Source organism: Rheinheimera sp. UJ51 (assembly GCF_020819615.1).
GTDB classification, from domain to species: domain Bacteria; phylum Pseudomonadota; class Gammaproteobacteria; order Enterobacterales; family Alteromonadaceae; genus Alishewanella; species Alishewanella maricola.
The window spans coordinates 346,030-403,700 of sequence record NZ_JAJHOG010000002.1 but is presented as its reverse complement, the minus strand read 5'-3'; the positions used below and the strand labels follow the sequence as shown (position 1 = coordinate 403,700).

The window sequence follows — 57,671 nt, the reverse complement described above, 5'->3', positions numbered from 1 at the left end:
AGCACCGAGCGTTGCAATAACAAAGGTACTGACAATCATAAAGTACCAGTTAGCTTCGGGGCCAACGACATAGTTTGGATCAATTAAATTCGCCGCTGAAGTGGTAAAGCCTGCCAGTAAGGGATCGACCGTACCAATAAATAAATTGGCACTGTAACCGCCAGAAACACCAGCAAAAGCCGCGGCTAAACCGGCTAACGGATGACGGCCTAACGAGTAAAAAATTAAGGCAGCCATTGGAATGAGCACCACATAACCCAGCTCTGAGGCGGTATTAGAAATGATACCGGCAAACACAACCGTGACCGTGACCATGCGTTTTGATGCATTCATCACCAATCCCCGCATCGCCGCAGAAATTAAGCCGGAGTGCTCCGCCACACTGACACCCAGCAAGGCCACTAACACCACGCCTAAAGGCGCGAAACTGGTAAAGTTAGTCACTAAATTTGAAATAATCCGCTGTAAGCCATCAACCGTCATCAGGCTTACCACCTGAATGGTGCCGTCGGCTGCGCGGCCAGAGGTACCCTCTGGTCTTGGATCAATCGCGCTAAAATCAAAGTAAGCAGCGATACCACTGCCAAAAACCACGGCAATAGCAAAACAAGCAAATAAAGTTACAGGGTGTGGGAGCAGATTACCTAAAAATTCTACAGTATCGAGAAATCGGGTAAACCAGCCACGTTTTTCCGCAACGCCGTTTGGCGTTTTGCTGGAATTCGTCATCAATCGGATCCTCTTGGTCAAAGGTGGTGCAATAAGGCATTGCTATTGCAAACCAGACGGTTTTTTATTTTATTAAGCGCCAAGGCTGGTTTGCCTTGCTGGCGGCTCAAGTACCGTTCTGGTGAATTGTAAAAGCGCTAAATCTATCACAGGAAATCAGTAGCGCAAAGCTGCAAACCTTTTACTGCCTCACTGTCATCGCTTAAAGCTGCTCATTGGCGAACCTTTATTGTGGTCATTTCGCTGCAGATTGACGCTTTGGTTAAGCCCTATAAAAAGCATTTTAATGCCATAAACTGTCTCGATTAGCCAGACACATGGCCCACATAGCACTAAAGTACCGTTGTAGTAAGAGGCCAGCTTTCTTAGCATGCTAAGTATTATTTATAGGAGAGTTATTATGCGTGTAGTCGTTACTGGAGCCACCGGCGGCATTGGTTTTGCCGTTGCCGAAGCCTTTGCTAAAGCAGGTCATGCTGTGGTGTTGGCCGATTTAAATGCTGAATTACTGAAGAGCAAAACGGCAGAGCTCACCGCTGCCGGATATATCGCCAACGCCTTTGTATTAGATGTAACCAATGCCGAGCAAATTGCCGCATGTGCCGCACAATTTCCAGCAGATATTTTAATTAATAATGCAGGTATTCAGCATGTTGCTCGTTTAGAAGACTTTCCACCTGAAAAATGGGCATTATTATTAGATGTGATGCTAACCGGCCCCGCCATGTTAACGCGGGCCATGTTGCCGCATATGCAGCAACAAAACTTTGGCCGAGTGATCAACATTGGCTCTATCCACGCGTTAGTGGCATCGCCGTTTAAATCGGCCTATGTAGCAGCCAAGCATGGTTTACTAGGCTTTAGTAAAGTGATCGCACTGGAAAACGCAGATAAGAACTTTACCATCAACACCATTTGCCCGGCTTATGTCAAAACGCCATTGGTAGAAAAACAAATTAGTGCCCAAGCTAAAGAGCATAACTTAACCGAGCAGCAGGTCATTGAACAAATCATGCTAGCGCCGATGCCACAAAAGGCTTTTATTGATGTCAGTGAAATTGCTGAAACCGCCTTATTTTTGTGCCAACCGGCCGCCAAACATATTACGGCGCAAACCTTGGTATTGGATGGTGGCTGGACAGCACGCTAGCTGAACCCGTAAAACTCAGGCACAATCAGGGTATTATGTATTGACGAGCTCTGCCTCTGCAATGATTCAAAATGGTAGCGGTATCGGTTTAGCCACCCTTGCCGCCATATCACTGCTGTATTTGTTGGTGCTATATTGCGTTGGCCTGTTCGGCCGACGTATTACCGCACAGCATCCGCTTGCGCCCTGGGTGTTTAGTTTAGCCTTATCCATATATTGCACATCCTGGGCTTTTTATGGCGTTACCGCTCAAGCCGTGGTGAATGGCTGGTGGCTGCCCCCCACCTATATTGGCTCTTTTATCCTGTTTTGGTTTGGCTTTAAATTGCTCGCCCGCGTCGCTGTTGCCTGCCGACGCTATCGCATCACCTCTATTGCTGACTTTATTGCCACCCGTTTTGGCCATTCTCGGCTGTTAGCGGTGATGATCACGTTAATTTTATTGATGACGGTGATCCCCTATATCACGCTGCAACTTCACGCCGTTGCGACCAGTATTAACACCCTAGTGAAAGTGGAAACCGGAGAGCATTGGTATACCGATACCGGGCTTTATGTGTGTTTATGGATGGCAGTGTTTGCGCTGCTGTTTGCCGGTAAAAGCGCTCGCGCCCACCAACCCAACCCCGGTTTAATGACCGCCATTGCCTTTGAATCGCTAGTTAAGCTGTTTGCGTTGTTAGCCATTGCGATATTTGTAGCATGGGGCATCTTTGACGGCGTAGGTAACATCTTTGAATTAGCTGCCGACAGTAACGCTGTACAGCAAATTCAACGTCAGCGCTTGCCTACTTACACCTATTGGATCCATGTCTTACTGGGTTTTGCGGCTACCCTTTGTTTGCCATGGTTATTCCATGTCAGTTTTGTCGAAAACCAAAAGTTGAGCCATTTGCGCAACGCGCGCTGGGTTTTTCCGCTGTACTTATTATTGATGGGCGCCTTTAGCCTACCCTTAGGTTTAGCCGGTATTATGTTACTGGGTGAAAACGCCAATCTCGACTTAGTGATTCTACAACTGCCGCTCGCGGCTAATCGCACCGATATTGCCTTGCTAGCATATATTGGCGGTTTCTCTGCGGCCACCAGTATGGTTGTGATCGCCACCGTTGTACTAGGGATTTTGATCACCAACGAATTGCTCGTGCCGTTATTGTTTCGTCGAAACAACCTAGCCAATGATCAACAAAAACTGATTAAAGTGGCGACTGTACGACGTTTAGCCATGATCGTGGTACTCACGCTCGGTTTTATTTATTACCGTTTTATTGGCACTGGCACCGGTTTAGCGCAGCTCGGCTTAATGGCATTTGCTTTAGTAGCACAGTTAGCACCTTCACTAATTATGGGGCTGTTCTCACGTCAAATAAATCGACGAGGTGCCATAACAGGTTTGGGCAGTGGCGCCTTAATTTGGGCTTATGTTTTGCTGTTCCCTGAACTCGTTAGGGCCGGCATTATTAGCAGTCAAATACCTTTAACCGGGCCTTTTGGCGTAAGTTGGTTAGCCCCACAACATTTATTTGGCTGGCAAGGCGATAGTATTACCCTGGGGGTATTACTCAGTTTAAGCGTTAACTGTTTAATGACCCTCCTGGTGAGCCAATTAACCAATACCGGTATTAGTGAATGGCTACAAAGCGGCCGCTTTTTGCGCAGTAGCCGTGAAGCCCCAGCCAGACCATTACAACAACTGACCATTCAAGAGTGTTACTTATTAGTTCGCCGTTTCGCAGGGGAACGCGAAGCCCAGCGCCTGTTACAACGCAACATCAAAGACAACCAAAGCGAATTGCAGCGCTTAGCGCCGATTAATGTGATTCAAGCCACTGAGCGCAGCCTAGCGGCAGTATTAGGCGGCGCCTCGATGCGTTTAATTATGGATGCCAGTGGTCGACATGGCCGTTTGCCGATGGAAACCGTTGAACGCTTTGTCGACGAAGCCAGCCAAGTTTTTCGCTTTAATCAGAATTTATTGCTCTCCACTATTGATAACATCAGCCAAGGTATCGCCGTAGTCGATGCCGATCAACGCGTTATTGCTTGGAATCAGCGCTATATTGAGATGTTTGATTACCCACCGGCGATGGTCGAAGTAGGTCGCCCAGTTGCTGAGTTAATCCGCTTTAATATGCAACGCGGTTTAATTGATAGCGCCGATATTGAAAGCGAAGTGGCTAAACGTATTGGCTTTTTACGCCAAGGTAGTCAGTATCGGGTGCAGCGCGAACAACAAGATGGCCGTGTATTAGAAATACAAGGCAACCCCTTACCGGGCGGCGGTTTTGTCACCACCTATACCGACATCAGTTCTTTTATTGCCGTGCAGCAACAATTAGAACAGAGTAATCAGCTACTAGAACAACGTGTAGCCGAGCGCACCAGTGCCTTGCAACAGTTAAACGCCCAGCTACAACACACTCAGCAACAGCTTGAAATAAGCACCCAAGCCAAAACCCGTTTTTTTGCCGCAGCCGGTCACGACTTGATGCAGCCTTTTAATGCGGCAGCCTTGTTTGCGAGCTTGTTGCGCCAAAAAGTGACGGAACCCGAATTAAAACAATTAAGTGAAAACCTCAGCCATTCCCTCAATTCCGCCGAGGAATTACTGACGGCTATCCTCGACTTAACCAAACTCGATTCAGGGGTGATTAAAGCCCGTCATCAACCGGTGAGTGTGCAAATATTGTTAGAAGACATTGCCCGTGATGCCACCATTTTAGCCGAGAAAAAGGGCTTACAATTTAAGCTGCATAGCACAAAATTGGTGGTCAATACTGATCGCAAACTGTTAAAACGTGTCCTACAGAATTTACTGGCGAATGCCATCCGTTATACCCCAGCAGGAAAAATTGTTTTAGGTGTGAAACGCCGCGGCGAGCAACTACAAATTTGTGTATTGGATACCGGTGTTGGTATTGCGCTGGCTGATCAGCAGCGTATTTTTGAAGAGTTTCAACAAGGTAGCCAACCCGATCAAAAAGGCTTAGGGTTAGGCTTAGCGATTTCTCACCGGATCAGCGCTATTTTAAATCACACCTTAACGGTGCAATCGGTGGAAGGACGCGGCAGTTGTTTTAGCCTGTTATTACCACGCGCCCACCTGGTACCGGCACCGCTTGAGAGCACTGCAAAAATTAGCGATATTAGCGCCAGCTTTGCCGGCAAAACGGTTTTATTGTTAGATAACGAACCACAGTTACGCACCGCAGTGGCTGAATTATTACGCAGTTGGCAAATTAATGTGATGGCGGTGGGCCAGCCAACTGAAGCAGTACAGGCATTACAGCAAGGTTTTTTACCCGATGCATTACTATTTGATTATCACTTGGATAACGGTGCTATTGGCATTGATGTAGCAAAAGAGTTGGCTGCGCGCTTTGCCATAACAGCACCGGTGATTATTCACTCTGCCGATCACAATGAGCAAATTCGTGAAACAGCATTATCAGCGGATTACTATTTTTTACTAAAACCATTAAAACCGGCCGCACTAAAAAAACTGTTTGGCCGGTTATGGCGTTAACGTACGTCACTTTTAAGTAAGGGCACTTCGCCGAGTCACTAGCAATACTAGCATTGAAGCAAACAGCCACAGTGTTGTAGGCTCAGGTACCGCAACCCGACACGCTCCCTGACCTACGCTTACACAAGCCTCACCAGCGGTAAGTTGTAAACTTTCACCAACTCGCCCAACCACATTAAAACCCAATAATGGATCTGCCACATCAAAACTGAGCAGAGTTACTCCATCGGTTAACGCAGTAAAGTTAACCGAAAAAAGCTTTAATGGCCCCACTTGAAAAGCGGCTAACTCATCATCGGTTAAAAATGACACCATAAGACTTTTAATACTGAAGGGTTCAAAGTTAAAATCATAAAACGCTTCACTCGGATCAAATGTAAAGTTAGCCAATTCAAATATTAGCTCATCGGCTCGTAAAATATTGCTATCAAACAGTAAATTGATATCCCAGCCAGAAACAATATTGGGAGCAAACAAGTTCGCCCAAACGTCGATGGATAAGGTGTCCCCCACTGCGACATGCTGCTGCACCGGTGTAATGTAGATCAGTGCGGCTTTTGCTGGCATAGTCGTAAGCGCAAATAATAACAACAAGCTCGCTAAAAATGTTTTCATAATCATGTTCCTTTTTTATGTTGTCAATTACGTTAAGGCGCTATTGCACAGCGAGGCAAACTGCATTTCAAGGCGCACAAACGAGCATCATTTACCGTGATAACACCATCATTGTTCTGATCTCTAACATCGCCAGCTAACACAAATTGGCCAATAGCCGCACGCACTAAACCAACGTCAACAGAGTCAGTAGCTTGATTGCCATTGACATCACATGCGCTGACTAATGGGCTTATCGTTAGATCGAACAATATGGGCGAGCCTCGTTGCTCATTGCCATTCAGGCGAGCTTGCACTTGCATAAAACGCCCGCTGTTAGATAACGCGGCACCTTTTGTCGCGACTTGATAAGGCAGAGCCGTTAAACCTGCAACACTGTCAGCACTGCGATAGGCAACTTGCACGGAAGTCTCTTCGGGTAAAAACTCATTCCAGTTAATACTGCCCCAGGCCATACCTGCACTCCCGCCGTCATATACGACAGTCCATGTACCTGTTGGTGATGTAACATTTCGCGCTACTAACCCCGTTGCATCGCTGTAGGTGTAAGGCATATTACCCACCGCAAAAACGCCAAGCGGTGCGCCAGTTGTACCACTGTATTTTTGTACTCTGCCGGCACTGGTAAACCCAATTTGCAGCACATCATTATTGGCATCCACTTGAATACCGACCGAAAAGCTACCTCCCGCCTGCAGAGGTGCTTGCCACTGCAATGTGCCATCTGCTGCCACTTTTCTAATCGAAGTTGAACCAGCGATAATATTACCGCCACCATCCACCACAATACCTAAGGTACTTACTGCCATATTTGGAATAGCGCTATGCGTATTGGTTGTTGGATCGAATTGCCGATTTCCACTTCCCAAGTACACCTTGCCATTACCCAGCGCTATACCGTAATTACTCATCCCACCGAAAGAGGACACCGTATAAGGCCCAGCGTTGCTTTGCGTATTGGTGATTTTACCTAAGGTGCTACCTAAGGATGCGCTCCATAAGGTACCACTGGCATCGATTAAACAACCATAAGGTGTCCATGAACCTGCATTGGGCTGCCCATCAGTTGGCGTTGTTGACACGGGCCCAAAAATGGTGGAACCATCGGCAGCACTGACTTTGTAATAAGCGCGATCATTATATAAACCTACCCACAAATTACCGTCAGTCCCGATACACATTGCACGACCTAATGTACCCGTGGGTCGCAGTGGTGCAGCGTTACCATCCGGTACAGGTTTTGCCCAAGCAATACGCTCATCCTGAATTTCATTTTCATCAATAATGCCATTGCCGTTCAAATCCGCCATAGGTAGCATTTCGGAATCATCAATAATCCCGTCATTATTGGTATCTACTGACGTTTCCATCGTGCCATTACCATTGCGGTCAATAAAACCTTCTGCCAAAATTTTCAGGACGACACCAGCACTCATCGTTCCTTGACTAAAATGGCGATTTAAAACATAGGCATTTCCGTTAATATCAACTGATGTGCGTGAGGGTGCAGCACCAGAGTAAGCCGATCCTAAATGTCCAAAATGTCCAGCCTGCCCTGCCGGTCCAAACCAAGTACGGTAACGCGCCACTTCAACGTTTAACACCGTATCAAATTTCGAGACGGTGTCTTCACCCGCGTTAGCAATCCAAGCAACTGGAAAAGTTGTTCCTACCGTATTTAGCTGCAACTGGTCACCATTAGGTGCATCAAAGTTAACGCCATCTAAAGTCCCCGATGCAAAATCTGCATCCAAGGTATAGATTTTTGGCGCAGCCAAAACTGCTGAACTAAAACTGCAAGCAATAACGAGCAATAGGCTTGGATTTAATAATTGATTACCACGATTACGTTGAGTTTTCATCTTAAAGACCTCCCTTTGTAACCGACACCGCAGTTTGCAATTGAATTACTGCTACAGGCTGAGGCACCTGGTCCATATCATGTGATTGGTTTCTGCTAATTCGAACTGAATGTTGCATCGTCAAATCATAAAAAAATATTTGCGTCGTGCCCGTCCGTAAGCTGCTATAAACAACTTGCTGCCCATCTGCGGTCCAGTGTGGATTAAAGTCTTCGTGAGGGTGCTGGCTCAAGTTTTTTACAGCAGAGCCGTCTGCATTCATAACAAAAATATCCATCCTTGTTAAGCCGGGATCATCCCTGCTACTAGCAAAAACTAGCTGCTGACTATCCGGTGACCAGCGAGGAGTTTCATAAGCAGCGGGTTTATCCGCAGTTAAATTAAGCGTTTCTCCCGTTTGTAAATCAAATCGCATGATTGCCAAATGCCCGCGCATATCGGCAACATAAGCAATATAGCGACTATCCTTTGATATAGAGGGATGGGCTTTATTACGGTTTGATGCGTTCTGACTAATATTTCTGAGGTTACTTCCATCTTTATTTACTATCCATACGTCAGTTTTCCCCTCAGTATTACTTCCCAAAAAAACCAGCTGCTGTCCATCATCACTCCATACTGGTGCATCAGGTCCTTTTTCCTGATCATTATCAGCTACAACCGACATCTGCCGTTTTGGCAGATACCAAATATGCAACTGCATCCCGGCTTTGCTGTTGTCACGTGCCAAATAAGCAACATTTTTGCTATCAGCCGACCATGATGGCGCAGTTTGCCATAACGAGTTCTGATTTAAACGCCGCAAGTTATTACCATCAGCATCAATCAAATAAATCGAGGATAAACCGTTGCGTACCGAGCTAAACGCTAACGTCTTACCATCATTTGACCATGCAGGTTGAGTATTAATTGAATCGCCTTGCGTCAGTGCATGCTCATGCTGGCCTTCACGAACATAAATGTGCGCATTGCCATCTCGTATTGAAACAAACGCCAACGGTGGCTCACTGGAAGCAAGCGACAACTGACTACTCAATAGCAAAAATGCCATGGCGCAGTTAATAAGTGAAATAGTCATCTGTCACTCTCCCGCTTTATGGACATTGACCACTAAAGTTGCAACCACATTATTCTGACTATCAAGCACGCTAAGATGGTGCGCACCAACATAGCTTGTAATAAGCTGATACTGCAGGCTGCCATCGTTACCAGCGGTAACAACTTCATTGCTTCGCTTGTTGTTAACGACAGTTTCTAAGGTATAACTGGCTCCTGGGCTAAACAGAGTTCCATTCAGAACTACAGTATCACCAGCAATAGCCTGCGATGGCCCCGACAACGACAACGCGGTATCAGCCAAGCTTGTTGATGAACACAGTAGTAAGGTTACAAATATCGACGATTTTAAAAATGTGTTAGAAGGGATAATTTCCATTGCTAGCTTCTCCTTTATAAATTAGGTAGAAACCCGCATCACGGCTTAATATGCAAGGTACAACAAAATTAGTTATTGCATAGCTTAAGCCAACTTTAGTTAGGCTTGTTTTAATTGATTAATTTAAAATGATCGTGATGATAATGCTGTGCAAGTGTAAAGAATGCTGACACTAATACAGTCAAAACTTAATTAATTAAACGTCAAAGCTGAATCCAAACGTTATGTGCACATAAGACATAGCAAGTGTATTCTTACATTCCCGACGTAACTTTTTTGTAAACTTAGCGCGGTTATTTCTATTTCAGTCTTTGCCGCTATAAAATTTTTGCTACTCATTAAACGTCACCTCCCTAACAAACCAGCCAATCGACTTTTTATAATTAATCAGAATTAAAAACTTCGTTTTTTATAAAAAATTATTCTGTTGATTTGCTTTACGACTTTCAAGCCATAACCTATCTTAAAAATCACTTTTAATTAACATTAAAATGACAAATGAGCCAGCAGCCTTTATTTAGACAAGCCGCACTGAAACAGCAAGCGCAACGCTTAGAGGGAGAGGTGGTGATCGCCCAACCGCTGAGTAGTACTGTGCTGACAGTCAGTTTATTACTGCTGGTTAGCGGTATTGTCACTTTTTTAGCTCAGGCTGACTTTAATCGTAAAGCCACCGTCAATGGCTATTTGCAGCCAGATATGGGTATCGCCAAGGTGCATGCCGCACGTGCAGGAGTGATCAGTGAGCTTTATGTTGCAGATGGCGCTATGGTCAGCCAAGGTCAACCGCTACTGTTAGTTAATGTACCGGACTATTTAGCCGAAGGCAGTAGCTTAGTCGGTAGCTTAAGCTTGAGCTTACAACAACAGCAACAATTACTCACCGCTCGGCGCGAACAGCTAGTACTGCACTATCAACAGCAGCAACAAGAATTGCAAAGCCGCATGGGTTATCAGCAGGCATTACTAGCTGAACAACAACAGCAAACCGCCCTGGTTGCCAATCGGCTGCAACTGCAACAACAACGCTTAGATAAGCTGAGTAACTTGCAAGCAAAAGGCGCCATTAGCGAGCTGGATTGGCAAGTACAACAAGAAAACCTGCTGTTATTAAAACAACAAGTCACTGAACAGCAGTTAACGCGGCAAAGTCAGCTCGCCGCACTGTCACAACTTGAGGGTCAGCTACAGCGTTTGCCTACGGAGCAACAGCAGCAACTCGCTTTATTAGAGGCAGAATTTTCGCGACTGCAGCAGCAACAATTAGAGCTACAAGCGCGCAATCAATTGCTGATTACCGCACCTGTGAGCGGCCGAGTCACCAATTTAGTCGCCGAGCTAGGTAAATATACCCACAGTCATTTACCACTTTTAACTATCTTACCGGAGCAAGCCCAGCTCCAAGCTATTTTGCTGGTGCCCACCCGAGCTTTTGGGTTTGTTAGCCCAGGACAGCGCACTCGCTTACGCTTTGACGCCTTTCCTTATCAGCGTTTTGGTTTATATGAAGGCGAAGTATTAACGACCGGCGAGGCGATTTTGTTACCGAATGAAGTAGAAATGCCGATTGCTATTCAAGAGCCCGTCTACCGTGTTGCGGTAGCACTGGACTCGCAAGAGATCCGCGCTTACGGCAGCAGCGTCCCGCTGCAATCGGGCATGCTGCTAAGCGCAGATATCGTGCTTGAGCAACGCAGCTTATTAAGCTGGTTGCTAGAGCCGATTTTCAGCCTGAAAGGGCGTCTTTAACCTTAACTGTAATCGTCTCTAGGAGAGATATTATGCAAGAACTTACATTTGAGCAAGTTGAAGAAGTGAGTGGTGGTGGACATTATGGCGCTGTCGCAGGAGGCATAGGCGGTGCTGTCACAGGAGCAGCTGGCGGAATGAAAATAGGAGCAACCATAGGCGCAAAAATTGGCGCTGTTGGAGGACCAGCAGGTTCCGTTATTGGAGCAGCAGTTGGTGCGGGCATAGCTGCATTAACAGGAATTATAACTGGTCATCTTCTGACTAAAAATTAACTCAAGGGTAGAAATATGAGAAATTTACAACTTTCCGAGTTAAATCAAGTATCAGGTGGTAATTCTCCAACTAATCTAGCAGCAGGTATCGCGGGAACCACCTCAGGGTTGGCCACTGCAAAAGCCGGTGCTGCTATTGGAGCAAAAATAGGTGGAATTGCAGGCCCTATAGGGCTTGGTGTAGGGATAGTCTTAGGTTCAGTAGTTGGTACATTTGTTTATTTAGCTAACAAATAAACATTAGAAGAAGGTGGCAACCACCTTCTTCTTCTTAAGGAGTTTAAAATGAAAAATTATTTACCAATAACATTTCTAATGCTTTTTTTTATAAGTCTAGGGCTTATAAACATCTTCCAAAAAATAAATGAAGATATACCACTTACAAAGTTAGATTACATTATCCCAATGATATTTCCTATCGGACTTATATTTATCGCATTTATTATATTAATAGTAAAATTATCCATACCAAAAGACAAAGAAGATAAAGAAGATAAAGAAAACTAGCAAAGTCGCAATTAAAAAATGCAAAATCTAAACAAAATTCAATTTCGCTTTATACAAAAAAACTAAAAAAGTAAATGAGGGAATTATGGACCATATCGATATAAATTTATAAAAATTCAACAAATCCAACACTAGTTCGCTGATCAATTTTAGTCATTTTTTATTTAGCGAGATGCACAACTGTGCTATTCCCATTTAAATTATCTAATAACTTTTTAAAATGATCTACCAATCCGAAGCCGCTGAATGCGGGCTCGCCTGTATGGCGATGATTGCTAATCACCATGGCCATCAGCTGGATCTCACCACGCTGCGTAACCGCTATAGTGTGTCATTTAAAGGCGCGAATTTACAGCAACTGATGGTGCTGGCTAATCAGTTGGGGCTGGCAGGTCGCGCACTTAAATTGGAACTAGAAGACCTCGCTAAGTTAAAAACGCCCTGCATTTTGCATTGGGAAATGAACCACTTTGTGGTGCTGCGCAAAGTGCATCGAAACGGTATTAGTATTCTCGATCCGGCCATGGGGGAACGGCGATTGTCATTAAAAGAGGTTGATAAAGCCTTCACCGGTGTTGCGCTGGAGCTTACGCCCACCTCAGAATTTAGCCAGGTTGATGAACGGGTAAAACTCAAACTCACCGCCTTTTGGCAAAAAGCAGCTGGTTTATGGCCTTCATTATCTAAACTTTTTATCTTGTCATTATTGTTACAGCTGTTCTTGCTGGCATCCCCTTACTACACCCAACTCGTGGTGGATGAAGTATTGATTAGCCATGATAAGCCATTGCTCATTGTACTCGCCCTCGGCTTTGGCTTGTTAGTGTTAATTCAAGTCGTTACGCAAACGCTGCGTGGCTGGGTGGTGCTGCACTTAGGCTCGGTATTAAGCGTACAAATGGCCACCAATTTAATGCGACATCTACTTCACTTACCGCTGAGCTATTTTGATAAACGCCATATGGGCGATGTGGTTTCGCGTTTTGGTTCATTACATGCGGTGCGAGAGTTATTTACCAACAGCTTAGTAGAAGGTGTTATCGACGGCATTATGGCCTTAGCTGTGCTAATTATGATGTATTTATACAGCCCGAAACTGGCGTTAGTCGTGGTGATTGCCGTTATGTTTTATGCCGCTATCCGTTTTTTTCTGTATCGCCCACTGCATCAACTGACTGAAACCAGCATTATGGCCAGCGCCAAAGAGCAAACCAACTTTATGGAATCGGTACGCGGCATGCAAAGCATCAAATTATTTGGGCAACAAGCGCAGCGACTGAATGTCTGGCAAAACCGCTATGCCGATGCGATTAATCAAAATTACCGTTTAGGGAAATGGCAACTTGGCTGGCAAAGCACCAATCACCTGTTATTTGGCGTTGAAAATGTGCTAGTAGTCTATCTTGCCGCCTTAACCGTGATGAGCGGCGACATGACCGTTGGGATGCTATTTGCTTTTATCGCCTATAAAAGTCAGTTTACTAACCGCACCGCAGCGCTGATTGATAAATTGATTGAAATAAAAATGACGCGTTTACATCTCGACCGTTTAGCCGATATTGCCTTAACCGAACAAGAACGAGAGGGCCTGACTAACCCTTACCGAACCATCAGCGGCAATTTGACGCTTACCGATCTGCAGTTTCGCTATGCCAGCAATGAGCCTTGGTTATTTAATCAGTTAAATTTAACCGTTAAAGCCGGCGATAATATTGCCATTATTGGCCCTTCTGGCACGGGCAAAACCACGTTAATGAAATTGATGCTGGGGTTATTAACGGCCGAGAACGGTAAAGTTCTGATCGATGGCATTGAAATAACACAGTTAGGCCTGCGCCATTACCGCAGTCAAATCGCTGCTGTGATGCAAGACGATCAACTGTTATCCGGTAGTTTGGCAGAAAATATCAGCTTTTTTGATCCCGAGTTAAATATGCAGCAGGTGCATGAGGCGGCCCAATTGGCTGGGATCCATCACGATATCAGTGCCATGCCGATGGGCTATAACAGTTTGGTGGGGGATATGGGCAGTTCCCTGTCGGGTGGCCAAAAACAACGTGTTTTGCTGGCCAGAGCACTGTATCGTAAACCGAAAATTTTGTTTATGGATGAGGCGACCAGCCATTTAGACGTACAATTAGAACACTATGTTAATCAGGCTATTAAGCAACTTAATATGACGCGTATTATTATCGCGCATCGGCCAGAAACCATATTGAATGCCGCACAGATCTATTTATTACAAAACGGTCAGTTGCAAGAGATCACCCAGCAATACAAAGCACAGTTTCAGTTGGCGGCTGAGCCTCAATAACAATACACGAATGTATTAATCATACTGTTCAGGCAGTTTCAACTTTTCAAATAAAATACCGGCTAAAGTGCGGTTATTCACGTTAAGCTTGCGCAAAATCGCTGAAACATGCTGCTTGATCGTGGTTTCCTGCACATTCATTTCATAGGCAATTTGCTTATTTAACAAACCATCGGCAATCATTTTTAACACCCGAAACTGCTGTGGCGTGAGTTGTTCTAGCCGCTGCGCAAAGTCATGATCAATTAAAGCCCGGGCGTTTTTAACATCATCTGCCAATGCGGGTGGCAGCCAAGTATCGCCACTGGCGACGGCATCGATGGCCTCTGACAATAATTCTAGCGGTGCTGATTTTGGAATATACGCGGCAGCACCTAGCGCCAGCGCTTGCTTAATAATAACCGGATCTTCTTCTGCCGACACCATGATCACCGGCACATCAGGATATTCTGTACGCAGTGCGGTAAGGCCCGTAAAACCGTCCGAGCCCGGCATTTTTAAGTCGAGGAAAATAAAGTGAGTATCAGGATGTTGACGGAGTAAGGGCCAAACTTGCTGCATGGTTTGTGCCTGCAACAACAAGGCATCTTTACCTAAAATCGCCGCGCAAGCTTGCGACAGTGCAACGCGGAACAAGGGGTGGTCATCAGCAATAATAGCAATCATAACAATACTTCAGGACAATTTTGCCCATAATGAACCGGGGCTTTCGCCCCGGCAAGGTTTTTCTAGATTAGAAACGGTAACCGACAGACAAACTTACCGTCCGTGGGTCAATGTAATAACCGGTAATGGTTTGCTCACCCGCTAACAACGCAAAATTGTAACCAGCAATACGCGCCTGCTTATCACCTAAGTTTTTGCCCTGTAGCGACACATCCCAGTAACCGTCTTTTGAGTACCAGTTTACACCTGCATTAATCAAGGTATAGCCGCCGTAATCGAGTACAGAGGGTACTTCAAAAATTTGCGTCGCGCCGCGATAAGCTAAGTTAGCATTAAACACTAAGCTACCAAAATCGGTTTCTACGGTGTAACGGCTCGCTAAGGTTGCCGTTAATTCTGGCGTATTAGCAAATCCCCAAACATTAGATACATCAACCACCGCTTGAGATACTGGGTCAAAGAACTCTACTTTGTTAAACGACGCATCGATGTAACCGACAATCGCGGTTATTTCCAAATCACGTGTCGCCGCGAACAAGGCTTCAACTTCAGCACCGTTAATATCTGCGCTAGCCGCATTTAATACTTGAGATGCAACGTTATTACCTACCGCACGTTGCACGGTAACTTGCATATCTTCATAAGAAGAATGGAAAACCGCCGCATTCAAACGTAAACGCTGATTTAACCATTCGCTCTTAATACCCAACTCGTAAGTATCAACCGTTTCTTCTTGGTATGGGTCGGTCGCGTTAGGGTTTACAATTTCAACCGCACGCATATCAAAACCACCTGACTTAAAGCCGTCGGTGTAGCTCACGTAATACATTAAATCATTGCTGTACTGGTACTCTGCACCTACACGTGGTGAGAAATGGCTAAAACTTTCACTCCCGCTAAAATCTGTTTGCACTTGTAATAGGGTATTTGGCGCAGCAGGATCACGTGGCCCTTTGTAGCCTAAGTACAATCTGCGGTCTAAGGTGGCATCTTTGTCATCTTTGGTATAACGACCACCCGCAGTTAACGATAACTTGTCAGTTAACTCGTAAGTACCTTGAGCGTAGGCAGCAATACTGTCGGTGTCTACGCAACCGCCGTTTTCAACAGTTACACCGGCACCGGCCACAATAACAGTACCGAAGGCCCCACAAGCTTCACCGGTGTAATAGTATAAGCCCGACGCCATTTTAAACTTATCGCCACTAAATAATAACTGCAGCTCTTGAGAGGTTTGCTCATCTTCATAAAAAGCCGGTACATCTAATGACTGTAAAGGGGTAGAGTCAAAATCGATATTGGTATCGGTAACACCTTTACGTCTGGCGGTCACCGATTTCACCGTCCAGTTATCGTTAAGATCCCACGTTAAGGTTAAAGATTGACCTTCCGTATCCACTTTGTTGTCGGCTGGCATACTAGAATAAGAGTCATATACGCTGTCAGTTAATGGCTGATTAGGAACCAATAAACTTTGCGTTAAACGATAGCCACCTTTTGAATTTGATTTATCGACAGTTTTATCAGCACTGAAGCGCACGCTAAAATTGTCTGCCGCATTCCACTGCACACTCACACGGCCAGATTGCACATCTTTGTCATAGTTGTCAGCACCGGTATTTAAATAAGTACCAAAACCATCGCGGTTAAAGCTAGCAATAGCACCACTGACAAATAAGTTATCCGTTAAACCTACTTGGCCCGATAATTTAAAATCTTGCTGATTATCAGTACCGATGGTGCCGCGCACAGCAAATGCCGTATCACCAGTTAACTCTCTGGTGACATACTTAACCGCACCACCGATAGTGTTACGACCGTACAAGGTGCCCTGCGGACCACGTAGTACTTCGATCCGCTCGACATCATAAACATCTAACGCTGCACCTTGCGGGCGCGCCATGTAAACGTCATCAATATAAATACCTACGCCAGGTTCAAAACCCCATAACGGATCTTGCTGACCAATACCACGAATATAAGCCGTTAAAGTACTGTTAGTACCGCGTGATACTTGCAAAGTGGTGTTCGGTGAGTATTGCTGTACCGACGTAATATTATCGATACCACGCTGAGCTAATTCTTCTTCACCAATTGACGTTACCGCCACGGGTACCGTTTGTAAGTTTTCTACTGTGCGTCGAGCAGTCACTTCAATCCGTTCTAATTTTACTTCATCATCATTGCTGTTGCTTTCTTGAGCGAAAGCAGGCGCCATTAAACAGCTGCTTACGGCTAATGCCAAGAGGCTGGGTTGAAAGAAGCGCGGGTAGATCGTTGAAGCTTGCTCAATCTTATTATTCTTGGCCATGGGGCTCTCCTGTTGATTGCAGATGTTGCTGTCTATTTGAAATTATAGATTTGTAAGTTGTTATCCATAGAGTAGCCCTGATCGCAGAAATATTAACCTGTACCTTAGTACTATGGTGAGGCAGAGCAGACTGTATCAGACTAAGAAAAAATAAAAACAAGGATTACTCCATGTTAAGTCTGTTCGGATTATTACTGGGTTTAGGTTTACTCATCGTGTTAACGATGCGCGGCTTCAACCTCTTCATCACCGCCCCACTCTGTGCGCTGTTGGTGGCGTTAACAAACGGTATCCCCTTTTGGCAGCTAAACGATAAGCTCGATTTTGTGCATGGTTATATGGCGGGCTTTTCTAGCTTTGTCGCGGCCTGGTTCCTGATGTTTTTACTCGGCTCCTTATTTGGTAAGTTGATGGAACACAGCGGTGCGGCCGATGCGGTCGCCTTGGCGATTGTCAAACGACTAGGCCATACCCGCGCGGTGTTAGCCATTGTGTTAGCGTGTGCCGTATTAACCTATGGTGGTGTCAGTTTATTTGTCGTGGCTTTTTCTGCTTACCCCATGGCGGTGAGCTTGTTTAAAGGGGCCAATTTACCACGGCGCTTTATTCCAGCCACGCTAGCCCTAGGCTCTGTGACCTTTACCATGACATCAGCAGGCTCGCCAGAAATTCAAAACTGGATCCCAATCCCTTATCTTGGCACCACCCCTTACGCGGGGTGGCAAGTCAGCATCATGGTAGCGGTTTTCATGGCGGTTGGCGGCTATTTAGCGCTGATGTGGATGATAAAAAAAGCACAAGCGAAGGGTGAGCAATTTGTCAGTCGCGCCAGCGATCCGACGGTTACCGATAAACCGTTACCCCATTGGCTGACGGGGTTAATTCCTTTATTAGTGGTGTTAGTGACCTCGTTTTTATTACACGACAGTTTACAGCAAGCAGCCTTAATTATTGCCCTAACCGGTGGTGTCGTCAGTTTGTATTTATTAACGTTCCGTTTTATTCACAACCCTGGCGCAGCCACCAATGAAGGGGTGCTAGGTGCGTTACTCGCTATCGGTAATACCGCTGCCGTTGTCGGTTTTGGCGGTGTGGCTAAGTTAACGCCCGCTTTTAATCAAGTGGTTGAATATATGACGCATTTACCTGGCCCAGAGTTAATTGGTGCTGCGGTCGCGGTCAGTGCCATTGCGGGGTTAACTGGCTCGGCCTCGGGCGGTCAAGTTATTGCGTTACCTGAAATTGCGCCGACTTATTTAGATCGCGGTGTCGATGCCGAACAACTACACCGTGTCGTGGCGATCTCATCCGGCGCACTCGACTCACTGCCGCATAATGGCTATGTCGTTACGACTATCCGTGCTATCTGTGGCGAGTCACATCAAAATGCTTACTGGCCGGTCGCCGTGGTTAGCGTATTGATGCCGGTACTCGGTGTGATATTAGCCATTACCTTGTTTCAATGGTTTTAAGGAAAACAGTTATGCGTTCTATTTATTCTTTGCTACTAGCCAGCTTATTACTGTTAAGTAGCTGCAGTTCAGCTGAGCCATTACTCGTTACTAAACAAGCGTTTAGCATTGATAACTTTAAAACCGATAATGGCCAAATTATTCATCCGGTAAAAGTAGGTTGGGAAGCCTATGGCAAGCTTAATGCTGATAAGTCTAATGTGATACTTATTACACATTTTTTTTCTGGCACGTCGCATGCTGCCGGTAAATATCATGTTGATGACACCGCACCGGGTTATTGGGATGCCATTATCGGCCCTGGCAAAGCCATTGATACGAATAAGTTTTATGTAATAAGCGTCGACACCCTCGTCAATGCTAATGTGTATGATCCTAATGTCATTACCACGGGGCCTGCAACCATCAACCCTGCCACCGGCAAGCCTTGGGGACTAAGCTTTCCCGTTGTCACCGTCGGTGATTTTGTCGAAGTACAGCGCCATTTATTAGATAGCCTCGGTATTAAAAAACTGCATGCGGTAATTGGTGCATCAATGGGCTCTTTTCAAGCGATTGAATGGGCGGTGCGCTACCCTGAGCGGGTTGAACGCTTATTACCGGTGATTGGCACAGCTTACATTGATGCTTGGGCTGCGGTGCGCTTAGAGCGCTGGGCTTACCCTATTAAACACGATCCCGCTTGGAATAAGGGTGATTATTATGAACAAGGTCAGCCCCGTGCCGGTTTAGCCACTGCCGTGGCTTACATTACCCAAGACGCGCTTTATCCAAGCAGTTTTAATGCGCGTTTTCCTGCTCCTGCTGCAGATCACGCGCCGCACAATGATATTTTGGCGCCTTTTTCAGCTTGGCAACAGTTGATGGAACAAGCCGCCACGCGTGCCAGTGTGCAAGATGCCAATCATATTCTTTACCTAATTCGAGCATCGCAGTTATTTCGCGCCGGTATGGGCGATAACTGGCAAGCGGCATTAGCCAAAGTGACGGCGAAAACGCTGTTTTTACCGGCGACAGGTGATCAACTATTGCTGGCTGAAATGTCGAAACAAAGTGTCGCGGTAATGAACCAAGACAATGCTGCTTATGCTGAAATTCCCGGTGAATTTGGTCATTTAGATGGCGTGCTGAATATTAGCACTGTTGCTGACAAGATCGCTGAATTTTTACGTTAAGCCAACCTTTTCCCTGGAGGTGCGGCTAGTAAAGCGCGCCTTTTTTCTTTTCTCGCGCTCTGCTAAACTCAATTAAAATAACATTGTGTTTACAGGGATGAGCCCACTTGTGAGTCACCTTTTCGGCAAAATCTCACGCTACGCTTTCTTAATGAACAGCCTGCTGTTCTGTTCAAGCCTTTTTGCTAACACTTTAGCTCATAACCCGATCATCTTCGCTAGCAGCGAATATCCGCCACATTATGGTACTGATCTTGTCAAGCAAGGTGTGGTTATTGAGATTGTTCGGCGCGCTTTTGCCAGACAACAACTCAATATTGACGTGGCATTCATGCCTTTTGCCCGCGCGATGCATGATACCGAACAGGGTTTGTATGCTGGAGTGATTGCCATTTGGTATACCGAAGCGCGTGCCGAGACATGGCTGTATTCCCAGCCAATTTATGCCAATCACATTGTTTTATTTAAACGCAAAGCGGATTTTAGAGTAAAACAAAATCTTGACACCGTGCTAGCAGGCAATGGCACCTTGGGGTTCGTTACCGGTTATCTGCAACATCCTTTACTGCACCAAAGTAACTTGAGTAAAGTCAGTGTGGCTTCAGAAGAGCAACTGTTTAAAATGCTGGCGATGCAACGCGTGGACTACGTCCCCGCAGATTTACAAAGTGGCTTATATTTTATCTCGAGATTACCGGTTGAATTACGGCAATCGGCTATTGATTGGCTGGCGCCAGCATTAGAAGTCAAACCCATGCACTTGGCCTTTCCAAAACATCACCCCGATAGCGAATATTTAAAACAGCAATTTGATCTGGGCTTACAGGCCTTAAAAGACAGTGGCGAGTTTGCTGAATTACTGCATCAGCTTTTACCTGAGCCAAGCAAGTAACTCAGCCCGGCTTTAAGTTAGCCGTGGAAACAACACCAAATGATCAAGATCAAGCCGAATGCCAATATGCTCGCCAATAGCATGATTATGATGGCTAAGCGCTAAACAATAGACTTGCTCACTGCCCGCTAACGCCAAGGTATACAGGATATGTGAACCGCGAAAAGCTTTTTCCAACACGGTAGCTTGGATTGGGCTGTCGTCATCATGCACAATGTCATCCGGCCGGATCAGGACATCGACTAAATCATCGGTCTGTACGTCCGTTAAATAACGTTGCCGAAAAACACCTAAACAGGTTTCAACTTGTTGCGCATCTAACATCTTGCCTGGCAACATCACGCCCCGCCCAACAAAGTCAGCCACAAACCGATTAACAGGTCGATGATACAACTCATAAGGGGTCGACCACTGCTGTAACTGGCCTTGTTGCATAACGCCAATCATATCTGCCATTGCAAAGGCTTCAAACTGATCGTGCGTTACTAATACCGCAGTGATATGCAATTGCTTTAAAATTTTACGAATATCCCGCGCTAACACTTCTCGAAACTCGGTATCTAAACTAGAGAACGGCTCATCCAGTAATAACACCTTGGGCTCAGGAGCAAGGGCTCGGGCCAATGCCACCCGCTGTTGTTGACCGCCGGATAGTTGATGAATATACCGTTTGCCAAGATCGGGCAAACCCACGAGTTGTAATAAACGGCTGACTTTCTCTGCTTTTTGCGCTTTATTAAAATCCTTTAAGCCAAAGGCAATGTTATCGGCAACGGTTAAATGAGGAAATAACGCAAAATCTTGAAACACCATGCCTACTTTGCGTAATTCAGGCGCCAACTGAGATGTACTATTACTCACCTGTTGACCTTGCAAGCGGATCACACCCGAGGCCGGCGCTTCAAAACCGGCAATTGCGCGTAAAATAGTGGTTTTACCACAACCAGAAGGGCCCACTAAACAGCCAATTTGGCCTTGGGCTAAAGTCAATGAAATGTCATTGACCACTTTATGAGGGCCATAAGCGACAGCCAGTTGCTCTAATGCCAACATTATTTGTTTCCTCGCATACGTTGCTCAGTAGAACGCGCTAAAATAATCACAGGTAACAGCCCCACCAATACAATAGCCAGCGCAGGTAAGGCCGCTTCGGCTAAGCGCTCATCAGAAGCTAATTCATGCGCTCTCACCGCTAAGGTATTAAAATTAAAAGGCCGTAATAACAGGGTTGCGGGCAATTCCTTGAGTACATCAACAAACACCAGCAACAACGCCGTTAACACGCTACTGCGTAACAACGGTACGTGCACGCGCCGTAGTACCTGCCAAGGCCCTAAACCTAAAGAACGCGCGGCATTATCCATATTAGGCTTTATTCGCGCTAAACCGGCTTCAATACCATGTAATGACACTGCCAAAAAACGCACACTGTAAGCTAATAGCAGCGCAAAAATAGTACCGGAAAACAGTAAACCGGTGCGGACACCAAACCATTCCTCAGCAAGTAAATCGATCCGTTGATCAAACCATGCCAAGGGTATCATCACGCCAATGGCAATGACCGTGCCAGGAACCGCATAGCCCAACGCGGCTAATTGTACCGGGAATCGTACTAAAGGATCGTCGCGTAAACGTCGTGCATAAGCAAACAGCAACGCCAACAGCACCGACAACAAAGCCGCCGCCGCGGCCAAAGAAAAACTATTCCAAACTAATTGCCAAAAAGCACTATCCAAGGTGCGCTGCCAATTGCCAAGCGCCCAACTGGCTAACTGCCATGCCGGTAACAGAAAACCCAATAATACCGGCAGAGTGCACAACAACAGAAATAAGCATTGCCGAGCAAAGCTCACTTGGCGTAATGCCGCAGCACTGTGTTTTTGACCTTGATGATAATAACGCACTTTGCGCCGTGACCATTTCTCTAACAACAATAAAAACAGCACAAAACTGGTTAACAGCGCAGCGAGTTGCGCGGCGGCTAACGCATTGCCCATCCCAAACCAGGTTCGAAAAATCCCCGTGGTAAAGGTAGGTACACCAAAATATTGCACGGTGCCATAGTCGGCAAAGGCTTCCATCATCGCTAATGCCATCCCGGTTAAAATCGCCGGGCGCGCCAAAGGTAACGCGACTTGCCAAAAATGCTGGCGCGGCGTTAAACCTAAGGTGCGGCTCGCCTCAGATAACGACGCCGACTGCTCAGAAAAAGCATTGCGTGCCAACATATAAACATAAGGATATAACACTAATGACAGCATCAATACCGCCCCACCCAACGAGCGGATCTCAGGAAACCAATAATCACCGTAAGACCAATCGAAAGTGTGACGTAATTGCTGCTGCACAGGGCCAGCAAAGTCGAGCATGCCGGTATAAGTGTAAGCGATGATATAAGCGGGAACCGCTAAGGGTAATAACAATAACCAGTCGAGATAACGTCGGCCAATAAATTGATATTGGCTAATCAGCCATGCGGCGCCGGTGCCAATCGTTAAGGCACCTAAACCGGTGCCGCCAGCTAACAACAGCGAATTGAGAACATAATCAGGCAGGACGGTTTGGCGCAAATGCTGCCAAACCGCTGTTTGCCAAGAGAATAAACTGGCGAATACCATCATTACCGGCAGCGCCAACAACAAGGCGGGCAGTAATACTGCCCAGCGCCAACGATTAAACAGCGGTATTCTGAACAACGATGTCGGCTCCTACTACGACGGGTAGTTTAACGCCAGCCAGCGCGGTCCATCACCCGGATCGCTTCAGCATTAAACTCGCCTAACTGCTCTAACGGTAACTCATCGGCTTTGAAGCGACCAAATTGCTCTAACACTTTGCTGATGTTTACGTCACTACGAACAGGGTATTCATTATTGACGTCAGCATACCAGTGCTGCGCGTCTGGCTCTACCATATATTCTAGCAATTTCAGCGCATTCGCTTTATTAGGAGCAAAAGCGGCTACACCGGCGCCTGAAATATTAATATGTACGCCATTATCTTGCTGATTAGGCCAGAAAATACGCATTTTTGCTGCCGCCGCTTGTTCAGCGGGATCGGTTAGCATACCGGCTAAGTAGTAAGTGTTGGCTAAAGCGATATCGCATACACCCGCTGCTGCGGCTTTAATTTGATCACGATCGCCACCCTGTGGTGGACGTGCAAAATTGGCCACTAACCCTTTAGCCCATTGCTCGGCTACCGCAGCGCCATCATGCGCAATAATAGAAGCAACATGAGATTGGTTATAGATATTATTTGAAGAACGCACGCAAATTTTACCTTTCCACTTCGGATCGGCGAGATCTTCCATAGTCGATAATTGTGCCGGATCTACCTTTCCCTCAACATACATAATGGGCCGAGCTCGTACGGTTAAGCCATACCAAACACCGGCAGGATCACGCAAAGTGCTAGGAATAACGCTCGCTAATTTGTCTGAGGTAACACCTTGCAATACTCCCTGCTCTTTCGCTCGGGTTAAACGGCCCACATCGGTCGTCAGGAGTAAATCAGCTGGGCTATTGCGGCCTTCACTGCGCATACGCGTGATCAATTCATCGGCATTACCCGTAATTAAATTAACCTTAATACCCGTTTGTACGGTAAAGGTATCGAGTAAAGGTTTGATCAGTTCTTCTTGCCGCGCAGAGTACACATTGACTTCATCGGCATAGGCCGCAGCAGTATGGAATAAACAAGAAGTAAGACCGGCAGCAACTAACAGGGTGACAGAATTGAATTTCATTACAGCTCCACGAGATGATGATGCTAAGGCGCATATCTAAACACAAATAATAACAATTCGCAATAAGTGCGCGTTGGTTTAATGCTAATTTCACCGCGAAAATACTTAGCTACAAGGCTAAAGCGCCCCAATAAAATAGCCCTGTCATGACAGGGCTATAACGAAGAATGCACCACTGAGTTTGCTCGCTTACAGAAACTAACTCTTTTGTAGCCGATTGTTGTGTTGCTGAAAATCAGGCACTGAACGCTGATAATCTTGCTGGTAAAGACTGGAATGTACAATAAAGTCTGCTGTGGCGACATTACAAGCCACCGGAATATTCCATACTACCGCTAAACGAATTAACGCTTTAACATCAGGATCATGCGGCTGTGATGACAATGGATCCCAAAAAAATATCAGCCAATCAATTTGTTGTTCCGCAATTAAAGCACCGATTTGTTGATCGCCACCCAGCGGACCACTGGCCATACAACGTACCGGTTGTTGTAACTTTTCACTGATCAGCTTTCCGGTGGTACCGGTTGCAATAAGTTGTTTGTCGGCAAAAAAAGACTGATGTTTTTCGATCCATTCGAGTAACGCAGCTTTTTTACCGTCATGTGCTACCAATGCGATTGTTTTCATGATTATTCTCCAGTGCTTAGCGTTTAAGCATACTTAGTTTAGGACAAACAGGCAAAAAAAAGCCCCGACAAGCGGGGCAAAACAACCAAGGTCCACGTATAACATCATTATTGGTCTGGTATTAACTGCAACACTGCTGCAGGTTAATCACCACTAACCACTTCATTCAGGGAGACGAATTAATTCGCCTCAACAATTCGTTTCATTGCCGTCATATAACCGCGTAATTTCTTACCAACAACTTCTACCGGGTGCTGGCGAATGGCTTCATTTACAGCGATAAGTTTTAAGTTATCCACGCCATTTTGGCTGCTGCTTAAACCTTTACCAATCAGTTCACTGCTCATGGCGTTTACTTTGTCGCGTAACAGTGGAATAGCAGCGTGCGCAAACAAGTAATTACCATATTCAGCGGTATCTGAAATGACCACATTCATTTCGTATAAACGCTTACGCGCAATGGTATTAGCGATCAGCGGCGTCTCATGTAAAGACTCGTAGTAAGCCGATTCAGCGATAATCCCCGCATCAACCATCGTTTCGAAGGCCAATTCTACGCCGGCTTTTACCATGGCAACCAGTAAGATGCCGCGGTCAAAAAATTCTTGTTCAGCGATTTTTTCATCCGACACCGGTGCTTGTTCAAAACCGCTGTCTAAGGTTTGTTCACGCCAAGTCAGTAAGTTTTTGTCATCATTATGCCAATCGGCCATCATGGTGCGTGAAAACTCACCGCTGATGATATCGTCCATATGTTTTTCAAATAATGGCCGTAATGTCAGTTTTAACTCTTCTGCTAAATCAAAGGCTTTTAACTTCGCCGGATTGCTCAAACGGTCCATCATGTTGGTGATGCCGCCGTGTTTCAGCGCTTCCGTTACGGTTTCCCAGCCAAATTGAATTAATTTTGCTGCGTAGCCGCTATCCATGCCATCTGCCACCATCTTGTCGAACGCTAAGATGGCACCTGTTTGTAACATGCCGCATAGGATGGTTTGTTCACCCATTAAGTCTGATTTAACTTCAGCAACAAATGACGATTCCAACACACCAGCACGATCTCCACCGGTAGCAGAAGCGTAAGCCTTAGCAATTTCTAAACCTTGGCCTTTAGGATCATTCTCTGGATGCACGGCAATTAAAGTAGGTACACCAAAGCCACGTTTGTATTCTTCACGAACTTCGGTACCAGGGCACTTAGGCGCAACCATCACTACGGTGATATCCGGACGAATTTGCTTACCTTCTTCAACAATATTAAAGCCATGTGAATAAGCTAAGGTTGCACCTTGCTTCATCAGTGGCATTACCGCATCAACCACGCTGCTGTGCTGCTTGTCTGGTGTTAAGTTTAAAACTAAATCCGCTGCTGGAATTAATTCTTGATAAGTACCTACTTTAAAGCCATTGCTGCTGGCTTTTTGAAACGAGGCGCGCTTTTCAGCAATCGCTTCAGCACGCAAAGCATAACTAATGTTTAAGCCAGAATCGCGCATGTTTAAGCCTTGGTTCAGGCCTTGCGCACCGCAACCTACAATAACAATGTTCCAGTCTTTGATTAAAGCGCATCCGTTAGCAAACTCGGCTTTGTCCATAAAACGACAACGGCCTAATTGACTTAATTGCTGACGTAAATTTAAAGTATTAAAGTAGTTACTCATAATGTTCTCGGAATTCTTAGTCTGTCTCAGCCACGCTGAGCAGTAGCAGTATGCTGCGGCCTTATTGCCCTGTACTGCTTTAATGAACACAGTTTAACTACAGACTTATATTGCGTGAAGTGATATATTTTCAATTCTGTATTTCATTAATTGCAATAGAGGCATTATGGACCTGCGCAGTGCTCAGCTTTTTTTACATTTAGCATCTAGCCTAAACTTTGCTAAAACCAGCGAGCAAATGTTTGTTAGTCCTTCAACATTAACTCGCGTGATCCAACGTTTAGAGGATGAACTTGATACCTGTTTATTTGAACGAGACAAACGCTCAGTTCACTTAACGGCTGCCGGTGAGCGAGTGCAACGCTTTGTGCGCGTGTGGTTGGATGAATGGCATCAATTACAACTAGACTTGCAACTGGCGAGTGCAGAATTAAGCGGCACTATCCGGATTTTTTGTACAGTGACAGCCAGTTACAGTCACCTGCCTGCTTTACTCGATAAGTTTCGCTTGCAATGCCCTAAAGCTGAAATCCAATTAACCACCGGCGATGCCGCCTCGGCCATAGAGCGGATCCGTGCAGATGAAGCTGATGTGGCAATAGCCGCTTATCCTGAGTCCTTTCCTGCTAATTTATTTTTTCAGAGTATTGCGAGTATCCCTGTTTACTTAATTGCACCGGTGATCCCTTGTAAAGTCAATGATTTGCTTAATCAACAACCTATTGCTTGGAACAGTGTGCCGATGATTTTGCCTGAGCATGGCCCTGCCCGCAGCCGTTTTAACCAATGGTTACTGGATAAAGGCATCAGCCCGAATATTATTGCCAAGGTCGATGGGCATGAAGCGATGGTATCGATGGTGGCACTAGGCAGTGGTATTACTATTGTGCCTGAGCCCGTATTTCAGCATAGCCCAGTTCGGGATCGCGTAAGAATTTTAGAAACAAATTATGCTTACAAAGCATTGGATTTAGGGGTTTGTATGCTGCAGAAGCGACGGCTAGAGCCGTTAATTGCTGCATTTTGGCAGCTAGCACTGAAAAAGTGAGTGGAGATTTCAGGTGGTTTAGCCACCTGAAATACCGGTTAACCGCTTATTACTTAATAACTTTAAGATGACTCCCCCGACCAGGCTTTGGTGGCTCTGGGGGTGGTTCATCATCTAATGATTCTGGCAGGAAATCCTGCTCATCTTCATCGTCTTCTTCTAAGGTAAATACCGTACCTGCACCGTTTTCACGGGCATAAATCGCCAGTACCGCTTTTACCGGTACCGACAAAGCAAAGGGTTGCCCACCAAAGCGTGCATTAAAGGTGACAAAGTCATTACCCAGTTGCAAATTACCCACCGCTGACGGCAGTACATTCAAGACAATTTGACCATTTTGCACAAATTGTTGTGGCACACGCACATCTGGATAGTTGGCATCTACCACCAAATAAGGTGTGCATTTGTTATCAATTATCCAGTCGTAAAACGCCCGTAACAAATAAGGGCGATTTGGTGTCATTTTTTGCATTACAGCTTAAGTCCCTTGCGGATCTCACGCTCTGCCTCAGTTAATGAAGCTTGGAAAGCGTCGCGTTCAAATATACGTGTCATGTAGGTTTTTAATTGCTTACTACCTGTGCCGTTTAATTCAATACCTAGTAAAGGTAAACGCCATAATAAGGCCGCCATGTAACAATCGACTAAACCAAATTCTTCACTCATAAAAAACGGCGCTTCGCTAAATAAAGGCGCAATCGACAATAAGCCTTCTTTAAGTTCTTGTCTGGCAATAGCGGCATCTTCGTGATCGTTTAATACCTTGTCAGCTAAGCTATACCAATCATTTTTAATGCGATACATCATCAGGCGAGCCTGACCCCGAGCGACCGGATAAACGGGCATCAATGGCGGGTGAGGAAAACGCTCATCCAAGTATTCCATAATGATGTCAGCTTGATAAAGCGCAAGTTCACGATCTAATAAAGTGGGCAGACTACCGTATGGATTCACTTCATACAGGTCTTCTGGCACGTTGTCTGGTGTTACCTGAAGGATATCAACAGTAACTCCTTTTTCTGCTAGCACGATACGGACCTGATGGCTGAACATATCGTCAACTGCTGAAAACAGTGTCATCACAGGGCGTTTATTGGCAATGATCGCCATGTATTCCTCCGGTTAATTTAGAAACAGCAAAGGGGCACTAAGGCCCCTGAGTACAGCTTAATGTATAACTGATAAATTATTCGACATCTTTCCAATATTCTTTTTTCAGGAAATACGCCAGAACAAAGAAAATCAGTAGGAATATCATAACTTTAATGCCTAAGGCATGTGATTCAAGCTTGCTAGGTTCGCCAGAATAGACCAAGTAGTTGACTAAATCACCTACTGCACGATCGTATTCTTCGGTACTTAATTCACCTGAGCCATCAGTACGAATACCAACATACACTTCTGTTGGTTGACCATCGACTAAACGTGTCTCATAAGCACGGTAAGGAACACCTTGTAACTCTTGTAGCACATGAGGCATACCCACTAATGGGAATACTTTGTTATTTACACCAAATGGGCGGCTTTCATCAACGTAGAAAGTACGAAGATAAGTGTAAACCCAATCAGCACCACGTACTCGAGCCACGTTGGTTAAGTCAGGTGGCAATACACCAAAAGAAGTTTGCGCATAATCAGCCGGCATAGAGTTGGTAATATGATCACCTAACTTTTCACCGGTAAACATTAAATGTTCCATACCTAAATCTTCAGGGATCCCTAAATCTTTAAAGGTACGAGAATAACGCTGATACTGCATTTGATGGCAGCCTAAGCAGTAATTCTGGAACAACTTGGCGCCATTTTGTAATGAAGCCTGATCACGCAGATCAACAGGTGCTTTATCAAGCGGAATGCTTGGCCCGGCAGCGATTGCCAGCGATGAAGCTAACAAGGCGACCGCAGAAAGTAACGTTCTCATCATTATGTTAACCTCACTGGCAATGGCTTAGTTTTCTCATTTTTACTGTATAACCACAGCAAGCCAAAGAAGGCAAAATAGGTGAATGAGAAAAATTGTGAAAATAAGGTGTAAGTTGGTGTTGCGGGTAATACACCCAACACACCTAAAGCAACAAAGCTGATACAGAACACCACTAGATTCCAGCGATGTAACTCACAACGGTAACGCACTGAACGTACGGTGCCACGGTCAATCCACGGTAATAATGCTAACGCGATAATCGCAGCAAACATCGCTACTGCCCCCAGCAATGGGTCTGGAATAGCCCGTAAAATGGCATAGAACGGTGTGAAGTACCAAACCGGTGCAATATGGTCAGGTGTCTTCATCGGGTTTGCCACTTCAAAATTCGGCTTCTCTAAGAAGTAACCACCGCCTTCTGGCGCAAAGAAAATAACAAAAGCAAAAATCAGTAAGAAACCGGCCACGCCCACTAAATCTTTTACCGTGTAGTATGGGTGGAACGGGATAGCATCAACGATAATCTTCTTACCACCACGAGTGAAATACTGGTGGAAGGTAAATTTCTTATCCGCTGCAGTTTGCTCAACGCTACCATCGTTGTCGCGTTTAATGTCGATACCATCTGGGTTGTTCGAACCCACTTCGTGTAAAGCCATGATGTGTAAAAACACTAAGATGACTAAAACTAAAGGTAAGGCGATAACATGTAAGGCGAAGAAACGGTTTAAGGTAGCACCTGAGATAACGTAGTCACCACGGATCCACAAGGTTAAATCATCACCGACAAACGGGATAACCCCGAAAATAGAGATAATAACTTGCGCACCCCAGTATGACATTTGACCCCATGGCAGCATATAACCCATGAAGGCTTCTGCCATCAGCACTAAGAAAATCAGCATACCGAAAATCCACAGTAATTCCCGTGGCTTCTGATAAGAACCGTACATCATGCCACGAAGCATGTGCAGATAAACCACCACAAAGAACGCTGAGGCGCCAGTAGAGTGCATATAACGTAACAACCAGCCGTATTCCACATCACGCATGATGTATTCAACAGAGGCGAAGGCACCTTCGGCAGAAGGAACGTAGTTCATCGTCAACCAAACACCCGTCAGGATCTGGTTAACGAGGACTAAAATGGCAAGCGAACCAAAAAAGTACCAGAAGTTAAAATTCTTTGGCGCTGGATATTGCACTACGTGCAAATTCATCTTATCCATAAAGGGTAAGCGATATTCAATCCAGCTCATCATATTTTTAAACATTAGACAGTCCCCTCGTCTTCACCAATTAATATGGTGTTGTCGTCAACGTACATGTACGGAGGAATTACCAAGTTAGCGGGTGCAGGTACGCCTTGGAAAACACGACCGGCCATATCAAATTTAGAACCATGACATGGGCAGAAGAAACCTGAGCGAATGCCTTCAGTTTGTGCGGCAAAGTCATCTGGCAAGTAGGTAGGAGAACAGCCTAAGTGCGTACAAATACCGACAGCAACAAGGATCTCAGGCTTGATTGAACGATGACGATTCTGAGCGTAAGCAGGTTGTTGTTCCACCTCTGAACCCGGATCGCGTAAACGGTCTTCAGTTTCAGCTAGCTGAGCTAACATTTGCTCGGTACGTTTGACGATCCAAACAGGTTTGCCACGCCATTCAACACGAATCAGCTGACCAGGTTCGAGTTTGCTAATGTCTGCACTTACTGCAGCACCAGCTTGTTTCGCCCTCTCACTCGGATTCCAGGACGCAATAAAGGGCACAGCAACTCCTATGGCACCGACGCCCCCTACTACAGAGGTCGCAATGGTAAGGAAGCGGCGGCGACCATGATCTACAGGCGCATTGCTCATCCACTCATCTCCACATTAAACACTTAAACGATTAAAATTTAAGCGGCTGAAATTCAGCAATTATTATAAGTACACAAATATATTCGATCATAATGAAAAGCCTTGCTTTACACAAGGATTAAGGCGAACTGAATGGCTAATATCTTAGTCTTAGTCATGCTTTAACAGTAATCCTTAGCATACAGTTGTGCAGCAAAAGCAGTAAAACAGGGGTAATTAACTTTATTTTTCGCGTTAGTTTAAATCTTAGCCAGTCTGGCTGCCAATAACTAAGATTGCAGACATAAAAAAACCCGGTAAAAACCGGGCTTTTCGACATACCAGCGAATTAACGCTTTGAGTACTGTGGACGCTTACGTGCTTTACGCAGACCGACCTTCTTACGTTCAACTTTACGAGCATCACGCGTTACAAAGCCTGCTTTACGCAGTGCTGGACGCAGTGACTCGTCGAACTCCATCAGTGCACGGGTAATACCGTGACGGATAGCACCGGCTTGACCGCTGATACCACCACCTTTAACAGTGATGTATAAGTCGAATTTCTCGACCATATCAACCAGTTCTAACGGCTGTTTAACTACCATACAGGCAGTTTCACGGCCGAAGTACTCGGTCAGAGCGCGCTGGTTGATAACGATGTTACCTGAACCAGCTTTTAAGAAGACGCGGGCCGTTGAGCTTTTACGACGACCAGTTCCGTAGTATTGATTCTGTGCCATGTTATGCTCCGATTAAATATCTAAAATTTGCGGTTGCTGAGCCGAATGTTGATGCTCTGCGCCAGCGTAAACTTTTAACTTACGGAACATAGCGCGACCTAATGGGCCTTTTGGCAACATGCCTTTGATAGCAGTTTCCAAAACCATTTCTGGTTTCTTAGCAATCAATTTCTCGAAACTGATTTCCTTGATACCACCTGGGAAACCTGTGTGCGAGTAATATGTTTTTGCCTTAGCTTTATTACCAGTTACCACGACTTTCTCAGCATTAACAACGATGATGTAATCACCGGTATCAACGTGTGGCGTATATTCTGGCTTATGCTTACCACGTAAACGCGATGCGATTTCAGTTGCGATACGACCTAAAGTTTTGCCGTTTGCATCAACAACGTACCAGTCGCGGGTTACGCTTTCTGGTTTTGCAGTAAAAGTTTTCATCTAAACCTATTCCAAAAATAACTTAAGTTACACCTGACACTGTGCAGGGCTGATGCAGCAATGTCGTTATCGCACCCCTTCGAATGCAAGAACCGCCGGGCTAACGGCAGTATGAGGCTGTAACGTCGGCCGGGCGCGGATTATATATTAAACAATCTTAAAAATCAGCATTCATTTGCAAAAAAATTAACGGTTCAACACATTTAAGGTAAATGCTCACTGGCCAGATAATCATGTGACTGCATTTCCTGCAAACGACTTAAGCAGCGCTTAAATTCAAAGCTGAGTAAACCGCCTTGATAAAGCTGCTCTAAAGGCACTGTTGCAGAGATAATCAGCTTTACGTGCCGCTCATAAAACTCATCAACCAATGCTAAAAAGCGCCGAGCGACATCGTCATTTTGTTGCCCCATCGCCGTTACACCCGACAACAATACCGTGTGATACAGCCGGCTTAACTCGATGTAATCGTATTGACTGCGCGTCGTTTCGCATAACTCCTTAAAGCTAAACCACACGATACCATCGGCTTCGGCCCGCGTGGTTAATAAGCGGTTGGCGACTTCAATTTTTACCGCCTGCTGACGAGGCTCAACCGATAACGCATGAAAATACTGCTGTAAATTAATGTCAGCTTGCTCATCTAGCGGATAATGATAAATCTCGGCCATTTCTAAAGTGCGTAAACGATAATCAATGCCACTGTCGACATTGACAATTTTGGTGTAGCGCTTGATAAGTTCAATTGCAGGTAAAAAGCGTGCTCGCTGCAAACCATTGCGATATAAACCGTCTGGCTCAATATTTGACGTGGCCACTAAAGTAATGCCGCGCGCAAACAAGGCTTGCATTAAGGTGCCTAGAATCATCGCATCGGTAATATCTGAAACAAAGAATTCATCAAAGCAAATAATATCGGTTTCCGCTTTAAAACGATCTGCAACCTTTTCAAGCGGATCGCTGACCCCTTTTAATGACTTTAATTCATCATGCACTCGGTGCATAAAGCGATGAAAATGCACACGCATTTTGCGTTGTGTCGGTAAACATTCAAAGAACGTATCGACCAAATAGGTCTTACCTCGGCCCACGCCTCCCCAGAAATACAAACCGAGTAAAGGGCTATCGCTCTGCGTTTTTCCGGTCACTTTTTGCCAAAAACTCTGTTTTGCCGGCGAGCGACTGATAAAATCATCGAACAATCGCTGTAGTTGCTTAACCGCATTTTCTTGAGCAGCATCAAGATGAAAATCAGGGCGTAACAGATCTTGTTGATATTTTTCTAGTGGCGTCATGGTCTTTAACTTGAAAGTAGCGAAACGAAACCTTAAATATGAGGCATAATAGTAACATGCCTTACCACCTTGTATAAGAAGTTAGGGTACACTAAGTAAAGTATTTCATCGTTAGGAGTAAGCATGGACTATACATCGGTTTTAATTGGGCTGGTTGTCGGTTTATTAATTGGTGCGGCCATCAGCCGGATCATTAGCCTGAAACAATTTGGCCAACACAAGCTGCAACAAGAATTAGACGAAAGCCGCAAACAACTGACGCAGTATCGCAAAGATGTCTCAGAACATCTGGAGACAACCAATCAGTTAATGAGCCAGCTGCAGGATAATTATTCACGCATTGCGCGTCATGTGCAGCAATCGAAAATGCAACTGGTTGAGCAGCCGACCAGCCCAAGCGATGAAGTGAATTATTTTGCTGCGGATACCACATTACATATTAAACAATCGTTACATCAACTGAATGAGCGTCGCAGAGAACACTCAGAAATTGGTGAGCAACCGCGTGATTACTCTGGTCAAGCCAGCGGCTTGATTAAAGAGCGGCCAAGTAAAGGCGAATAGAAAACTTTTACCGTTAGTGCGCGACTGCTCAGAACTTTTTTGGGGTGCGATGCTCTTAGTGACACTGTCATATAAGGAGACATTACGCGATGAACCAGAAATTTTCTTTGCTTAGCGCTGCCGTGTTAGCAGCCATGTTGTTGGCTCCTGCATCCCCAGCACACGCCAGCTTACCGTTTTTCGGAAAAGAAGAGCAGCAAATGCCTTCGCTGGCGCCGATGCTTGAACAAGCCACACCCGCTGTCGTCTATGTTTCTGTTGCGGGTAGCCGTGAAGTACGCCAGCGTATGCCTGAAGCTTTTCAATACTTTTTCGGCCAGCGCGGCCAAGGTGAAATGCGCCGTGAGCAACCCTTCCGTGGTTTGGGTTCAGGTGTCATTATTGATGCCAAAAAAGGCTATATCGTCACCAATAACCATGTTGTGCAAGATGCTTCTGAAATTCAAATTCGCTTAAAAGATGGCCGTACCTTTACCGCAAAAAAACTGGGTTCCGATCCAGAAAGCGACATCGCTTTATTGCAAATTGAAGCCGATAACCTGGTTGAGTTACCTCTAGCAGATTCTGACAAACTGCGGGTGGGTGATTATGCCATTGCCATTGGTAACCCCTTTGGTTTAGAACAAACCGTCACCTCTGGCATTATTAGCTCACTCAGCCGCAGTGGCTTAAATGAAGGCTTTGAAGATTTTATCCAAACTGATGCCGCCATTAACAGCGGTAACTCGGGCGGCGCTTTAGTGAACTTACGTGGCGAACTGATCGGCATTAACACGGCTATTTTAGGGCCTAATGGCGGTAATGTCGGCATCGGCTTTGCTATCCCAGCCAATATGATGAAAAACTTGGTTGAGCAAATTGTTGAATTTGGTGAAATTCGCCGTGGTAGCTTGGGTATTCGCGGTAATGATGTTAATTCTGAGTTGACCAAAGCATTAAACCTGAATGTCAGTCGCGGCGCCTTTGTCGGCGAAGTGCTGCCAGACAGCGCCGCAGCGAAAAGTGGTTTGAAATCAGGTGATGTGATTGTCAGTATGAACGGCAATCGTATCCACAGCTTCAATGAATTACGTGCCAAGGTCGCCACGCTGGGTTCAGGCCGTGAAGCCATTTTAGGCGTACTGCGTGACGGTAAAGAACGCGACATTAAAGTCGTACTGCAAGAGACCACCAGTGGCCAGGTTGCGGCGACACAATTGCACCCTATGCTACAAGGTGCAACCCTAAATAATGCTGATAAAGGCGTGGAAGTCAGTAGCGTGGAAGCGGAATCACCCGCGGCACAAATTGGCTTACGCCAAGGCGATATTATTACTGGGGTAAACCGTCAACGCGTGAACAACCTTGCCGAATTACGTCGGTTACTAGAAAAACGCGATGGTGGCGTTGCCGCGCTGTACATCCAACGTGGTAATGATCAACTGTATATCTTGATCCGCTAAGCGCTTAATTTAGGCAGGTGGTAGCTGAACGCTACTGCCTGTGCTAAAAAAATGCTATGCTAAACTTATTCATCTTTAGGCAGAAGCGACATTGTGCGCAACCTTTTGTTATTTATTTTAAAAAGTAGCGCATACGGCTTAGCGCTCGCCTTTATTCTTATCTTGTTTTTCCCCAACATCGCTCGGGTTGACTTGTCTTTATGGCAAGCACCTCGTGCCGAGCAAAATACCGCGCCGGTTTCTTATAACCATGCGGTACGACGTGCTGCGCCAGCGGTGGTAAATGTCTATACACGCAGTCGCATTGTCGATCCCCGCTCATTACAACCTCGCACCATTGAACGGCAAGAGTTAGGTTCAGGTGTCATTATGTCGGCGCAAGGCTATATTCTGACAAATTATCATGTGGTGTATGGTGCCGATCATATTGAAGTGGCTTTACAAGACGGTCGCTGGCTAGAAGCCGTGTTAATCGGTCAAGATGAAGTGTCTGATTTAGCCGTGCTTTATGTACAAGCCGACAACTTACCGGTGATCCCGCAAGATCCTAATATCGAACCACAAGTTGGCGATTTGGTATTAGCTATCGGTAACCCACTTAATTTAGGTCAAACCATCACGCAAGGTATTATCAGTGCTAATGGCAACCATGGGTTAAGCTCTCGGGGCTATCCTGACTTTATGCGAATGGATGCCGCCATTAACAAAGGCAATTCTGGCGGTGCACTGGTAAACAGTAATGGCACCTTGGTTGGCATTAATGCTGCCGCATTCCAAGTACAAAATCAGGATATCCAAGGTATTTTCTTCGCCGTGCCCTATCAACTCGCCCGTATTATTATGGAAAAGCTCATTAAACATGGCCGAGTTACACGCAGCTATTTGGGCGTTGCAGGTCAAGCTGTCATCAACGCTGCGGGTGATCCTTTATTTTCATCTGGCCAAGCGCTGTATGGTTTGCGCTTAAGTGAAGTCACCAGTAATGGCCCTGCGGCAATGGCTGGCTTACAAGCCAATGACATTATTTTGGAAATTGCCGGACAACAATTTCAAGATATGCGGCATGCGTTAAACTTTATCGCTGAAACGCCCCCCGATACCGAGTTACAAATCACCATCGACCGTAACGGTCAGCGTATGGTGATCCCAACCATCGTTAGGGAACAGCCGCGCCGCTAAATGCGCACATAAGACGCATCAGCTGATTTAATCAGTTTTAAGCAATAAAAAAAACCGCATTTCTGCGGTTTTTTTATTTACAAGCAAAGGCTTAACCGTTTACTCGCTCAATGTGCGCACCTAAACCTTGTAGTTTATGTTCGATATGCTCATAACCACGGTCAATATGGTAAATGCGATCCACCACTGTGGTGCCTTTAGCCACTAAACCCGCAATCACTAAGCTTGCCGAAGCACGTAAGTCGGTTGCCATTACCTGAGCTGCAGTTAACGATGGGCTGTGCTGACAAACTGCTGTATTTCCTTCTAAGCGGATTTTCGCGCCCATACGTTGTAATTCAGGTACATGCATAAAGCGATTTTCGAAAATCGTTTCAGTGACAACACCAACACCTTCAGCTACCACGTTTAACACCGTAAACTGGGCTTGCATATCTGTTGGAAAGCCTGGGTGAGGCACCGTTTTAACATCTACCGACGTTAACTTTCTTCCGGTCATGTTTAAACGGATCCAATCAGCACCTGTTGTCACTTCAGCACCGGCTTCACGTAATTTCTCTAGCACAACTTCTAGATCACTTGGTGCTGCTTTTAAACAGGTAATATCGCCACCGGTTACCGCCGCTGCCACTAAAAAGGTGCCTGTTTCAATACGATCTGGCAGAACACGATGCTCCCCCCCCTGTAACGAAGGCATGCCGTCAATCACTAAGGTGTCGGTACCGGCACCGCTAATTTTCGCACCTAGGGTATTCAGATAATTAGCTAAATCAACAATCTCTGGTTCACGAGCAGCGTTTTCAATGACCGTACGACCATCGGCTAAGGTCGCCGCCATCATCAAGTTCTCGGTGCCTGTCACACTGACCATATCCATTACTAAGTGCGCGCCTTTTAAGCGTTTAGCCTGCGCTTTGATATAGCCGTTTTCAACCGTGATCTCTGCGCCCATTTTACGCAAACCGTCGATGTGTAAATTGACGGGTCTAGCACCGATAGCACAGCCACCGGGCAAAGAAACCTCAGCTTGACCAAAGCGTGCCAATAAAGGGCCCAGCGCTAAAATAGAGGCACGCATGGTTTTCACCAAGTCGTACGGGGCAAATTGATTACTAATTTGGCTGGCATCAACAATTACGACATCCGCATCACACTCAACCTTGGCGCCAAATAGCTGCAACAGCTTAAATGTCGTTTCGATATCTTTGAGTTTGGGTACATTGCGAATAGTGGTTGGTTGCTCAGCTAATAAGCTTGCAAACAGAATAGGCAGAGCGGCATTTTTTGCGCCCGATATCACGACTTCACCTTGTAGTGGGCCGTTGGCAGTAACTAAAAACTGTTGCATAGCGGATCTCAGAGCGGAGGGTTTAAAAGTTTTTCTCTGCGCCACTGCTGTGGCGTAAAGGCCTTAATACTTACTGCATGCATACTGCCATCAGCAATCGCTGCCATTAACGGGCTGTAGACAAGCTGCTGTTGTTTAACACGGCTTAAGCCGTCAAAACAATCACCTACGGCAGTAACTGCGTAATGTGAGCCGTCAGCTTTAACATAAACTTCTGCCAGTTGCAGTTGTTCTTTTAACAGTTGCTCTATCTGAGCAATTTCCATAACTACACCTTAATTGGTTATAGGCAAAATGTCGGTCACTGCACTTACCTTAGCAAGTGAAAGTAGCTGTGCCGGCACCTTGATAATTTCAATTTGTATCTTCAAGGTCTTGGCGCGTGCAATCTGCTGGATCAGCCAAGCTAATCCTGCCGAGTCTACATTGGTTAACGCCGAGAAATCAAAGATCACCTTACCCTGCAACTTATTTAACAACGTGAAGGGTGAATGCATCATTAACGTATCGCGATCGAGTTCACCACTAAAAAACAGCGTTTGATCGGTTTGGCTGATTGCTAATGCCACCTGTTACTCCGAAGTGCTTGCACTATCATCGTCGGCTAACTTAACCGGCTCTTTAGATTTTTCTTTCAGCAACTCAGTCACACTGGCCAAACCTTGCTGTCTGATCAAGTTATTTAATTCAGCGCGTTTGCTATCGAGTAAAGAAATACCTTCGGCGATTAAATCGATCACCAACCACGTTTCCGCATTGCGTGGACGGCGCAATTTAAAATCAATAACGATGTCAGGTTTGCCAGGATCCATCACCCGAGTACGAATAGTGATAATACTTTGATTACCAATCACTTTGGATGGCTCAATCATCACTTTTTGTTCTTTGTAATAGGTTAAAGCTCCAGCGTAAGAACCAATCATATATTGTTCAAAGGCTTTCACAAAATCATCAAAGGCTTTTGGATCTTTACGAATATCTACGGTACGGCCAACAACGATCGCCGCAGCATAACGGCTATCAATATAAGGTAATAATTCTTCTTGCACTATCACCCGCAAATGTTCTAAATCTTGGTTAATAATCGGCTGATCTGTTTTCACCCGATTAAAGGTTTTGTCTGCAACCACTTCGATCATTTTGTAAGGATCGGTATAAGTTTCGGTTGCTAGCGCAGGTAAGACTAAACCTGCAGTTAATAGCAAGGACGCACTCACCTTTTGCAAAAAAGCTCTCATTAATTCCCCCGGTTGAATAAAAACTGTCCAATTAACTCTTCGAGCACGATAGCTGAACGCGTGTCTTCTATGGTATCACCGTTACCTAGCATCAATACGGTGTCATCGACAAACCCTGGTAGCAAGCCAACATATTGTTCACCTAATAAGCCTGAGGTTAAAATCGCCACTGAACTCGTTTCAGGAAAGTTACTGTACTCAGCGTTAATTTCTAACTTAACCACTGGCGTGTAACTGACGCGATCTAATTCAATTGAGCCAACACGGCCAACAATTACGCCACCCACCTTAATGGGTGAACGCACTTTTAAACCGCCAATATTGTCAAACTTGGCATACAAGGTGTAAGTTTGCGAAGCACCACCAAAACCGGTGTCAGCTACTTTTAAGGCCAACATTAAAAAGGCCGCACAAGCCAAGACAATAAAGCCGCCAACTAAAATTTCAATTTTACGCGTGGTCATTTTTTATCCACCAAACATTAATGCAGTTAATATAAAATCAAAGCCTAAAACAGCCAATGATGCCGTGACTACCGTTTGAGTGGTGGCACGACTAATACCTTCCGAGGTCGGGATGGCATCAAAACCTTTGTGTAATGCAATCCAGATCACCACGAGTGCAAACACTGCACTTTTTATTACACCATTTAACACATCCTGATACAGGTCAACGTTAGCTTGCATAGCAGACCAATAGCTACCTGCATCGACACCTAGCCATTCTACACCAACCAAATGGCCACCTAATATGCCCACAGCATTAAATATCAATGCCAGTAATGGCATGGCAACCACCCCCGCCCAAAAGCGTGGAGCGATAATACGACGCAGCGGATCAACTGCCATCATTTCCATACCGGATAATTGCTCAGTCGCTTTCATTAAGCCAATTTCTGCGGTAAGCGCGCTACCGGCACGACCTGCAAATAACAGCGCGGTGACTACCGGGCCTAACTCGCGCAGCAAACTTAGCGAGACTAACGGGCCTAACATGCCCTCTGCGCCAAACTTTACTAAAACGTTATAACCTTGCAGTGACAGCACCATGCCGATAAACAAGCCGGACACGAGGATAATCATCAACGACAACACGCCAATGACATACAATTGTTTGATAAACAACGGGAAGCCTTTACGGAAATCGGGCTTACCCACTATGGCACCAAATAACATGATACCTGCACGACCAAAACCACTGATGGTACTGAGCGTTTGATGGCCTATTTTTTGTAATCTATTTGCGATCACTTGCCGAGCTCCATTAATTCATCTTCATAAGCTGCAGCTTTATAATGAAAGGGCACTGCCCCGTCTGCATCGCCATTTAAAAATTGCTGCACTAATGGCGATGGATCGGCACGTAATTGCTCTGGCGTACCTTGGCCAATCACGGTTTTATCTGCCACAACATAAACGTAATCGGCGATACTCATGACTTCTTTTACATCATGCGACACCACGATAGACGTTAAACCCAAGGCATTATTCAGTTCGCGGATCAGCCGCACAATAACCCCCATTGAAATAGGGTCTTGCCCAGCAAAAGGCTCATCGTACATAATTAACTCAGGATCTAAAGCGATTGCCCGAGCTAAGGCAGCACGTCTTGCCATACCACCGGATAATTCAGCTGGCATCAAATCACGTGCACCGCGTAAACCTACGGCCTCCAGCTTCATTAATACAATCAATCGAATTAACGACTCTGATAAACGGGTGTGTTCACGAAGTGGAAAGGCCACGTTGTCAAATACCGATAACTCGGTAAATAAGGCACCGCTTTGAAACAGCATGCTCATCTTTTTACGGGCTTGATATAAAGCTGAACGTGACAATTTAGGGATATTTACGCCATCAAACAGAATATTGCCGCTGTCTGGGATCAATTGACCACCAATGAGTTTTAACAGCGTTGTTTTACCAATGCCGCTAGGCCCCATAATGGCGGTAACTTTTCCCCTGACAAACTGCATAGACATATCGCGGTAGATCACTCGTTCTCCGCGTGAAAAGCTCAGGTTTTGGATATCGACCAACACATCAGACAACGTTATTTCTCCAGTTCTCTTTGCAACCAGTCAGCTCTCGTTAAACGGGCAATCTTGCTAAGGGCGCGCATGTTATATACATTCATAACAGTTTACAATATGAGCAAAGTGGCAAAGTGTGCTTATTGTAAACGCTATGAGAGAGTAAGTCGTGGCAATAATTCGAAACGATCAGCAGGTATTTTCGAATAATGCTTGGCGTAGGTGTTTTTACCGAGGTTTTTTTGCATTTAGCAGCAAGAAACGGGAAAATACCCTTTTTAACTGTTAAGCAGACAATGGACACCATGATATCACCTTTGTTATTAGCCATTATCTTCGTTATCGTCGGACTCGTATTGTTGATTTGGAGTGCTGACCGTTTCGTATTCGGCGCGTCATCTGTTGCTCGCAATAGCGGTGTTTCGCCAATGATTATCGGATTAACGATTGTTGCGATGGGTTCATCCGCGCCAGAAATGTTGGTCTCGGCAACAGCCGCAGCACAAGGACGACTCGACACCTCGGTTGGTAACGCTTTAGGTTCCAATATCACAAACATCTTAATGGTCATTGGGGTTATTGCCCTATTCAAACCGATAACAGTTGCTTCATTAACCTTGAAGCGCGAATTTCCGTTAATGCTGTTTTTCACCTTTGTTGGATACTATTTTTTATCAGACCATAACTTAACGCGGGCTGAAGGTATTATCTTGCTTATCGCTTTTTTCAGCTTTATCAGTTTGTTGGTGTACTGGGGTAAGCATGCCAGCCCAACCGATCCGCTTATCAGCGAAATTGAATCAGAAATTCCACCACCAACCTCTACCCTAAAAGCGGTGTTTTGGGTTATCGCCGGCTTAGTGTTGTTATTAGCCAGTTCACAGCTATTGGTTCAGGGTGCAGTCACCATTGCGCGTTATGCTGGAATGAGCGATTTAATCATCGGCTTAACAATTATTGCTATTGGTACCAGTTTGCCCGAACTCGCCGCTAGTGTCATAGGCGTACTAAAAGGCGAAGATGATCTGGCGCTGGGCAATATTATCGGCTCGAACATTTTTAACATTTTAGCCGTGTTAGGCTTAGGCGCCGTGATTGGGCCTTCAACACTCGATGTTAATGCCGGTACGCGGGATAGCTACGTGATGATCGCGGCGGCCTTTGCACTGTTATTAATGTCAATACGTATCGGCAAGCAACAACGTATCAATCGATTAGAAGGTGGCTTGCTTTTAAGCGGCTTTATTGGCTACCAATATTTGTTATTCACTCATTTGGCGTAAACTTGGTTATGACCACAAAGACTTTCCGTGAACAGGCTTTAGCGGTATTACGCATCGAAGCCGAAGCCGTTCGACAACTTGAACAATATCTGAATGATGATTTTGAGCGCGCTTGTCAGCTGGTACTTGATAATAAAGGTAAAGTTATCGTCAGCGGTATTGGTAAATCTGGCCATATTGCCAACAAAATCGCGGCAACCCTCGCCTCTACCGGCTCTCCGGCTTTTTTTGTGCATCCAGGCGAAGCGAGCCACGGTGATTTGGGTATGTTGTCAAAAGACGATATCGTTATCGCCATCTCCAATTCAGGTGAAACAGCAGAATTACTGACCATAGTGCCAATTATCAAACGCATGGGTATTCCACTGATCGCCATGACCGGGAAAGCGGATTCTACGTTAGCGCGCTTGGCCGATATTCATTTATGTGTTGCTGTACCTCAAGAAGCTTGCCCACTTGGCTTAGCGCCCACCGCCAGCACCACGGCGACATTGGCCATGGGTGATGCCTTGGCTGTCGCAGTATTAGATATCAGAGGTTTTTCAGCCGATGATTTTGCGTTATCACATCCCGGTGGCAGCCTTGGTCGCAAGTTATTGTTGCGCTTAGAAGATTTAATGCATAAAGAGAATTTAGTGCCTATCGTACCGCAAGAGGCAAGTATTAAAGATGCCTTATTAGAGATTTCACGCAAAGGGCTCGGCATGACCACCGTGGTCGATGCACAAGGTCGCTTGGCTGGGCTTTTTACAGACGGTGATTTACGGCGCATTCTTGATCAACGTATTGATATTCACAGCACCTCCATAGCCAAGGTGATGACGGTCAATTGCATTACGGTAAAAGCAGAAATGCTCGCCGCAGAAGCGTTGAATATTATGCAGCAACGAAAAATTAATGGCCTGATCATAGTTAACGAGCAGCGCGAGCCAATCGGCGCCATGAATATGCACGACTTACTGCGAGCAGGAGTAATGTAACATGGACTTATATCGCCAGTTGTACCAAGCTATCAGTGATACTAACGCCAGCCGCGCGGCTGATATTAAATTACTTATCTGTGATGTCGATGGTGTATTTTCGGATGGGCGTATTTACTTAGGTAATCAAGGTGAAGAGCTAAAAGCCTTTCATACCCGGGATGGCTATGGCATTAAAGCACTGCGCCAAGCGGGCATAGAAGTGGCTGTGATAACAGGGCGACAATCGGCCATCGTGGAGCAGCGTATGAAATCGCTAACTGTGCCCTATATTTATCAAGGGCAAGAAAATAAAACGGCCGCGTTTCAAGCGCTGCTCGCTGAACTGCAATTAGATGCCAGCCAAGTCGCTTACATCGGTGATGATTTGGCCGATTGGCAAGTCATGCAACATTGTGGCTTAGCCGTCGCGGTAAAAGATGCACATCCTTATTTGCAAAAGCACGCCCATTTAGCCACGTCATTACCTGGCGGTTTTGGTGCAGTGCGCGAATTATGCGATCTGTTACTCATTGCGCAACAGCGATTTTTACAATTTGATGGCAGCAGCTCATGAGAAAGTTTTTTGTGCTCATCGTCATGTTACTCGTGATAGTCGCGGGCTACCTGTGGTTGAATCCCAACGTTGAGCAAGTGGATCTGCAAGTGGATCGAGAATTTCAACCGGATTACATTGCTGAAAATGTTACCTTGCGCATCTACGACAATGAGGGCTATATTGCCGATCATGTGCAGGCACTGAAATTAGAGCATTTTGAACAGCTCGGCTTTACGCAGTTTGATCAACCGCGCTATACCCTGTTTAATAAAGCGCATCAGCCTGCTTGGGAAATCAGTAGCTTACAAGGCGTCTGGTTTCCTGAAGATAAGATTATTTTGGAAAACCAAGTGGTTTTGCAAAACAAACAAACCCTAGGTTTAGTAGAGCGGGTTGAAACGGCCTCATTACAACTGATGTTGCCTGAAAAAAGTATTCATACGCATGAAATCGTTCAGATCACCGGCGCCGGTTTTTTCATTAAAGGGCAAGGTATGCATGTCGATTTAACAAAAGAAACCATGCAATTGCAAAAGCATTTAGAGACGGTATATTTCAATGAAAATTAATAGCTTAATGATTGTTCTGGCCTTTTTTTCTGCCGTCAGTTTGGCCGCCGAACCGGATCATAAACAGCCTATTTCGGTCGATGCAGATAAAACCTTAGCCTCATTAATTGACAGCATTGCCAGTTATGCCGATAACGTTGTAGTACGTCAGGGATCCATGTTGATCAAAGCGGATAAACTTGAAGTCGACGCCAGTGCCGGTAAAGGTAAAGAGGTGTTTATTACAACAGGCTCACCGGCGACCTATTCACAAACTTTGCAAGGTGATCGTCCTGTAACCGCTCAAGCGAATGAGATCCGATTTGACCGTGCCAGCCGCATTTTAACCTTATCGGGTAATGCCGAAGTAATGCAAAGCGGTAGCTTAGTGCGCGGTGCCGTGATCCGTTACAACATTGAATTACAACAATTAAGTGCTGAAGGTGAGCAAAATCGTCGCGTTACCACGATTTTCACCCCAGAAAACAAGGACACTCCATGAAGTTAGTGGTCTCGCACCTCGCCAAAAGCTATAAAAGCCGGCAGGTAGTGAAAGATGTCAGCTTAGAAGTTAATGCAGGGCAAATTGTCGGTTTATTGGGCCCTAACGGTGCAGGTAAAACAACAACCTTTTACATGATTGTTGGCTTAGTTCCCTCGGATAAAGGCACCATTACCCTCAACGAGCAAGATATTACTTTTGCTCCTATCCACCAACGTGCCCGCGCCGGCATTGGTTATTTACCGCAAGAAAGCTCGATTTTTCGTAAATTGACCGTGCATGAAAACTTATTGGCCATTTTGCAAACCCGCAAAGATTTAAGCACGCAACGCCGCGCTGAAATTGCCGATGATTTATTAGAAGAATTTCATATCGGTCATATCCGCAACAGTTTAGGGATGGCGTTATCTGGTGGCGAGCGTCGTCGGGTTGAGATCGCACGGGCGTTAGCCGCTGATCCCGCTTTTATTTTATTAGACGAACCGTTCGCTGGGGTTGACCCAATTTCAGTACTTGATATCAAAAAAATCATTCAACACCTCGCCCAACGTGGCATTGGTGTTCTCATTACTGACCATAATGTACGTGAAACGTTAGATGTTTGTGAAATCGCTTATATTGTCAGTCATGGCGAACTGATTGCAGCGGGCTCTCCGCAAGATGTTCTCGCAAATCAGCAGGTGCGTGATGTATACCTAGGTGAGCAATTCAGGCTATAGTAAAGAAGATAGAACGCAACTGCGCATTCAGGAGAGAATTACAGGTACATGAAGCCCTCTTTGCAACTCCGCCTAGGACAACAGCTTACCATGACGCCACAACTGCAACAGGCGATACGCCTATTACAGTTGTCTACCATTGAGCTACAGCAAGAAATACAGGAAGCGTTAGACGCGAACCCGTTACTCGAAGGCGACGATGATTTCGAACGTCAGCCAGATGAGGTTGATCACAGCCTTGGCAATATCAATCGCGATACCCTTGACGATCCACGCAACAAAAACTCAGAGCAAAAAGACGTAGCCGATCGCGATACCAGCGATGATCTGAATCAACAAAACATTCAAGAAGATTTACCGCTAGATAATAACTGGGATGACTTAGTCAGTGCCGCTCCAGTTAGCAGTGGCAACATGCCTGATGACGATATGGTGTATCAGGGTGAAACCAGCGATACCCTGCAAGATTATTTACGTTGGCAAATGCAACTCACGCCCTTTTCTGAAATCGACCGGGCTATTGCTGAAATCATTATTGAAGCCATCGATGACAATGGTTTTTTAAGTATCAGCTGCGAAGAAATACTCGACTCACTGCAATCTAACGAAGTCGAGGCCGACGAAGTTGAAGCCGTGATTAAACGCATTCAATTATTTGATCCGGTCGGGGTCGGTGCTCGTTCGGTGCAAGAGTGTTTACTGGTGCAATTACGACAGTTTGAGCCAACGACACCCTATTTAAATGATGCAAAACAAATTATTAGCAACTATACCGAATTTTTAGCGAATAGAGACTTTCGTTCTTTGATGCGCGTGACTAAACTCAAAGAAGAAGAGTTAAAGGAAGTCATGCAGTTGATCCACAGTTTAAATCCACGGCCGGGTGCGGATGTGATTAAACAAGAGCAACAGTATGTTATTCCTGATGTCACGGTGACAAAAGTAAAAGGTCGCTGGCAAGTCGAATTAAACGCTGATGCTATGCCCAAAATACGGATCAATCAGCAATATGCGGCGATGAGCAAAACCGCTAAAAACACCGCTGATACGCAATTTATTCGCTCGCACTTGCAAGAAGCTAAATGGTTTTTAAAGAGCTTAGAAAGCCGAAACGATACTTTGCTTAAAGTAGCCAATTGCATTGTGCAGCAACAACAAGCCTTTTTTGAGCATGGTGAAGAAGCCATGAAACCAATGGTGTTGAATGATGTTGCAGAAATGGTCGGTATGCATGAGTCGACGATCTCACGCGTCACCACCCATAAATATATGCATACACCGCGTGGAATTTTTGAACTTAAATTCTTTTTCTCCAGTCATGTTAGTACAGAGAGTGGTGGTGAATGTTCTTCCACTGCCATTCGCGCCTTTATTAAAAAATTGGTGGCGGCAGAAAATCCGGCAAAACCGCTCAGTGACAGTAAAATGGCGGAGATTTTGTTAGAACAAGGGATAAACGTGGCTAGGCGAACTATCGCTAAATACCGCGAATCGTTGTTTATTCCGCCGTCAAATCAACGAAAGACCCTGCTGTAAGTGTCTTAACTAAAAGGAAGAGTCTATGCAAATCAATTTAACAGGCCGTCACGTCGAAATTACCGAAGCCTTAAAAGATTATGTCGAGAATAAATTTGCTAAGCTAGAGCGTCATTTCGAGAACATTAATAATGTACATGTCATCTTAAACGTGGAAAAATTACAACAGATTGCCGAAGCTAAAATCCATCTCACCGGTGGTGAAGTGTTTGCGGTGTCTGAGAACGAAAACATGTATGCTGCGATTGACCAGTTAATAGACAAACTCGATCGGCAGGTCATTAAACACAAAGAAAAACTGTCACGACACTAAGACATTATTATGAATTTAAACGCGATGTTAGCGGAGAACTGCACGAAAAGTGCAGTTCTATTTAACAGTAAAAAACGTATCCTCGAATATATCGCCGAACTGGCTCACCAGCAGCTTCCCGAACTATCCGAATACACGATTCTTGAAGCCTTAATGACCCGTGAAAAACTCGGTTCAACCGGCATCGGTGGCGGCATCGCCATTCCTCACGGCAAACTTGACTGCGTAACCCAACCGATATTGGTGTTTGTGGTCAGTAAAGACCCTATCGCGTTTGATGCGATAGATAATCAAGCTGTCGATATTTTTTGCGCTATTTTAATACCCACGGAGCAATGCCAAACGCACCTAAGTACGTTATCCGGTATTGCCAAACTGTTAAGTCAGAAAGATTTAACCAAAAAAATCCGCCATGTCGAGTCAGATGAACAACTGTATCAGCTACTCCTCGACTATAGCCAAAAAACAGGTGAGTCATGAAACTACTCGTCGTCAGTGGCCGCTCAGGCTCTGGCAAATCGGTTGCTCTGAGAGTCATGGAAGATCTCGGCTATTACTGCGTCGACAATCTCCCGGTTAATCTATTACCGACTCTGGCAACTGCAGTAATGGGCCAATATGAACGCGTTGCCGTGAGTATTGATGTGCGTAACTTACCGGGCGATCCCGATGAGTTATCAGACATTTTGTCATATCTGCCGCGCAAGCTGGAACTGACGATTTTATATTTGGATGCGGATCACACCACGCTAATTAAGCGCTTTAGCGAAACGCGTCGCTTGCATCCGCTATCCCATCAAGCGATGTCGCTCGATGAAGCCATTTCGCGTGAACAACAGTTATTAGATCCTATCTCTAGCCGCGCCGATTTATATATCGATACCACTGAACTGAATGTGCATCAGTTGGCCGAGCAATTACGTGAGCGGATCTTAGGCCAAAAGACCGGCCGTTTAGTGATACTTTTTGAATCCTTTGGTTTTAAATATGGTATTCCAAAGGATGCCGACTTTGTGTTCGATGCGCGGTTTTTACCCAACCCACATTGGGAGCCGGATCTGAAACCGCTCACTGGTATAGATCAGCCTGTTAAAGATTACCTCGCTTCACAAGACGTGGTGGCAAAATACACGTGGCAGATCAATACCTTTATCGCCAGCTGGTTACCTCATCTCGAGCGTAACAATCGCAGCTACTTAACGATAGCGATTGGTTGCACTGGTGGCCAGCATCGTTCTGTGTATATCGCACAAAGCCTAGCCGAAACCTTCCGCAGCCAACGCGAAGATGTACAAATTCGCCATCGGGAATTAGTCAGACATCATGGCCGATAAGTTAGCTGCAACAGTCACGATTATTAATGCTCTGGGCCTACACGCACGTGCCGCCACCAAGCTAGTGCAGTTAAGCCAGCAATTTGATGCCAAAGTAGAATTAGTGCAAGAAGATGGTAAAACAGCAGATGCCGCTAGCGTACTGGCCTTGTTGATGATGGCCAGTAGTAAAGGTAAAACCTTGACAGTGACCACCGAAGGCCCTGACGCTGCTGAGGCATTAGAGGCGATCACTTTATTAATTAATACCGGTTTTGGCGAATAGCGTAAAGCCTGTGCTTTACGCTATTGTTAGGTTGTTTAGGGTAAATTCGATTTAATATGCGAACGGCTGCTGTTTTGTAACTGTCCTCGCTTCAATTCTTGCTCACCTGTAGTCCGCGCAATCGCCTCAGTGCGATGATGTAGCGCGGCTTTAATAAGCATATGTGCACTGATTGGCGCGGTGATCAATAAGAAAATAGTAATCAACAATTCATGCACGCTGATCTCACCGGGTGTCGCACTAAAAAATAACATCGAACCTAACAAAATACCGCCCATGCCCAAGGTGGTTGCCTTTGTTGGCCCATGTAAGCGCATAAAAAAATCGGGCATCCGCGTTAAACCAATCGAGCCAATTAACACAAAGCTGCCACCGAGTAATAAAAAGAAGGCAATTGCCCATTCTATCCAATTTTGCATACTGTCTCCTATTCGATGATATCGCCACGTAATAAAAACTTACACACGGCCACCGTACTGACAAAACCTAACATGGCAATTAATAACGCGGCTTCAAAATACAATGAGGTGCCCATCAGCAAGCCATATAAGATGATCAGGGCGATGCTATTAATGTACATGGTATCGAGCGCTAGGATGCGATCTGGCAAGCTTGGGCCACGTACTAAACGCCATAGGTTAAGTATCAAAGCCAAACTGATCATACCAAAGACTAAAAAGATAACATTCTCTAACATTGAAAGATCTCCTTTAGCGGGGCTTCATAGCGCGATTTGATCGAAGCAATCAGCTCTGCTTCGTCTTCTAAATTCAGCACATGAATTAACAACCAACGCTGTTTTACTTCTTCACCTTCTGCCAGCATTTCTTTAGTCGGGTAAATGTCCGCGCTTACCGTGCCAGGGGTCATCGACACGGTACTGGCTAAAATGGTGATAGGCAGTTCATGCTGTAAATCCAGCGGCACCCGCACAAAAGCGGGTTTTAACCGTTTAGTCGGCCCTAAGATTAATACCGCGACCTGCGCATTTGCGGTAACAATATCCATCAAAACCATAAGAATATAACGTAGCGCCAAAATGGGGCGTTCAATCAACGGCTGAGGATCTCGGAACTTAGCACTGATCCAAGGGATTAATAACGCCAACACGAAACCAAAAAACAGATGCACTGGCGCGACACTTTGATTGAGTAGTAACCATACTAAAAACAACAAGACGCTGCGATAGGGTGTTGGCAACCAGCTGTAACGAGGTTGTAATCTCATTGAGCACCTCCAGACACGCTAGATTCAAGTAAAATCGTGGAAATCGTTTGTGACACATCTTCAAGCTGCACCGCTGCCGCCACACTTAACTCGGTTAAAGGCCCGGCAAACACCACCAGCATTGGGCTAGCTAACAGCAACAATGACACGGCAAAAACCTGTAGCGGTAAGGCTTTATCCCCGCCCGACTCTGAACCGGTAACGCGCCAAAACAAAATACTGCCCGCTCGTGATAAGCCAATTAACACCATTAGGCTGCTCACCAGCACCACTGACCATAACAGGGCTTGCTGCAATGGCGTAACAGCCGCTTGCAGGATCATCAGCTTACCGATAAAGCCCGATAACGGCGGTAGACCCGCTACCGTTACCGCAGCAGCAAAGAACAGGCTACCCAGCAATACCGGCTGAGCAACGCGACGCCCAGACACTAAGCGATCACCGGCTTTACCACGTTGATTAGCAATCATGTCGGCCAATAAAAATAAGGCACCGGTCACTAAGGTGGAATGTACGGTGTAATACAACACCGCAGCGGTAGCGGCCGTATTCTGCATAGCGACTAAACAGACTAAAGTGCCCACCGATACGATAACCAAATTGGCCACCACCTTGCGAAAATCCAAGCTGCCCATCACCCCAATGGCCCCCAGCACAATGGTTGCTAAGCCAAAGGGCCATAACCAATTCATGCCTAAACCGGCTAAAGGCCCTGCAGACTCACCAAAAATCGTGGTGTACACGCGGAGCAAGGCATAGACACCGATTTTCGTCATCACCGCAAATAATGCGGCTACTGGCGGCGACGCTGCAGCGTAGGTGTCGGGTAACCAAAATTGTAATGGCAAGATGGCTGCTTTTAGCGAGAAAACGATCAACAGCAATAAGCCACCGGCTTTGACTAACAACACATCTTCTGGTGGTAAGGTTGAGACTTTTAAAGCCATGTCGGCGATATTAAGGGTACCTAAAGCACCGTATAAAATCGCCAGCGAAAACAAGAATACCGCCGAACCGGTTAGGTTCAACACCACATAATGCACGGCCGCTTTGGTTTTGTTTTTACCACCCGCGTGAATTAACAGGCCATAAGAGGCAATCAGCAACACTTCGAAAAACACGAACAGGTTAAATAAGTCGCCGGTTAAAAAGGCGCCATTGATCCCCATAATTTGGAAGTGAAACAGCGGATGAAAAAACGAACCGCGCACATCCTCGCCAGCCGCACCGTAACAAATCGCCGCCAGGGCTAAAAAGGTGGTTAAACAGACCATCACCACACTGAGGGTATCGGCAACAAGAATAATACCGAACGGCGGCTGCCAATCTCCTAAGGCATAAAAGGTTAAGCCATTTTGCTGAGTTTCCCAAAGTAGAAAGCATGAAATGATCAGTTGAATTGCCGTGGCAATAATACTGACTAAGCGGCGCCGATTGGGTACATAGTGCACCGGCGGCAGCATAATGATAATGGCGGTTAAGATGGGTAATAAAATGGGAGCAATAATCAAATGACTCATGCGCCGTTCTCCTTACGACGACCGTCGCTATCAGGCAATTTACCATCGACATGGTCATTACCAAGATCTGAGCGCGCGCGAATGGCTAAAATAACTAAGAACGCCGTCATAGCAAAGCCAATAACAATAGCGGTGAGCACCAAGGCTTGAGGGAGCGGATCAGCATAGTTTTCAGACATCCCCAATACCGCAGCACCTTGTAAGTTAAGCCGACCGGATGAAAATAAAAATAAGTTCACGGCATAAGACAACATGGTTAACCCCATGGCTACCGGAAAGGTTCGGCCGCGTAACATCAGAAAGACGCCACAGGCAGTTAGAAAACCAATACAACAGGCTAACAAGGTTTCCACTAGATCGTCTCCTTATGCACCGGACGGTGCAAGGTCGTCATTTTACCTAAACTCGATAAAATCAGCAGTGTCGCGCCGACCACGGTTAGGTATACCCCTAAATCAAATGCAATCGCACTGGCCAGTTCTAACTCACCTAGGATAGGCAGATGGAAATAATCAAACCATGACGTTAAGAACGGTCGACCAAAAGCAAAGCTTGCCACACCCGTAACGAGGGCGATCAATAAGCCGATTGCGATAACACGTTGATATTCAATATCCATCCGTGATTTTACCCAATCTACACCGTGAGCAATGTATTGTAGGATCAATGCCACAGAGGTAATTAAGCCTGCAATAAAGCCTCCACCGGGTAAGTTATGACCACGGAAGAAAATATACACCGACACCATTAATGCCAATGGCAGCAAACTTTGTGACACCGTCGCTAATAACAACGGATGGCGCTCGCGACTCCAAGGCCGTCCCTCACCATCACTACTGGGTTTAAACAACGGAATACGTGTTAACAATTTGAAGATACCCAAGGCAGCAATACCCAATACGGCAATTTCACCGAAGGTATCAAAACCACGGAAATCCACTAAGATCACGTTAACCACGTTGGTACCGCCACCACCGGTTTTGGCATTCGCTAAGAAGAAATCAGAAATAGAGGTAAAGGGCCGCGTCATCACCGCATATGCCCAACTGCCAATCACAATACCCACTAGCCCCGCCAAGCTGATATCACGGATCACACGAGAGGGTTCAGACTGACTCGGTGTTTTATGCGGCAAGAAAAATAAGGCTAACATCAATAAAATGACCGTGACAACTTCAACCGACAGCTGTGTTAGCGCGAGATCGGGAGCGGAGAAACGGGTAAAAGCAATCGATACCATCAGCCCCACGACCGAAATCATCAACAGCGCCACCACGCGTTTACGATGCCAAATCACCGTGGCCAAAGCACTGATCAGCAGTAATGCGGCACCCGTGGCGTTTACCGCATCAATCGGTAATTCTTCACGTCCACCGGCAAGTACCGACACATCCAACAACGGCAAGCCAGCCAGTATGACTACTGCTGACAATAAAAACACCATGTAACGCTGTAAAGAGCCATTATCGAGCCATTCATAAAAGTACCGACAATAACGATTAACGGTTTTAATGGCCAATTCAAAACTGTTCAGTGCATCTAAACCTGGCAAGCTATTTTGAAAATCAAATAAGCGTTTCCGATAACTGTAAATCAGTAAACCGCCGCTAATCGCTACCACACTCATAAACAATGGCAAATTGACACCGTGCCACAGCGCCAAGCTATAAGCAGGCACTTCTCCGCCTAACACTGCGCCCGCTGCAGATTGCAACAAGGCCCCTACTGCCCAAACCGGAAACAGGCCAATAACAATACACAGCACCACTAAAATTTCGACCGGCAAACGCATAAGATGCGGCGGTTCATGCGGTGTTTTCGTTAAGCCCCGTGGCTCACCATTGAAAAATACATCGTGAATTAATCTTAACGAGTAGGCGACAGAGAATACCGCAGCAATCGTTGCTAACAATGGAATAAGCCAAGATAGTGCACCGAGTAAATGCTGATCCAATGTTTCGGCTAAGAACATTTCTTTAGATAAGAAACCATTCAGTAACGGAATACCGGCCATCGACGCGGCCGCTATCATCACTAACGTACCGGTGATCGGCATGTAGGCCCACAAACCATTAAGTTTTCGCATATCACGCGAGCCGGTTTCATGGTCAATAATGCCCGCCGCCATGAACAAAGAGGCTTTGAAGGTAGCATGGTTAATGATATGAAAAATCGCGACCACCGCCGCTAACTCTGTTCCCATCCCTAATAGTAGGGTGATTAAACCTAAATGGCTGATGGTGGAATAAGCTAATAAGCCTTTTAAATCATGTTTAAATAACGCCAAATACGCACCAACTAACAAGGTGGCTAAACCGGTTAAACTGACCAAGATAATCCACAAATCAGAACCGGCCAACGCCGGATAAAACCGCGCCATTAAGAAAATACCGGCTTTTACCATAGTGGCAGAGTGTAAGTAGGCACTCACTGGCGTAGGAGCCGCCATGGCATTGGGTAACCAGAAATGAAATGGGAATTGCGCTGATTTGGTAAAACAGCCCAATAAAAACAGCACTAATAAAATAGGATACCAGCTGTGCGCTAGCAAAATGTCAGCACTGGCTAAAATCACATCGAGATCATAGCTGCCAACAATACGGCCAATTAATAACAGCGCCGCTAATAAACAAAGACCACCGGCACCCGTGATGGTTAACGCCATCCTGGCGCCGCGCCGCGCTTCCGATTTATGCCACCAAAAGCTGATCAGCAAAAAGGAGCTGATACTGGTGAGCTCCCAAAACAACCAAAGCTGTAGCACATTGTTGGATAACACAATACCCAGCATCGCGGTCATAAAGAACATCAAAAAAGTGTAGAAGCGCGGCATCGAATCAGCTGCAGAGAGATAAAAGCGCGCATAGAGGATAATCAGCAAGCCAATACCTAAGATCAGCAAGCTAAATAAATAGGCTAAGCCATCGAGTCGCAAAGCAACATCCAGGCCCAGTACCGGCACCCAAGCCAATGAAAAACGCAGTGTTTCACCGGCGAAGACCGCAGAGGTTTGGCTTAACAGTAAAATAAAAGCCAAAGCTGGCGGTAACGCCGTTAACAGCGCACAAGCACTACGCGACCATTTTGCTGTCAGCATGGGTAAGCTAATACCACACAGCGGTAACAGTAGGATCCACAACAAAGTCATAAGGTTTTTGCTTCCTCGTTAACGTTCACAGACCTGACACTCCTCACTGCTGCATTCATTAGACCATTGAAATACTGCTGATGTTAATCAGCCATTTATCACGTGTAATACGTTTGGCAGATGATTTGCTCGAGCAACAGAGGTAGGCAGAAAAACAAATTGTCAGGAAAACTGCGAATATTTATACCTGCATCACATCAAAATGTCTATTAAAGTCGGTTGCCAATGCCGTCTAATCCCTATAAATACAGGGGTTATAGCGCTTTTGCTGCTTGGTAACATTAACTTAAACGGCCTTTTTATCCGGTGTATTTTAGACCCAATAGCCCTAGTTGGGATAACGTGTAACGGCTTAACAACCGCTTGTTGCCCACTACCCCATGGCAATATTTGCTATTCCTGACTATATTTTGACTATCTGCGGCAGCAAATACATGTAGCCGCTCCTGTTTGAATAAGAGATCAGCATGGCCATAATGACGGTTAACGAGGTTGCTCACTTTTTAGATATTACCCCTATACGGGTAGAACGCTTAGCCAGAGAACATCTATTGGTACCCTGTGATAAGGCGAATGACGGCAAACCGTTGTTTGCCGAAGAGGATGTGCAACGCTATAAAGTGTTAGCAGAACGTTTAGGCGGGCTTTAACGCTAGCAACTGCGCGAGCTTATTTTGCCAACGGAGTGCGGCGTCCTGATCGGGGCTGGCTTGATACCATAACCAACAAAAACCGCTGTATAACCGCTTAGCTAGGTGTAAACGTTCGGCTAAGCTGTGCCGACAATCGCGTGCCGTTTGGCTATGGCTAAAATGCCTTGCGCTAAGATACGCTTGCAGTAATTGTGTTTCTTCAGCCTGGTTTAACTGATAGTTCAAGCAAATCGCTGCTAAATCAAAGCTACTGTCGGTTAGCTGCGCATATTCAAAATCTAATAACCAAATCTGCTGTTTGGCCCACAGCACGTTGCCCTGATGCAAGTCCATATGGCATAACACCCGATCAAACGGCAAGCTTTGCATCTGCTCAGCACTGTGTAGCAAGGCGGCAAATAAGGTGGCTGCCGGCTCTAAACTGGCCAACTGACTATTATCCATCAGCTGCCGTAAGTACTGACTCACCTGCAAAACAGGGGTTTGTATGGTTAATGAGTGTAATTGAGCCACGACTACAGCTAACTGTGTTAAACGCTCGGTGTTTAGCGCTAAAGGTATGCCGTCGCTAATGTAATCGCTGATCAGTAATTGTTGATGATTGTTTAAAGCTAAAGGTGCCGGCGCAAGACCAATTGCGGCGGCGGCATGCTGACAACGTAATTCTTGCTGTCGGCAGACGCCTAGCGTATCTAGCGGGTAACGGCGTAAGACATATTCGCCGCGCTCGGTTTTGATGTAATAATTCAGATTGCTTTCACCTGAAGCCAATGGCCGCACGATTAAAGGCGGATGGCCACTGAAGAACTCAAGATGTTCGCAAAAACGGCTTATAGCCGCGCTGGATCCAACGTCGATGTTTGCTGCAGTTGATAATGACTGCGCCATGCAAAATACCCAACTAAGGCAATGATGGTATACAGCATAAACAAGGCTGTTAGAAAATAAAGGTGTTTTTGCGCATAAACATAAATTGATACCGCATCTATCACCACCCAATATAACCAATTAGACACTAATTTCTGCGCCACTAACCACGTTGCAACCAAGCTAAACGCGGTTGTTTGTGCATCTAACCAAGCAAAATCAGCGTGAGTGTAATGCTCCATAAAATAGCCTAAAACCAAGCCTGCGATTGCCGTACCGCTAACCAGCATAAGGTGCCATTGCCAGGGGCGCTCGAACACCGGCGCCTGACCTTTGCCATGTTGCTGTTGGTATTGCTGCCAGCGGCGCCAACCATATAACGCCATACCGGCGTAATACAATTGCAACAACGCATCCGACAACAA

Annotated in this window: 61 protein-coding genes (2 of these 61 only partly in view); 26 read left to right on the top strand and 35 right to left on the bottom strand. The window is 45.7% G+C overall.

The annotated features are described in order from the left end of the window. On the bottom strand, positions 1-729 hold the beginning of the coding sequence (locus LMJ53_RS03905; protein ID WP_229584887.1) for an AbgT family transporter. It extends 870 nt beyond the left edge of the window; 729 of the gene's 1,599 nt are visible here — the first part of the coding sequence; the start codon lies at positions 727-729; its stop codon lies beyond the left edge, outside the window. 400 nt (positions 730-1,129) lie between these two features. On the opposite strand from LMJ53_RS03905, the gene LMJ53_RS03900 reads away from it, so the two are divergent. Further along, positions 1,130-1,879: a 3-hydroxybutyrate dehydrogenase gene (locus LMJ53_RS03900; protein WP_229584886.1), complete on the top strand. Its 750-nt coding sequence runs from the start codon at positions 1,130-1,132 to the stop codon at positions 1,877-1,879. A gap of 40 nt (positions 1,880-1,919) precedes the next feature. Further along, on the top strand, positions 1,920-5,405 hold the full coding sequence (locus LMJ53_RS03895) for a PAS-domain containing protein (protein ID WP_229584885.1): 3,486 nt from the start codon (positions 1,920-1,922) through the stop codon (positions 5,403-5,405). A gap of 12 nt (positions 5,406-5,417) precedes the next feature. Here LMJ53_RS03895 and LMJ53_RS03890 read toward each other — a convergent pair whose 3' ends face one another. Genes LMJ53_RS03890 through LMJ53_RS03875 form a run of 4 tightly spaced genes read right to left on the bottom strand, consistent with a single transcriptional unit; the run spans position 5,418 to position 9,317 of the window. Continuing rightward, positions 5,418-6,020, bottom strand: a complete 603-nt coding sequence (locus LMJ53_RS03890; RefSeq protein ID WP_229584884.1) for a PEP-CTERM sorting domain-containing protein — start codon at positions 6,018-6,020, stop codon at positions 5,418-5,420. A gap of 32 nt (positions 6,021-6,052) precedes the next feature. Then, on the bottom strand, positions 6,053-7,882 hold the full coding sequence (locus LMJ53_RS03885; protein ID WP_229584883.1) for a hypothetical protein: 1,830 nt from the start codon (positions 7,880-7,882) through the stop codon (positions 6,053-6,055). Position 7,883: 1 nt separating this feature from the next. After that, on the bottom strand, positions 7,884-8,960 hold the full coding sequence (locus LMJ53_RS03880; RefSeq protein ID WP_229584882.1) for a TolB family protein: 1,077 nt from the start codon (positions 8,958-8,960) through the stop codon (positions 7,884-7,886). 3 nt (positions 8,961-8,963) lie between these two features. Then, a complete protein-coding gene (locus LMJ53_RS03875; RefSeq protein WP_229584881.1) occupies positions 8,964-9,317 on the bottom strand; it encodes a hypothetical protein in 354 nt (117 codons plus the stop codon). Positions 9,318-9,815: 498 nt separating this feature from the next. On the opposite strand from LMJ53_RS03875, the gene LMJ53_RS03870 reads away from it, so the two are divergent. The 5 genes from LMJ53_RS03870 to LMJ53_RS03850 all read left to right on the top strand — a co-directional run bounded on the left by LMJ53_RS03870 (position 9,816) and on the right by LMJ53_RS03850 (position 14,162). Beyond that, the gene (locus tag LMJ53_RS03870) at positions 9,816-11,066 is read left to right on the top strand and encodes an HlyD family secretion protein (RefSeq protein WP_229584880.1); all 1,251 of its coding nucleotides are present in this window, start codon (positions 9,816-9,818) and stop codon (positions 11,064-11,066) included. 32 nt (positions 11,067-11,098) lie between these two features. Next, the gene (locus tag LMJ53_RS03865) at positions 11,099-11,341 is read left to right on the top strand and encodes a hypothetical protein (RefSeq protein ID WP_229584879.1); all 243 of its coding nucleotides are present in this window, start codon (positions 11,099-11,101) and stop codon (positions 11,339-11,341) included. 15 nt (positions 11,342-11,356) lie between these two features. After that, on the top strand, positions 11,357-11,578 hold the full coding sequence (locus LMJ53_RS03860) for a hypothetical protein (RefSeq protein WP_229584878.1): 222 nt from the start codon (positions 11,357-11,359) through the stop codon (positions 11,576-11,578). Between the two features lie 48 nt (positions 11,579-11,626). Further along, positions 11,627-11,848 carry a hypothetical protein gene (locus LMJ53_RS03855; RefSeq protein WP_229584877.1) on the top strand — a complete coding sequence of 74 codons (222 nt, stop codon included), beginning with the start codon at positions 11,627-11,629 and terminating at the stop codon, positions 11,846-11,848. Between the two features lie 220 nt (positions 11,849-12,068). After that, positions 12,069-14,162 (top strand): peptidase domain-containing ABC transporter, encoded by a 2,094-nt coding sequence (locus LMJ53_RS03850; RefSeq protein WP_229584876.1) that lies wholly within the window; start codon positions 12,069-12,071, stop codon positions 14,160-14,162. A gap of 15 nt (positions 14,163-14,177) precedes the next feature. On the opposite strand, the gene LMJ53_RS03845 is transcribed toward LMJ53_RS03850, so the two are convergent. Both LMJ53_RS03845 and LMJ53_RS03840 read right to left on the bottom strand, forming a co-directional pair. Further along, positions 14,178-14,828, bottom strand: a complete 651-nt coding sequence (locus tag LMJ53_RS03845) for a response regulator (RefSeq protein WP_229584875.1) — start codon at positions 14,826-14,828, stop codon at positions 14,178-14,180. Between the two features lie 67 nt (positions 14,829-14,895). Further along, complete coding sequence (locus LMJ53_RS03840; RefSeq protein ID WP_229584874.1) at positions 14,896-17,139, bottom strand: TonB-dependent receptor; 2,244 nt, start codon at positions 17,137-17,139, stop codon at positions 14,896-14,898. A 170-nt stretch (positions 17,140-17,309) separates the two neighbouring features. Between LMJ53_RS03840 and LMJ53_RS03835 the strand changes: the two genes are divergently transcribed. The 3 genes from LMJ53_RS03835 (at position 17,310) to LMJ53_RS03825 (ending at position 20,678) form a co-directional block, all read left to right on the top strand. Continuing rightward, entirely contained in the window at positions 17,310-18,611 is a 1,302-nt protein-coding gene (locus LMJ53_RS03835; protein ID WP_229584873.1) for a GntP family permease, read from the top strand. 11 nt (positions 18,612-18,622) lie between these two features. Beyond that, a complete protein-coding gene (locus LMJ53_RS03830; RefSeq protein ID WP_229584872.1) occupies positions 18,623-19,786 on the top strand; it encodes an E22 family MetX-like putative esterase in 1,164 nt (387 codons plus the stop codon). A 109-nt stretch (positions 19,787-19,895) separates the two neighbouring features. Beyond that, a complete protein-coding gene (locus LMJ53_RS03825) occupies positions 19,896-20,678 on the top strand; it encodes a substrate-binding periplasmic protein (protein ID WP_229584871.1) in 783 nt (260 codons plus the stop codon). A gap of 12 nt (positions 20,679-20,690) precedes the next feature. Here the strand turns inward: LMJ53_RS03825 and LMJ53_RS03820 are convergent, their stop codons facing one another. The 5 genes from LMJ53_RS03820 to ilvC form a co-directional block, all read right to left on the bottom strand. Beyond that, on the bottom strand, positions 20,691-21,731 hold the full coding sequence (locus tag LMJ53_RS03820) for an ABC transporter ATP-binding protein (RefSeq protein ID WP_229584870.1): 1,041 nt from the start codon (positions 21,729-21,731) through the stop codon (positions 20,691-20,693). Next, complete coding sequence (locus LMJ53_RS03815) at positions 21,731-23,374, bottom strand: ABC transporter permease (protein ID WP_229584869.1); 1,644 nt, start codon at positions 23,372-23,374, stop codon at positions 21,731-21,733. The genes LMJ53_RS03820 and LMJ53_RS03815 overlap by 1 nt, the downstream gene beginning before the upstream one ends. Positions 23,375-23,403: 29 nt before the next feature. Next, positions 23,404-24,426, bottom strand: coding sequence for a Fe(3+) ABC transporter substrate-binding protein (locus LMJ53_RS03810; RefSeq protein ID WP_229584868.1), 1,023 nt, complete (start codon positions 24,424-24,426; stop codon positions 23,404-23,406). A 198-nt stretch (positions 24,427-24,624) separates the two neighbouring features. Beyond that, positions 24,625-25,056, bottom strand: a complete 432-nt coding sequence (locus LMJ53_RS03805) for a methylglyoxal synthase (RefSeq protein ID WP_229584867.1) — start codon at positions 25,054-25,056, stop codon at positions 24,625-24,627. 179 nt (positions 25,057-25,235) lie between these two features. Further along, complete coding sequence (gene ilvC, locus LMJ53_RS03800) at positions 25,236-26,717, bottom strand: ketol-acid reductoisomerase (protein WP_229584866.1); 1,482 nt, start codon at positions 26,715-26,717, stop codon at positions 25,236-25,238. Between the two features lie 166 nt (positions 26,718-26,883). On the opposite strand from ilvC, the gene ilvY reads away from it, so the two are divergent. Continuing rightward, positions 26,884-27,765 carry an HTH-type transcriptional activator IlvY gene (gene ilvY, locus LMJ53_RS03795; protein ID WP_229584865.1) on the top strand — a complete coding sequence of 294 codons (882 nt, stop codon included), beginning with the start codon at positions 26,884-26,886 and terminating at the stop codon, positions 27,763-27,765. A 49-nt stretch (positions 27,766-27,814) separates the two neighbouring features. Here ilvY and LMJ53_RS03790 read toward each other — a convergent pair whose 3' ends face one another. From LMJ53_RS03790 to zapE, 8 genes are all read right to left on the bottom strand, one after another. After that, positions 27,815-28,228 (bottom strand): ClpXP protease specificity-enhancing factor, encoded by a 414-nt coding sequence (locus LMJ53_RS03790; protein WP_420778842.1) that lies wholly within the window; start codon positions 28,226-28,228, stop codon positions 27,815-27,817. Positions 28,229-28,236: 8 nt separating this feature from the next. Then, entirely contained in the window at positions 28,237-28,875 is a 639-nt protein-coding gene (sspA, locus tag LMJ53_RS03785) for a stringent starvation protein SspA (protein WP_226749379.1), read from the bottom strand. A gap of 76 nt (positions 28,876-28,951) precedes the next feature. Continuing rightward, positions 28,952-29,686, bottom strand: a complete 735-nt coding sequence (locus LMJ53_RS03780) for a cytochrome c1 (RefSeq protein ID WP_306177531.1) — start codon at positions 29,684-29,686, stop codon at positions 28,952-28,954. 2 nt (positions 29,687-29,688) lie between these two features. Continuing rightward, entirely contained in the window at positions 29,689-30,963 is a 1,275-nt protein-coding gene (locus LMJ53_RS03775) for a cytochrome b (protein ID WP_306177202.1), read from the bottom strand. Beyond that, positions 30,963-31,553 (bottom strand): ubiquinol-cytochrome c reductase iron-sulfur subunit, encoded by a 591-nt coding sequence (petA, locus tag LMJ53_RS03770; RefSeq protein ID WP_229584862.1) that lies wholly within the window; start codon positions 31,551-31,553, stop codon positions 30,963-30,965. The genes LMJ53_RS03775 and petA overlap by 1 nt, the downstream gene beginning before the upstream one ends. A gap of 328 nt (positions 31,554-31,881) precedes the next feature. Continuing rightward, positions 31,882-32,274: a 30S ribosomal protein S9 gene (gene rpsI, locus LMJ53_RS03765; RefSeq protein ID WP_019675270.1), complete on the bottom strand. Its 393-nt coding sequence runs from the start codon at positions 32,272-32,274 to the stop codon at positions 31,882-31,884. Between the two features lie 12 nt (positions 32,275-32,286). Beyond that, a complete protein-coding gene (gene rplM, locus LMJ53_RS03760) occupies positions 32,287-32,715 on the bottom strand; it encodes a 50S ribosomal protein L13 (RefSeq protein ID WP_226749376.1) in 429 nt (142 codons plus the stop codon). A 203-nt stretch (positions 32,716-32,918) separates the two neighbouring features. Then, a complete protein-coding gene (gene zapE, locus LMJ53_RS03755) occupies positions 32,919-34,010 on the bottom strand; it encodes a cell division protein ZapE (protein ID WP_229584861.1) in 1,092 nt (363 codons plus the stop codon). Between the two features lie 123 nt (positions 34,011-34,133). On the opposite strand from zapE, the gene LMJ53_RS03750 reads away from it, so the two are divergent. The 3 genes from LMJ53_RS03750 (at position 34,134) to LMJ53_RS03740 (ending at position 37,195) form a co-directional block, all read left to right on the top strand. Further along, the gene (locus LMJ53_RS03750) at positions 34,134-34,574 is read left to right on the top strand and encodes a YhcB family protein (RefSeq protein WP_226749374.1); all 441 of its coding nucleotides are present in this window, start codon (positions 34,134-34,136) and stop codon (positions 34,572-34,574) included. Positions 34,575-34,663: 89 nt separating this feature from the next. Beyond that, on the top strand, positions 34,664-36,016 hold the full coding sequence (locus tag LMJ53_RS03745; protein WP_229584860.1) for a Do family serine endopeptidase: 1,353 nt from the start codon (positions 34,664-34,666) through the stop codon (positions 36,014-36,016). Between the two features lie 93 nt (positions 36,017-36,109). Further along, entirely contained in the window at positions 36,110-37,195 is a 1,086-nt protein-coding gene (locus LMJ53_RS03740; RefSeq protein ID WP_229584859.1) for a trypsin-like peptidase domain-containing protein, read from the top strand. A 91-nt stretch (positions 37,196-37,286) separates the two neighbouring features. Here LMJ53_RS03740 and murA read toward each other — a convergent pair whose 3' ends face one another. The 7 genes from murA to mlaF are packed head-to-tail and all read right to left on the bottom strand — an operon-like array spanning position 37,287 to position 41,837. Beyond that, positions 37,287-38,543 (bottom strand): UDP-N-acetylglucosamine 1-carboxyvinyltransferase, encoded by a 1,257-nt coding sequence (gene murA / locus LMJ53_RS03735; protein ID WP_229584858.1) that lies wholly within the window; start codon positions 38,541-38,543, stop codon positions 37,287-37,289. Between the two features lie 8 nt (positions 38,544-38,551). Further along, positions 38,552-38,809, bottom strand: a complete 258-nt coding sequence (locus LMJ53_RS03730) for a BolA family protein (protein WP_229584857.1) — start codon at positions 38,807-38,809, stop codon at positions 38,552-38,554. A gap of 9 nt (positions 38,810-38,818) precedes the next feature. Further along, on the bottom strand, positions 38,819-39,112 hold the full coding sequence (locus LMJ53_RS03725) for an STAS domain-containing protein (protein ID WP_229584856.1): 294 nt from the start codon (positions 39,110-39,112) through the stop codon (positions 38,819-38,821). Positions 39,113-39,115: 3 nt separating this feature from the next. Further along, complete coding sequence (locus LMJ53_RS03720) at positions 39,116-39,781, bottom strand: ABC transporter substrate-binding protein (protein ID WP_229584855.1); 666 nt, start codon at positions 39,779-39,781, stop codon at positions 39,116-39,118. After that, positions 39,781-40,245: an outer membrane lipid asymmetry maintenance protein MlaD gene (gene mlaD, locus LMJ53_RS03715; protein WP_226749367.1), complete on the bottom strand. Its 465-nt coding sequence runs from the start codon at positions 40,243-40,245 to the stop codon at positions 39,781-39,783. The genes LMJ53_RS03720 and mlaD overlap by 1 nt, the downstream gene beginning before the upstream one ends. A 3-nt stretch (positions 40,246-40,248) precedes the next feature. Then, on the bottom strand, positions 40,249-41,031 hold the full coding sequence (gene mlaE, locus LMJ53_RS03710; RefSeq protein WP_226749366.1) for a lipid asymmetry maintenance ABC transporter permease subunit MlaE: 783 nt from the start codon (positions 41,029-41,031) through the stop codon (positions 40,249-40,251). After that, positions 41,028-41,837 carry a phospholipid ABC transporter ATP-binding protein MlaF gene (mlaF, locus tag LMJ53_RS03705; protein WP_229584915.1) on the bottom strand — a complete coding sequence of 270 codons (810 nt, stop codon included), beginning with the start codon at positions 41,835-41,837 and terminating at the stop codon, positions 41,028-41,030. The genes mlaE and mlaF overlap by 4 nt, the downstream gene beginning before the upstream one ends. A 272-nt stretch (positions 41,838-42,109) precedes the next feature. Between mlaF and LMJ53_RS03700 the strand changes: the two genes are divergently transcribed. Genes LMJ53_RS03700 through LMJ53_RS03650 form a run of 11 tightly spaced genes read left to right on the top strand, consistent with a single transcriptional unit; the run spans position 42,110 to position 49,831 of the window. After that, positions 42,110-43,096, top strand: a complete 987-nt coding sequence (locus LMJ53_RS03700) for a calcium/sodium antiporter (protein WP_229584854.1) — start codon at positions 42,110-42,112, stop codon at positions 43,094-43,096. Positions 43,097-43,104: 8 nt separating this feature from the next. Continuing rightward, complete coding sequence (locus LMJ53_RS03695; protein ID WP_226749363.1) at positions 43,105-44,076, top strand: KpsF/GutQ family sugar-phosphate isomerase; 972 nt, start codon at positions 43,105-43,107, stop codon at positions 44,074-44,076. Between the two features lies 1 nt (position 44,077). Further along, positions 44,078-44,632, top strand: a complete 555-nt coding sequence (kdsC, locus tag LMJ53_RS03690) for a 3-deoxy-manno-octulosonate-8-phosphatase KdsC (protein WP_226749362.1) — start codon at positions 44,078-44,080, stop codon at positions 44,630-44,632. Continuing rightward, positions 44,629-45,183, top strand: a complete 555-nt coding sequence (gene lptC, locus LMJ53_RS03685; RefSeq protein ID WP_229584853.1) for an LPS export ABC transporter periplasmic protein LptC — start codon at positions 44,629-44,631, stop codon at positions 45,181-45,183. The genes kdsC and lptC overlap by 4 nt, the downstream gene beginning before the upstream one ends. After that, a complete protein-coding gene (gene lptA, locus LMJ53_RS03680) occupies positions 45,173-45,664 on the top strand; it encodes a lipopolysaccharide transport periplasmic protein LptA (protein ID WP_229584852.1) in 492 nt (163 codons plus the stop codon). The genes lptC and lptA overlap by 11 nt, the downstream gene beginning before the upstream one ends. After that, positions 45,661-46,383, top strand: a complete 723-nt coding sequence (gene lptB / locus LMJ53_RS03675; protein ID WP_226749359.1) for an LPS export ABC transporter ATP-binding protein — start codon at positions 45,661-45,663, stop codon at positions 46,381-46,383. The genes lptA and lptB overlap by 4 nt, the downstream gene beginning before the upstream one ends. Positions 46,384-46,431: 48 nt before the next feature. Then, complete coding sequence (locus LMJ53_RS03670) at positions 46,432-47,919, top strand: RNA polymerase factor sigma-54 (RefSeq protein WP_229584851.1); 1,488 nt, start codon at positions 46,432-46,434, stop codon at positions 47,917-47,919. A gap of 25 nt (positions 47,920-47,944) precedes the next feature. Next, positions 47,945-48,232 (top strand): ribosome hibernation promoting factor, encoded by a 288-nt coding sequence (gene hpf, locus LMJ53_RS03665; RefSeq protein WP_226749357.1) that lies wholly within the window; start codon positions 47,945-47,947, stop codon positions 48,230-48,232. Positions 48,233-48,241: 9 nt separating this feature from the next. Continuing rightward, positions 48,242-48,712: a PTS IIA-like nitrogen regulatory protein PtsN gene (gene ptsN / locus LMJ53_RS03660; protein WP_229584850.1), complete on the top strand. Its 471-nt coding sequence runs from the start codon at positions 48,242-48,244 to the stop codon at positions 48,710-48,712. Next, the gene (gene rapZ / locus LMJ53_RS03655) at positions 48,709-49,566 is read left to right on the top strand and encodes an RNase adapter RapZ (RefSeq protein ID WP_229584849.1); all 858 of its coding nucleotides are present in this window, start codon (positions 48,709-48,711) and stop codon (positions 49,564-49,566) included. The genes ptsN and rapZ overlap by 4 nt, the downstream gene beginning before the upstream one ends. Next, a complete protein-coding gene (locus tag LMJ53_RS03650) occupies positions 49,556-49,831 on the top strand; it encodes an HPr family phosphocarrier protein (RefSeq protein WP_229584848.1) in 276 nt (91 codons plus the stop codon). The genes rapZ and LMJ53_RS03650 overlap by 11 nt, the downstream gene beginning before the upstream one ends. A 35-nt stretch (positions 49,832-49,866) precedes the next feature. Here the strand turns inward: LMJ53_RS03650 and LMJ53_RS03645 are convergent, their stop codons facing one another. The 6 genes from LMJ53_RS03645 to LMJ53_RS03620 are packed head-to-tail and all read right to left on the bottom strand — an operon-like array spanning position 49,867 to position 55,726. Continuing rightward, positions 49,867-50,250, bottom strand: a complete 384-nt coding sequence (locus LMJ53_RS03645) for a Na+/H+ antiporter subunit G (protein WP_229584847.1) — start codon at positions 50,248-50,250, stop codon at positions 49,867-49,869. Between the two features lie 8 nt (positions 50,251-50,258). After that, the gene (locus LMJ53_RS03640) at positions 50,259-50,528 is read right to left on the bottom strand and encodes a K+/H+ antiporter subunit F (RefSeq protein ID WP_226749353.1); all 270 of its coding nucleotides are present in this window, start codon (positions 50,526-50,528) and stop codon (positions 50,259-50,261) included. Next, positions 50,522-51,058 (bottom strand): Na+/H+ antiporter subunit E, encoded by a 537-nt coding sequence (locus LMJ53_RS03635; protein ID WP_229584846.1) that lies wholly within the window; start codon positions 51,056-51,058, stop codon positions 50,522-50,524. The genes LMJ53_RS03640 and LMJ53_RS03635 overlap by 7 nt, the downstream gene beginning before the upstream one ends. Next, the gene (locus LMJ53_RS03630; protein WP_229584845.1) at positions 51,055-52,578 is read right to left on the bottom strand and encodes a monovalent cation/H+ antiporter subunit D; all 1,524 of its coding nucleotides are present in this window, start codon (positions 52,576-52,578) and stop codon (positions 51,055-51,057) included. The genes LMJ53_RS03635 and LMJ53_RS03630 overlap by 4 nt, the downstream gene beginning before the upstream one ends. After that, positions 52,575-52,931 carry a Na+/H+ antiporter subunit C gene (locus LMJ53_RS03625; protein WP_226749350.1) on the bottom strand — a complete coding sequence of 119 codons (357 nt, stop codon included), beginning with the start codon at positions 52,929-52,931 and terminating at the stop codon, positions 52,575-52,577. The genes LMJ53_RS03630 and LMJ53_RS03625 overlap by 4 nt, the downstream gene beginning before the upstream one ends. Continuing rightward, positions 52,931-55,726, bottom strand: coding sequence for a monovalent cation/H+ antiporter subunit A (locus LMJ53_RS03620; RefSeq protein WP_229584844.1), 2,796 nt, complete (start codon positions 55,724-55,726; stop codon positions 52,931-52,933). Before LMJ53_RS03620 ends, LMJ53_RS03625 begins: the two co-directional genes overlap by 1 nt. Positions 55,727-56,193: 467 nt before the next feature. On the opposite strand from LMJ53_RS03620, the gene LMJ53_RS03615 reads away from it, so the two are divergent. Beyond that, positions 56,194-56,376, top strand: coding sequence for a helix-turn-helix domain-containing protein (locus LMJ53_RS03615; RefSeq protein WP_229584843.1), 183 nt, complete (start codon positions 56,194-56,196; stop codon positions 56,374-56,376). On the opposite strand, the gene LMJ53_RS03610 is transcribed toward LMJ53_RS03615, so the two are convergent. After that, positions 56,362-57,267 (bottom strand): phosphotransferase, encoded by a 906-nt coding sequence (locus tag LMJ53_RS03610; protein ID WP_229584842.1) that lies wholly within the window; start codon positions 57,265-57,267, stop codon positions 56,362-56,364. The genes LMJ53_RS03615 and LMJ53_RS03610 overlap by 15 nt on opposite strands. Beyond that, positions 57,210-57,671: the 3' portion of a nicotinamide riboside transporter PnuC gene (gene pnuC / locus LMJ53_RS03605; RefSeq protein ID WP_229584841.1), read on the bottom strand. The gene runs 177 nt beyond the window's last position; 462 of the gene's 639 nt are visible here — the last part of the coding sequence; its start codon lies beyond the right edge, outside the window — the gene reads right to left on this strand; its stop codon occupies positions 57,210-57,212. Before pnuC ends, LMJ53_RS03610 begins: the two co-directional genes overlap by 58 nt.

Bases quoted from the DNA above. Each gene is read 5' to 3' on its own strand.
- LMJ53_RS03900 (WP_229584886.1), top strand. From the start codon at position 1,130: ATGCGTGTAGTCGTTACTGGAGCCACCGGCGGCATTGGTTTTGCCGTT.
- LMJ53_RS03890 (WP_229584884.1), bottom strand. From the start codon at position 6,020: ATGAAAACATTTTTAGCGAGCTTGTTGTTATTATTTGCGCTTACGACT.
- LMJ53_RS03885 (WP_229584883.1), bottom strand. From the start codon at position 7,882: ATGAAAACTCAACGTAATCGTGGTAATCAATTATTAAATCCAAGCCTA.
- LMJ53_RS03880 (WP_229584882.1), bottom strand. From the start codon at position 8,960: ATGACTATTTCACTTATTAACTGCGCCATGGCATTTTTGCTATTGAGT.
- LMJ53_RS03875 (WP_229584881.1), bottom strand. From the start codon at position 9,317: ATGGAAATTATCCCTTCTAACACATTTTTAAAATCGTCGATATTTGTA.
- LMJ53_RS03870 (WP_229584880.1), top strand. From the start codon at position 9,816: ATGAGCCAGCAGCCTTTATTTAGACAAGCCGCACTGAAACAGCAAGCG.
- LMJ53_RS03865 (WP_229584879.1), top strand. From the start codon at position 11,099: ATGCAAGAACTTACATTTGAGCAAGTTGAAGAAGTGAGTGGTGGTGGA.
- LMJ53_RS03860 (WP_229584878.1), top strand. From the start codon at position 11,357: ATGAGAAATTTACAACTTTCCGAGTTAAATCAAGTATCAGGTGGTAAT.
- LMJ53_RS03855 (WP_229584877.1), top strand. From the start codon at position 11,627: ATGAAAAATTATTTACCAATAACATTTCTAATGCTTTTTTTTATAAGT.
- LMJ53_RS03850 (WP_229584876.1), top strand. From the start codon at position 12,069: ATGATCTACCAATCCGAAGCCGCTGAATGCGGGCTCGCCTGTATGGCG.
- LMJ53_RS03845 (WP_229584875.1), bottom strand. From the start codon at position 14,828: ATGATTGCTATTATTGCTGATGACCACCCCTTGTTCCGCGTTGCACTG.
- LMJ53_RS03840 (WP_229584874.1), bottom strand. From the start codon at position 17,139: ATGGCCAAGAATAATAAGATTGAGCAAGCTTCAACGATCTACCCGCGC.
- LMJ53_RS03835 (WP_229584873.1), top strand. From the start codon at position 17,310: ATGTTAAGTCTGTTCGGATTATTACTGGGTTTAGGTTTACTCATCGTG.
- LMJ53_RS03830 (WP_229584872.1), top strand. From the start codon at position 18,623: ATGCGTTCTATTTATTCTTTGCTACTAGCCAGCTTATTACTGTTAAGT.
- LMJ53_RS03820 (WP_229584870.1), bottom strand. From the start codon at position 21,731: ATGTTGGCATTAGAGCAACTGGCTGTCGCTTATGGCCCTCATAAAGTG.
- LMJ53_RS03810 (WP_229584868.1), bottom strand. From the start codon at position 24,426: ATGAAATTCAATTCTGTCACCCTGTTAGTTGCTGCCGGTCTTACTTCT.
- LMJ53_RS03805 (WP_229584867.1), bottom strand. From the start codon at position 25,056: ATGAAAACAATCGCATTGGTAGCACATGACGGTAAAAAAGCTGCGTTA.
- ilvC (WP_229584866.1), bottom strand. From the start codon at position 26,717: ATGAGTAACTACTTTAATACTTTAAATTTACGTCAGCAATTAAGTCAA.
- ilvY (WP_229584865.1), top strand. From the start codon at position 26,884: ATGGACCTGCGCAGTGCTCAGCTTTTTTTACATTTAGCATCTAGCCTA.
- LMJ53_RS03790 (WP_420778842.1), bottom strand. From the start codon at position 28,228: ATGACACCAAATCGCCCTTATTTGTTACGGGCGTTTTACGACTGGATA.
- sspA (WP_226749379.1), bottom strand. From the start codon at position 28,875: ATGGCGATCATTGCCAATAAACGCCCTGTGATGACACTGTTTTCAGCA.
- LMJ53_RS03780 (WP_306177531.1), bottom strand. From the start codon at position 29,686: ATGAGAACGTTACTTTCTGCGGTCGCCTTGTTAGCTTCATCGCTGGCA.
- LMJ53_RS03775 (WP_306177202.1), bottom strand. From the start codon at position 30,963: ATGTTTAAAAATATGATGAGCTGGATTGAATATCGCTTACCCTTTATG.
- petA (WP_229584862.1), bottom strand. From the start codon at position 31,553: ATGAGCAATGCGCCTGTAGATCATGGTCGCCGCCGCTTCCTTACCATT.
- rpsI (WP_019675270.1), bottom strand. From the start codon at position 32,274: ATGGCACAGAATCAATACTACGGAACTGGTCGTCGTAAAAGCTCAACG.
- rplM (WP_226749376.1), bottom strand. From the start codon at position 32,715: ATGAAAACTTTTACTGCAAAACCAGAAAGCGTAACCCGCGACTGGTAC.
- zapE (WP_229584861.1), bottom strand. From the start codon at position 34,010: ATGACGCCACTAGAAAAATATCAACAAGATCTGTTACGCCCTGATTTT.
- LMJ53_RS03750 (WP_226749374.1), top strand. From the start codon at position 34,134: ATGGACTATACATCGGTTTTAATTGGGCTGGTTGTCGGTTTATTAATT.
- LMJ53_RS03745 (WP_229584860.1), top strand. From the start codon at position 34,664: ATGAACCAGAAATTTTCTTTGCTTAGCGCTGCCGTGTTAGCAGCCATG.
- murA (WP_229584858.1), bottom strand. From the start codon at position 38,543: ATGCAACAGTTTTTAGTTACTGCCAACGGCCCACTACAAGGTGAAGTC.
- LMJ53_RS03730 (WP_229584857.1), bottom strand. From the start codon at position 38,809: ATGGAAATTGCTCAGATAGAGCAACTGTTAAAAGAACAACTGCAACTG.
- LMJ53_RS03720 (WP_229584855.1), bottom strand. From the start codon at position 39,781: ATGAGAGCTTTTTTGCAAAAGGTGAGTGCGTCCTTGCTATTAACTGCA.
- mlaD (WP_226749367.1), bottom strand. From the start codon at position 40,245: ATGACCACGCGTAAAATTGAAATTTTAGTTGGCGGCTTTATTGTCTTG.
- LMJ53_RS03700 (WP_229584854.1), top strand. From the start codon at position 42,110: ATGGACACCATGATATCACCTTTGTTATTAGCCATTATCTTCGTTATC.
- LMJ53_RS03695 (WP_226749363.1), top strand. From the start codon at position 43,105: ATGACCACAAAGACTTTCCGTGAACAGGCTTTAGCGGTATTACGCATC.
- kdsC (WP_226749362.1), top strand. From the start codon at position 44,078: ATGGACTTATATCGCCAGTTGTACCAAGCTATCAGTGATACTAACGCC.
- lptC (WP_229584853.1), top strand. From the start codon at position 44,629: ATGAGAAAGTTTTTTGTGCTCATCGTCATGTTACTCGTGATAGTCGCG.
- lptA (WP_229584852.1), top strand. From the start codon at position 45,173: ATGAAAATTAATAGCTTAATGATTGTTCTGGCCTTTTTTTCTGCCGTC.
- lptB (WP_226749359.1), top strand. From the start codon at position 45,661: ATGAAGTTAGTGGTCTCGCACCTCGCCAAAAGCTATAAAAGCCGGCAG.
- LMJ53_RS03670 (WP_229584851.1), top strand. From the start codon at position 46,432: ATGAAGCCCTCTTTGCAACTCCGCCTAGGACAACAGCTTACCATGACG.
- hpf (WP_226749357.1), top strand. From the start codon at position 47,945: ATGCAAATCAATTTAACAGGCCGTCACGTCGAAATTACCGAAGCCTTA.
- ptsN (WP_229584850.1), top strand. From the start codon at position 48,242: ATGAATTTAAACGCGATGTTAGCGGAGAACTGCACGAAAAGTGCAGTT.
- rapZ (WP_229584849.1), top strand. From the start codon at position 48,709: ATGAAACTACTCGTCGTCAGTGGCCGCTCAGGCTCTGGCAAATCGGTT.
- LMJ53_RS03650 (WP_229584848.1), top strand. From the start codon at position 49,556: ATGGCCGATAAGTTAGCTGCAACAGTCACGATTATTAATGCTCTGGGC.
- LMJ53_RS03645 (WP_229584847.1), bottom strand. From the start codon at position 50,250: ATGCAAAATTGGATAGAATGGGCAATTGCCTTCTTTTTATTACTCGGT.
- LMJ53_RS03640 (WP_226749353.1), bottom strand. From the start codon at position 50,528: ATGTTAGAGAATGTTATCTTTTTAGTCTTTGGTATGATCAGTTTGGCT.
- LMJ53_RS03635 (WP_229584846.1), bottom strand. From the start codon at position 51,058: ATGAGATTACAACCTCGTTACAGCTGGTTGCCAACACCCTATCGCAGC.
- LMJ53_RS03630 (WP_229584845.1), bottom strand. From the start codon at position 52,578: ATGAGTCATTTGATTATTGCTCCCATTTTATTACCCATCTTAACCGCC.
- LMJ53_RS03620 (WP_229584844.1), bottom strand. From the start codon at position 55,726: ATGACTTTGTTGTGGATCCTACTGTTACCGCTGTGTGGTATTAGCTTA.
- LMJ53_RS03615 (WP_229584843.1), top strand. From the start codon at position 56,194: ATGGCCATAATGACGGTTAACGAGGTTGCTCACTTTTTAGATATTACC.
- LMJ53_RS03610 (WP_229584842.1), bottom strand. From the start codon at position 57,267: ATGGCGCAGTCATTATCAACTGCAGCAAACATCGACGTTGGATCCAGC.